Origin of the sequence: Sphaerisporangium siamense (assembly GCF_014205275.1) — a bacterium.
GTDB classification, from domain to species: Bacteria; Actinomycetota; Actinomycetes; order Streptosporangiales; family Streptosporangiaceae; genus Sphaerisporangium; species Sphaerisporangium siamense.
In genome coordinates, this window is the sequence record NZ_JACHND010000001.1 from 799,774 (window position 1) to 857,182 (window position 57,409).

Sequence of the window (57,409 nt, forward strand, 5' to 3'; positions counted from 1 at the left end):
TCTACGCGCGGGTCGGGACGGCGCTGCTCGCCGAGTCGTCCCCGGACGCGTTGTACGCCCGCTGGATCGCCACCTACGGCGACCAGGCGTTCCAGAGCGTGGTGCGCCGCGTGGTGGAGCTGGCGGACCGTACCGGGGCGGAGGCGACGCCGGCCCAGCGCGCCGCCGCGCTGAGCCACTTCGTCACCACGTCCCGCTATGAGTGGATGTTCTGGGAGGCGGCGTGGCGGCAGGAATCATGGCCCGTGTGAACCATCCCAAATCGTTTTGGGCCGTACGAAAAGCGTCTTGACCGGCCCTGACAACCTCTGGCCTGCGCGAACGCGCGGCGATGCCCGTCGTGAGAGCGGACGCCTTCACAGCCAGCTGTTGCGCCGGAAGCCCCGGTAGAGCAGCGAGCACACGACGAGCATGACGCCGATGACGACCGGATAGCCCCACATGTCGTGCAGGCCGGGCAGGCGGTCGAAGTTCATGCCGTAGATGCCGGCGATCATCGTGGGAACCGAGATGATGGCCACCCACGCGGAGATCTTGCGCATGTCCTCGTTGGCCAGGGCGTTGGACCTGGCCAACGCGGCCTGCAGGATCGAGTTGCAGAGCTCGTTGGAGGACTCGACCTGCTCGCAGACCCGGGAGAGGTGGTCGACGACGTCGCGGAAGTACTCGCGCATCTCCGAAGGGATCATGCGGCGGGTGGGAAGCGCGTTGAAGGGGGTCTGCAACGGGGTGACCGCGCGCTTCATCTCGATCATCTCGCGCTTGAGCTGGTAGATGCGGCTGATGTCGCGGGAGCTCACGTCGGCGAAAACGGTGGCCTCGACCTCTTCGAGCTCGGCCTGCATGAGGTCGGCGACGGAGAGGTACTTGTCGACGACGTGGTCGGCGATGGCGTGCAGCACGCCCGAGGGTCCGCGGGACAGCAGCTTGGGCTTGTCCTCCAGGCGCTTGCGCACGTCGGCGAGGGGAGAGTGCCCGCCGTGGCGGACGGTCACCACGAAGTCGGCGCCGACGAAGATCATGATCTCACCGCTGGCGATGATCTGACTGCCGGCCCTGGGGTCGTCGTCGAGGTAGGCGAGGGTCTTCAGCACGACGAACAGCGAGTCGCCGTAACGTTCCACCTTGGGGCGCTGGTGTGCCTTGATGGCGTCCTCGACGGCGAGGGGGTGCAGGCCGAAGACCTCGGCCAGCCAGCCGACCTCGGAGGCCTCGGGCTCGTAGAGGCCGACCCAGACGTAGGCGCCGCCGAGTTCGGAGGCGGCGTTGTGGTCACGGACCAGCCCGACGGCCTCGGGGATGCCGTCCGCCTCCACCCGCTTGCCGCCCACGTAGGCGCCGAACTCGACGACCGAGTCGCTCGGGGGTACACAGGGGCCGCTCACCTGGCGGAGCCGGGAGCCGGGACGGCGCAGCGCCACTTCAGGGGCGGGGCGCTGGTGCAGGTTGATCCGCTGGAAAAGAGTGGACGAGCGCATGGAAATCCCTTCCCGCCCGACCTGGGGAAAACCGCGCGCACGGCAAAAGGGGATGCGGAAAAACCGCGAAAAAGTAGTTTGGGCGCGAAGCTCTCAGTCGGACACCGAGTTGGAGTGGTCGGGGTTGCGCACGAAGCACGTGCGCGAGCACGTACTGCTGGGATCACCAGATGTCATCCCGATTCCACCTCCAATCGGCCGAGAGACGGTCCATAGCTGGCCCAACCTATCACAGCCGGGCCGACCCCCCTAGCTTACAACGCGCATACGGTTCTGATCATGAATAACGGTGCAAAACACCACCGCTATTCCGTGACGACCCGGGCACGGACCTCTCTCCCGCCCCGCTCCCCGTCGCGTGACGGCGGCCCCGGACGCGCCCCGTAGACTCCCCACGTGCGCGTACTTGTGATTGGTTCCGGGGGCCGCGAGCACGCGCTGTGCCGCGCCCTCGCCCTCGACCCCGCGGTGTCCGAGCTGCACTGCGCCCCGGGAAACGCCGGCATCGCCGAGGTGGCGTCCACGCATGCCGTGACACCGGCCGACCCCGGGCAGGTCACGTCGCTGGCCACGCGCCTGCGCGCGGACCTGGTCGTCGTCGGCCCCGAGGCCCCGCTCGTGGCGGGCGTCGCCGACGCCGTGCGCGCCGCGGGCATCCCCTGCTTCGGCCCCTCCAAGGAGGCGGCCCGCGTCGAGGGCTCCAAGGCGTTCGCCAAAGAGGTGATGACGGCGGCCGGAGTGCCGACCGCGGGCGCGCGCGTGTGCGTCACGCGGGAGGAGGCCGAGGCCGCGCTGGACGCCTTCGGCGCGCCGTACGTCGTGAAGGACGACGGGCTCGCGGCGGGCAAGGGCGTCGTGGTCACCTCCGACCGCGAGGAGGCGCTGGCCCACGCCGCGGCCTGCGAGCGCGTGGTCGTGGAGGAGTTCCTCGACGGGCCCGAGGTGTCGCTGTTCGCGCTGTGCGACGGCGCCACCGCCGTCCCGCTCCAGCCCGCCCAGGACTTCAAGCGCGCCTACGACGGCGACAAGGGCCCGAACACCGGCGGCATGGGCGCGTACACGCCGCTGCCGTGGGCGCCGGAATGGCTGACCGAGCGCGTCATGGACGAGGTCGTGCTGCCCACCGTCCGCGAGCTGGCCCGGCGCGGCACGCCGTACACGGGGGTGCTGTACGCGGGGCTGGCGCTGACGTCCGCGGGGCCGAAGGTCATCGAGTTCAACGCGCGCTTCGGCGACCCGGAGACGCAGGTCGTGCTCGACCGCCTGGAGACGCCGCTCGCCGGGCTGCTGCTGGCCTGCGCGACCGGCGCGCTGGCCGGCGAGCCCGCGCCGCGGTACCGCGAGGGGGCCGCGGTGACCGTCGTGGTGGCCGCGGAGAACTACCCGGCCGACCCCGTCAAGGGCGACCGCCTGGAGGGCCTGCGGACGGCGGCGAAGGACGCCTACGTCCTGCACGCGGGCACGGCCCTGGACGCCGGCGGCCACGTCGTCTCGGCGGGCGGCAGGGTGCTCAGCGTGGTCGGGACGGGCCCCGACGTCGCCGCCGCGCGCGCCGCCGCCTACGCCCTCGTGGACGGCATACGCCTGCGCGGTTCGCACCACCGCACCGACATCGCCGCCCTGGCCTAGAAACGCGCCTGGAGCAGGCTCAGAACGCTTCTACGGCGCTTCCCCGGCCCGGCGCGCCCGCGACGTCCGTGTCGCGGATGAGGCGGGTGTGGTGGCGCGCGGGCCCGGCAGCGGCGATGATCCAGGAGAGGCGAGCCTGGAGGAGCGCATGACTGCCGAGCCCGCGGTGCGGGAGAGCGAGACGCCGAAGGTTCAGGACGACCGCGAGGCCCTGCGCTGGCCGGGGGTGTGGCGGGTGACCGTCACCTCGCGCGGCGCGGACGTGCGGTCCGACGCCGACCGCGCGCTCGCGGCCCGGCGGGGCGAACCGGGCACGGCGGAGCTGCACGCCTCCATCGTGCGGCAGCTCGACGCCGCCCATGATTACGCGACGCAACGGCAGGGCTGGCGCCGGTGGCTGACCGGGCAGGCCATCGAGGCCGCCTGGGCCAACCTGTACGGCGCGACCGTGATGCTGTTCGGCCTGCTCCCGGCCGCCGAGCTGGCCTCCAGGGCGCCGGAGGCGCTCGCCGTCGGCCGCGCCTACCTGCCCGCGGACGACGCCCGCCTCGCCCAGCTCGCGGCACGCGTCGCGGCGGGCGACGTCGGCGAGGCCGATCGCGGGCTGGTGCAGTCGGTGCTGCGCGCCGCGTACGCCACCGCCGGGATCGAGAGCGGGCGGGTGCGCAGCTTCCGCAACATGCTGCTCGGCGGCGTCGCCGCGCTGACCGTCATCACGGCGGGGCTCGTCGCCGTGGGCGCGATCTGGCCGTCGGCCATCCCCATGTGCGGGAACGGCACGCTGCTCGCCAGCCTGGGTCCGCGCGAGGGCATCCGCGTGTGCCCGGCGGGGGCGGGCGCGCCCTCGCACGGCGACGTGCCGCTGGTCGCGCTCATCGGCATGCTGGGCGCGGCCCTGGCCACCGCGGCGAGCCTGTCCACACGCTCGGAGCTGACGACGCGCTACTCGCTCGCGGTGGCGCAGAACCTGCTCAAGGCGCCCGCGGGCGTGGCGACCGCCATCATCGGCCTGCTCATCCTGAACTCGGGTTTCGTGCCGGGCTTCGCGGGGCTCAGCTCGCAGACCTCGATCCTGGTGTGGGCGATGGTGTTCGGCTACGCGCAGCAGGTGGTGACCCGTATCGTCGATCAGCGCGCCAACACGTTGCTGCACGCCGCCTCTCCGGACACACCTGCGGGAACCCCCGCGAGGTGACCCGCGGGGGGCGCGCCGGGCGGCGGCGTGGGAGCCGCGCAAGTGCGCGGAAACGGCGCGGGCAGGCATCCGGAAACGGCTAATGTGGGCGGATAACTGCGCCGCCGTCCGCGCCTCAGGCGCGTCATTTCTGATATCGAGGAGCCTCATCTTATGGTTCGTTACCGCGTGCGCGGTGGCAACGCCCTGCGCGGAACCGCCTTCATCCAGGGCGCCAAGAACGCCGTGCTCCCGATGATCGGCGCGGCGCTGCTCGCCTCGGAAGGCCGCACGGTCCTGCGCAACGTGCCCATCATCGAGGACGTCCGCCGCGCGGTGGAGCTGGCCGAGGCCGTGGGTGCGAAGGTGGAGCTCCACGAGGCCGAGCGCACGCTCGTCATCGACGCGTCCCGGCTCACGAGCGCCGTCCTGCCCGCCGAGATCGCCCGGCGGTTCCGCGGGTCGGTCCTGTTCGTCCCCGCCCTGCTGCACCGCCTCGGCGAGGCCATCATCGAGGGCATCGGCGGCTGCAATCTCGGCAGCCGCAACCTGGACTTCCACTACCTCGGCTACAAGCGGCTCGGCGCGGTCGTGGACGAGGGCGAGAGCGTCATCCACGTCAAGGCGTCCGGGCTGGCGGGCGCGCCGCTGTACCTCGACACGCCCTCCCACACCGGCACCGAGAACCTCATCATGGCCGCGGCCCTCGCCAAGGGCACCACGATCATCGAGAACGCCGCCCTCGAACCCGAGGTGCTGGACGTCATCGACATGCTCACCAAGATGGGCGCGCGCATCGGCGGCGGCGGCACCGGCTTCATCACGGTCGAGGGCGTCGACGAGCTCACCGCCGTGGAGCACCAGGTCATGCCGGACCGTCTGGACGCGGGCGTGTTCGCGATGGCCGCCGCCATCACCGGCGGCGAGGTGAACCTGGTCGGCGCGTCGCTGGAGCACCTCGGCGTCGTCCGCTGGAAGCTGGAGCAGATGGGCGTCGAGTTCGCCACCGACGGCGCGGTGCTGCACGTCCGGCGCGACCGCCCGCTGCGGCCGATCAACGTGATCACCGACACCTATCCCGGCTTCGCCACCGACCTGCAGTCGCCCATCATGACGGTGGCGTGCCTCGCCGACGGCAACAGCTACATCCACGAGCGCATCTTCGACGGCCGGTTCGCGCTCGCCGGCGAGCTCAACAAAATGGGCGCGCGCATCGCGGTCGAGGACAGCCGGGCGGTGGTCCACGGCAGCACTCCGCTGACCGGAACGGACGTCACGGCGCACGATCTGCGGTCCGGAATCGCGCTCGTCCTGGCCGGCCTGGCCGCGTCCGGCGAGACGGTCGTGTCGCCCGGATATCTCATCGATCGCGGTCACCACGACCTCGCGGCTCGTATGAAGGCGCTGGGAGGAGATGTGGTAAGAGAAATTTCCTCTAGCTCGTGACACCGCCCGTAAACCGCCTCTGACCTGTTCTTATGACCATCTCATCCATACCTTGTCGGCATGGCTGGGGCGCATTCCGGCAAATCCGGGCGTGACATTAGTGCCGCGGCGAGCGATCGTTCCAAAGAGGACTAGACCGGATGGGAGAAGAACCCGTGCCGGGAACGCCGGGAACGCCTACAGGCGGACCGCCCGGCGACCCCGCGCACGGCGGACTCGACCAGTGGATTGGGAGGTCGCGATGCCGGGCGCTCATGGGGCCGGTACACCGGTTCATGGCACCGCGCGGCGGAGCGGCCTCAAACAGAGGTATGGCGGGATGGGACGAACATTGGTCGAGAGGACCGAAGAAACTCCTCGCGGGTCGCGCGTGGGCGCGTCGGCCCCGGACCTGACGATTGGGGTGGTGGGACCCCATGACCTGGTCGAGCGAGTGATGTTAATGGGTCATGCGGCGGCGCCGGTGCCCAGCCGGCTCGTCGCCGCGGCATACCGAGACGAACAGGAGGCCGCTGACAAGGTGGTCCGGCTCGGACCGGGGGTGGACGCGTGTCTGTTCGCCAGCCCCGTCCCCTACGAGCTGGCCAGACGTTCGGGGGTGCTGACGATCCCCGCGACGTACGTGCAGCTCGGAGGTCCGGCGCTCACCGCGGCGCTGGCGCGGGCCGCACTGGACGAGCGCATCGACCCGCGCAGGGTCAGCGTCGACCTGCTCACCCGCTCGGACGTCGAGGAGGCCTACGCCGACCTCGGCCTGCCGACGGCGGGAGTGCAGACACGTGAGGAGCCGGGTGCGACGGGAACCGTCGCGGCCTACCACGAGCGCCTGATCAGGCAGGGCAGCACGACCGGTGCGCTCACCTGCCTGCCCGCGGTGGCCGACCGGCTGACCGCGGCGGGCGTCCCGACCGTAAGGGTGCGACCCACCTCCGCGGCGATCCGCTCGGCGCTGCACACCGCGGCGCTGCTCGGCGCGCACCACCGGCTGGAGGAGTCGCAGCTCACGGTCGTGCTCATCGAGGTGCCGACGTTACGCGAGCCCGTACGGCGGGCCGCACCCAGGTACTGGCGTGACGAGCTGAGGCTTTCTCTGCACCGTCTGCTGGTGCAGGAGGCCAATCGCATGAACGCCGCCGTATGGGCGATCGACGATCACAGCTATCTGGTCACGGCGACGCGCGGCTCGATGGCCGCCGCCACCGACGGCTTCCGTGTCCTTCCCTTCGCCGCGCGCATCCGCGACGAGCTCGGCCTCGCGGTCGAGGTGGGCGTGGGCATGGGCCGGACGACCCACGACGCGGAGACCCACGCGAGGGCCGCCCTGGCCCGCACACAGGCGGGCAAGCAGCCTCAGGGCTTCGCGGTGGACAGAGAGGGCCGCACGCTCGTGCCGGCGCCCCGGATGCCTCCTCAGGCGCCGGGACAGGGCAGGCCGAAGGGCGTGGAGGTCCTCGCACGGCTGGCCGCCAAGCTGGAGGGCGGCGACACGATCGTGGACGCGGAGAGCGCCGGGCGCATGCTCGGAGTGACTCCCCGCACGGCCCGGCGGCTGCTGCGCACGTTGGTCGACGAGGGACTCGCGTGGCCGCTACCGCCGAATCGCACACCGCAGCCGGGGCGCCCGCGCCAGCTCTACCGGCTGATCGTGGAGAAGCTCGGCCCGCGCTAGCCTCCGGCGGGTCATCCGTGTGGGGCGGATGACCCGTGAGGGGCCCTTCGCCAGGGGGACGGCGGGCCGCTCGGCACGAAGGCGAGTGTGACCCGTCCCTGTGGGGGCGGGTGACGAGCTGGTCCAAGGCCGCCCGGGCACGGGCCGCGCCGGCGCGGGCGCGGTCCGTGCCCAGGGTTCCCGCGCGCCCGTGTCAGGGGCCGGGTACGGCCGCGCGCCCGTGTCATGTCCGGCGTTCGCGCGCCCTCGTCGCGGTACGTGTCCGGCGTTCGCGCGTCCGCGGCATGGCCGTTTCGGTCGCGATTTCGAAAGTATTGACGGTATCCCGGCCCGACCTGCCCGGGAGCCGGCGAGGACGGCCGGCCCACAGGCTGTGGATAACTTGGCGCGAGGCCGCACACGCCGCATTCCTCTACCTAGATGCGAAAATGTAATGTTCAGGTGTCGTGACGAAGCCGGTTATCCACATCCATGTGGACAAACCTGTGGTACTACGACGCGCCTCCTACACCTGGTCCGAAACCCGCATGAATCCAAGCAGGGTGGGCCGATATCGTCATGAGTCATGGGGCAGAACACTCGTGACGTCAGAGTCTGGGCCGCGCTGGGGATCGTCTACGTCGTGTGGGGCTCGACCTACCTCGGCATCCGGATCACGATCGAGACCATTCCCCCGATGCTGAGCGGCGGCGTCCGCTTCGTGCTGTCCGGCGTCATCCTCGGCCTCCTGCTGGCGCTCCGCCGGGGCCGCGGCGTCTTCCGCATGACGCGCGCGGAGTTCCTCGGCACGTCCGTGGTCGGCGTCCTCCTGCTGACGGCCGGCAACGGCATGGTGTCGGTGGCCGAGCAGTACATCTCCTCGGGCCTGGCGGCCCTCCTGGTGGCCTCCGTGCCGCTGTGGCTGGTCATCTTCCGCGTGGTGGCCCGCGACCGCCCACACGCGCTCACGGTGACCGGGGTGCTCATCGGGTTCTGCGGCGTCGCCGGCCTCTCGCTGACCGGCGGCGGCTCCGGCAGCGCCGCCGGCGTCGTGATCATCCTCTGCGGCGCGCTGGCCTGGGCGGTCGGCTCGTTCCTGTCCGGCCGCCTCCCCATGCCCAAGGACCCCTTCGCCGCGAGCACGGTCGAGATGCTCGTGGGCGGCGTGGTGATGCTCGCCGTCAGCCCCGTGCTCGGCGAGCACGTCGACGTCGGCGCCGTCGGCACCGGCTCGTGGGTGGCGCTCGCCTACCTGGTGCTCGTCGGCTCGCTGGCCGGCTTCACCTCGTACGTGTGGCTGCTCGGCAACGCGCCCATCTCGCTGGTCGCGACCTACGCGTACGTCAACCCGGTCGTGGCGGTGGTCCTGGGCGTGGTGGTGCTCGACGAGAGCGTGACGGCGCAGATGTTCGCCGCGGGCGCCGTGATCGTTCTCGGCGTGGCCCTGGTGGTGTCGACGGAGCGGCGCGGCCGGCGCGCGGGGAACGCGGCGCCGGCCGGGGAGGCCGAGCTCAGCCGGCCCTGAACCGCGCGGCGGCGTCGAGGAAGGCGTCGTTGGCCTCGGGAGAGCCGACGGAGACGCGCGCCCCCTCGCCCAGCGGGCGCACGGCGACGCCGTCCACCGCGCAGTGCTCGGCGAACTCCGCGGTGCGCTCGCCGAGGCGCAGCCACACGAAGTTGGCCTCGGTGGGCGGCACCGCCCAGCCCTGGCCGAGCAGGGCCTCGCGCACGCGGGTGCGCTCCTTCACCACGGTCTCGACGCGTTCGAGCAGTTCGTCCTCGGCGGCCAGCGAGGCGATCGCCGCCGCCTGCGCGATGCTGTTGACCGCGAACGGCACCGTCGTCTTGCGCACGGCCGAGGCGACCGGCTCCTGCGCGACCAGGTAGCCCACGCGCAGGCCCGCGAGCCCGTACGCCTTGGAGAACGTGCGCAGCACCGCGACGTTCGGCCGGTCGCCGTACAGGCCGAGACCGTCGGGCACGTCGGCGTCGCGCACGTACTCGCGGTAGGCCTCGTCCAGGACGACGAGGACGTCCTCGGGCACCCGGTCGAGGAACGCCGTCAGCTCGGCGGTCCGGTTGACCGTACCGGTGGGGTTGTTGGGGTTGCACACGAAGATCATGCGGGTGGCCGGGGTGACGGCGGCGGCCATCGCCTCCAGGTCGTGGGTCTCCTCGACCAGGGGGACCCGGACCGACGTGACGCCCGCCAGGTCGGCGAGCAGCGGATACGCCTCGAAGGAGCGCCAGGCGTAGATCACCTCGGCGCCCGGCTCCCCCACCGTCTCGAAGAGCTGCTGGGCGACCGTGACCGATCCCGCGCCGAGCGCGATGTGCTCCTGCGGCACGCCGAGACGCGCCGACAGCGCCTCGGTCAGGCCCACGCAGGCCGGGTCGGGATAGCGGTGGATCTCGCGCGCCGCGGCGGCGACGGCCTCGACCACCGAGGGCAACGGGTCGTAGGGCGACTCGTTGGACGACAGCTTGAAGGACCGGCCGTCGGCGGAGACCACGGCCTTCCCCGCCCGGTAGGCGGGCAACGCATCGAGAATCGGGCGGAAACGCGGCATGGCTTTACCCTACGACGAGCGGCCGGGACGGCGAACGGCCCGCCCCCGCCCGACATTTCGGCCGTCAGCCACCCAGGGTCAGCCCGCCAGCCGCAGCATCGGCGGGTGCAGCAGCTCGGCCGGGCCCCGCCGGTACAGCATCGCCGGACGGCCACCGTCTCGGGTGGTGGTGCGCCCCGTGGGCACCAGGAAGCCGTCGGCCTTGGTGACCTTGCGGTGGAAGTTGCGCGGGTCCAGGGCGCGCCCCCAGACGATCTCATAGACCCGGCGCAGGTCGGCCACCGTGAACTCCGCGGGGCAGAACGCCGCGCCGAGCGAGGTGTACTCCAGCTTGGCCCCGGCGCGCTCGATGCCGTCCAGGACGATCCTGCGGTGGTCGAAGGCCATGGTCTGCAGCGAGGACACCGGCTGCCAGCTCATGTGGGCCTCGGTCGGGGCCGGCAGGTCCGGCGCGAGGCCCAGGTAGGCGACGCTGACGACGCGCTGGCGCGGGTCGCGGTCGGGGTAGCCGTAGGTGCGGAGCTGCTCCAGGTGGACGGGCGCGCCGGGCAGCCCGGCCCGCTCGGCGAGCACGCGCGCCGCGGCGGCCGGCAGGTCCTCCTCCAGCTGGATGAACCCGCCGGACAGCGCCCAGCGGCCTTCGTAGGGAGGGCGGTCACGCCGCCAGACCAGAGCGCTCAGCTGCTGGCAGCGCACGGTGAGGACGACGAGATCCACGCTGACGGGTATGCGCGGGACCATGGCAGGCACGTTACACCGAGACCCGGGGTGCCGGAGCCGTCACGGCTCGCGGTTGAGGTACACCGGCGCGTTGCTCTGCCGTCCGTCCTCGGATGTCACGTCGACGCGGATCCACGCCCCCGAGGGCACGGACTCCCAGTCGACCGGCACCCACAGCCGCTGGACGCCGGCGGGCAGTCCGGGGATCGGGGTGCGGTCGGACCAGCCGGCCTCCGCGGAGTCCACCGTGCGCGACTCCTCGGCGCCGAACCAGCTCAACGTCACCGTCCCCTCGGCGAGGTTGTAGCCGCGTATCTCGATCCCGCCCTGGATGCCCCGCGACCCCGGCACCACCTGGATGGGGATCGGCCGGTCCCAGTCGCGCTCCACCTGCTCGGCCAGGGTGGGCGAGCCGCAGGTGAAGAAGCTGCTCCACTTGTAGGAGATGATCTTCGAGACGTACGGCCCGGCGAACGCCACGGCCGCGTCCAGGCGCTTCTTGTCGGTGACGCCCCGCTTGCCGCCCGCCTCGCAGGCGCCGTCCCCCTCGGGCTCGAACGCCTCCACGTTGGCCCAGAGCTGCACCTCGTCCCCCTCGGTGCGCAGCTCGGCCAGCGCCTCGGACATCGCGCGATAGTAGTCGCGGGTGGAGCCGTGGTAGGCGTCGCCGTAGGAGGTGTCGCCCACGACCGGCTTGAGGCGGTCGTCCACGGCCTGCCCCTTGAGGTTGGGCCAGTACAGGCCGACCTTGCCGGTGCCCCGGCTGTCCTGCGGGGCGATGATGCCGACGCCCGTGCGGGCCAGCGCCTTGAACCCCTCCTTGACCTGGGCGGGCGTGGCGGTGAACCCCTTGCCTTTGCGCGCGTCGAGGTACGGGCTGATCAGGATCGGCTTGCCGGGCAGCTCCTGCTGGACGATGTCGTGCTGCTGGGCGTACACCTGCAGCGTCGGCACCTTGGCCGGGTCCGGCCATTCCCTGAGCTGCAGCTCGAAGGGCTGGTACACCCCGCCGAGGGAGGCGCGGTCCCGGAAGCGGTCGCCGTAGTCCTGCACGATGCGCCGGGTCAGCGTGGTCAGCGTCCCGATGTGCCGGGGGTCGGCCTTGGTGCTCGCCAGGCGGTCGCGCGGGGCCACCGGCAGGGCGGGGAAGACCTTCATGGCGAAGCGGTCGGCCAGGTCGAGGATCTCGGTGAGGCTGTCCTGCGCGGCGGCCTCGATCAGCACGAGGTGGTAGCCGCGCCCCCGGGAGGTGAAATCGCAGGTCGGGTCGTCCGAGCCGTCGTCGGGGGCGATCATCCGGTAGTACACCTGGTCGCCGATCGGGATCGTGTGCTCCATCTGCGGGCAGCGGAACAGCCCGGGGCCGTACGCCTCGTCGGTGCGGTAGACGTACGTCCAGGTGATGCGGTTGCCGGGGTTGGCGGCCTTGAGCGCCGACTCGGCGGCCTGCACGCAGGTCATGCCGTTCTCCACGCAGGGGGTGTAGCGCGGGTCGGGCTCGGTGCCGTCCACGGTCATCACGCGGCCGTCCTGGTCCACCGGGCGCGGCGACAGCCCGTACCCCAGGCGCACGACGGTGTCGCCGCCGACGCGGTGGATGGCCTGGAGCTGGCTGCGCCACGTGCAGTGGTCGGAGGTCGGCACCAGCCAGTAGCCGGTGACGGCGTACGGGGTGGGGCTGGTCGTGTCGAACGTGCCGCAGGGGTCGCTGAAGACGCTGGTGGACGGCGTGGGGCTGCCCGAGGGCGAGCCCGTGGCGGCGGTGCGCACGCCGCTCGACGGCTCACGGGAGGAGTCGGGGATGACGAGGATCATTGCCGCGACGGCGGTCAGCAGAACCGCTCCCAGGAGCAGAAAGAGGCCGCGCACCTTCAGGACATTACCGTTTCTTTAATGTGGCCCGGATAAAGATCACGACCGGGTCGCGGCCCCCGCCCACGCTTCGAGCTGGGTGACGAACCGGCGGGCGGAGTTCGGCCAGTGGTGGTTGGCACGGGCGGCGGCGTACCCGCGCGCCCCCGCGGCCCGCCGGGCGGCCGGGTCGTTGCGCAGCTTCAGGATGGCCCGCACGACGGCCTCGGGATCGCGCCAGGGCACGACCAGGCCGCTCTGGTACCGCTCCACCAGCTCGACGGCCCGGGGCGACGGCGTGGTGATCACCGGGATGCCGTGCGCCATGTACTCGACGATCTTGGTCGGCATGGAGTGGCGGTAGTTGGGCTCGTCGTGCAGCAGCGACAGCCCGGCGAGCGCGCCGTCCAGCCGCTTCAGCGCCTCGTCGTTCGGCATGAAGTCGCGCCACTCCAGCACGCCCTCGGCCACGGCCTTGTTCAGGATGGGCCGGCTCTGCGGGTCGGCGTACCCGATCAGCTCGACCGCGACGCGGTGCTCCTGGAGCAGCCGCCCCACCTCGACGGCCTCCCGCACGCCCCGGGCCTCCGACAGCCAGCCCAGGTACACGACACGATCGTCGGACGGCTCGCTGACGTGGTCGGGCACCCAGGTCTCGTTCGGCACGACCAGGTGCGCCTGGTGGAACCGGCCCGCGTACGCGGTCTCGGCCAGCAGCAGGTGCAGGTGACGCTCGGCGGTGCCTTCGAGCAGCCGCGCGAGGAACCGCACCGGGGGACGCAGGAACGACGGCAGCCACGGCTTGAGCGACAGCGTGGCGGGGGTGTCCTCGTGGACGTCCCACACCACGGGCGGGCGCTTGCGCACGCCCGCCACCGCGAGCAGCAGCTCCGGGTCGTGGATCAGCGCCAGGTCGACCTTTCCGCGCAGGCTCTTGAACAGCTTGCGCGCGGCCCGCACGGCCGCCAGGCGCTTGCGCTCGGCGGCCCTCGGCAGGTCCACCCCGGTCACCCACGACCTCGGTACGACGCCGCGCGCGGAGTACGGCGCGGCGTACGTGACGTCATGTCCGGCGTCCACGAGCGCGCGGATCTGCCTGTGCAGGATCCGGGCGTCCTCAGGGTGGTGGACCACCGTCATGACAAGCACGTGCACGCGCCGACCCTCCGTCGTCAGAGCCGCTCGACGCGATCGCCCTCGGAGAGGACGCCCCGGGTGTCGAGAAGTAGAAGCGCTCGTTTCTCCACCATTTCCAGGTCGAACGCGGAGTGCTGCTGCAGCAGGACCGTGACGTCGGCGTTCTCGACGCCCTCCGCGAGGTCCTCGACGCGCGGGACCTCGACCCCGTCGACCGCCCACTGCTTGACGTAGGGGTCGGCGAAGACGAGCTCGGCGCCGAGCTCGCGGAGCACCCGGGCGACCGGCACGGCGGGCGTCTCGCGCTCGTCGGCGATGTCGGGCTTGTAGGTGACGCCCATCAGCAGCACACGCGAGCCGTTGACGGCCTTCTTGGCACGATTCAGGAGGCGCGTCACGCGGGCCGCCACGTACTGCGGCATGCGCTCGTTGATCTCCTGCGCCAGCTCGACGAACCGGAACGGGTAGCCGAGCTTGCGCACCGCGTGGGACAGGTAGGACGGGTCCACCGGGATGCAGTGGCCGCCGACCCCCGGGCCCGGCAGGAACTTCTGGAAGCCGAACGGCTTGGTCGCCGCCGCCTCGATGGACTCCCAGAGGTTGACGCCCAGCTCGTCGCAGAAGATCGCCATCTCGTTGACGAGGGCGATGTTGACGTGCCGGTAGGTGTTCTCCAGCAGCTTGGCCATCTCGGCCTCGCGGGTGCCGCTGACGGTCACGACCTGCTCGATGAACCGGGCGTAGAACCCGGCCGCGCGGTCGCGGCACTCCGGCGTGTAGCCGCCCACGACCTTCGGCGTGTTGCGCAGGCCGTACTTGGCGTTGCCCGGGTCGATGCGCTCCGGCGAGAAGGCCAGGTGGAAGTCCGCGCCGGCGCTCAGGCCGGAGGCGTCCTCCAGGATCGGCCGGACCACCTCGTCGGTGGTGCCGGGGTAGGTGGTGGACTCCAGCACGACCAGGGTGCCCCGCTGGAGGTACCGGCCGACGGATCCGACGGCGCCGCGCACGGCCGACAGGTCCGGCCGGTGGTCCTCGTCGAGGGGCGTCGGGACGCAGATGACGACGGTGTGGCTGGCTGCCAGCACCGCCTGGTCCAGCGTGGCGGTGAAACCGGCCGCCAGCATGGAGTCCAGGTCGTGGTCGCTCAGGTCATCGATGTAGGAGTGGCCGGAGTTGAGCGCGTCGACCTTGCGCTGGTCGACGTCCAGGCCGACCACGCGCAGACCGGCCGCCGTGGCCTCCTTGGCCAAGGGCATGCCGACGTATCCCAGGCCGATGACCGCGAGATCGTATGCGCTCACGACACGCCCTGAGGAAGTCCGAAACAACGCTGCATGGTGGCAAAGGCTATCTCAAGTCCACGCAGATCACGTCTAATGCGCTTGAACGCATGGCGAAGTGCCACTTTCCGATCGTTCATGACAAGGAGTTCACCGCGCAAGCGTTCGATAGAGGTCCCGGTAGGTCTCCGCCACCCGGCCCCACGTACGCTTCGCGGCCACCTCGGCCCGGCCCGCCTCGCCCATCTCGGCCCGCCGCGCGGGGTCCTCCCGCAGCCCGGCCAGAGCCTTGGCGAGCTGCGCCGGATCACCCGGCGGCACGAGCAGTCCCGCGCCGTCCGAGCCGACCAGTTCGGCCAGCGCGGGCAGGTCGCTGAGCACGACCGGCTTGCCGAGCGCCATGGCCTCCACCGGCTTCAGCGGGGTGACCAGCCGGGTCACGCGCAGGTCGTCGCGCGGGCAGACGAAGATGTCGATGGCCGCCTGCGCCTGGAGCGCCTCCTCGGGGCCGACCCTGCCGGGCAGCACGGCCAGGTCGCCGAGACGCAGCTTCTCCGCCTGCGCCAGCAGCGCGGGCCGCTCGGCGCCGTCGCCCACGATCAGGACCCGCAGGGGCGTGCCCCCGTCGCGCAGCAGCGCGGCGGCCGAGAGCAGCGTCGCGAACCCCTCGTAGCCGACGATGCTGGACACCGACCCGACGACGATCTCACCCGGCGCGATGCCGTACGCGGCGCGGAAGGCGGCGCCGTCGTAGTCGGCGGTCAGCAGCGTGTCGTCCACGGCGTTCGGGGCGAGGAAGATGCGCTCCCTCGGCACGCCGCGCTCGACGATCTCGGCGGCCATGGTCTCGGCCAGCGTCACCACCGCGTCCGCCGAGCGCATGATGTGCGCCTCGCGCTCGCGCTGCAGCAGGTGCCGCTCGCTGCCGACCCTGGCGGCGTCGCGCGAGGCCCAGGTCTCCTCCAGGAACCCGCGCACCTCGTAGACCACCGGCGTGCCCGTGCGCTCGCGCGCGGCCAGCGCCACCGAGCCGTTGCGGTGGTCGGTCGCGGCGTGCAGCACCTGGGGCCGCAGCGTCCTGACCAGCTCGGTCACCTCGCCGGCGCCGCGGATCATGCGGCCGCGGCTCTCGAAGGGGACCTCGCCACTCGGCAGCAGGCGGTGGTAGGGGACGCCGTCGATCTCCTCGTACGACTCGGCGTCGGCGTGCCCCTGCAGCATGGGCCAGCCCCAGCTCGTCACCACGTGCGGGTCGAGGCCCGCGGCGCGCTGGGCGGTGACGATGCGGTGGGTGCGGACGGTGTACCCGGCCTGGGTGTAGGGCAGCGCGTTGGTGACGCAGTGCAGCACGCGGCCCTCGACGCGCTCGCCCACGATCGCCTTGGACTTGGGCGGGATCGGGTTCGGGCCGATCGCGGCCTTCTCACCCTCGTAGTAGGCGATGCGGCGGCGGATGAACGGCCAGCGGGCGTGCGGGCGCAGGACCTCGACGGCCTTGGTCATGCGGCCCTTCTCGAACTCCTCCTTGGCCGCCTCCAGCGGGCCGTCCGCCATGCGGCGCGCGATCTTGCGGGCCGTGACCTTGACGACGCGGGCCACCGGCCAGGCGACCCGGCCGACGGCGGGGCGCAGACGCGGCGGCATGGCGTCGGCCGCGGCCTGGGCCACGCGCATGGGGTCGGACTTGACCCTGGTGACCAGGACGCGGGAGACGATGACCGGATTGCGGACGAAGCCCTTGAGGAAGCCGCGCAGGCCGGCGCGAGCCGACTTGGGGGATACCTTCTCGGGCCGGCTGGCCTCGGAAACCACGCGGCGACCGTACCATAGGCAACGCTTGGCCCACCTGGGCGTAGTTGACCTGTATCCGGCTGAAAGGCGAGGTCAATGAGGGAAAATCCCCTCGTTTTGCATGTGCTGGGCGCTCGTCCCAACTTCGTCAAAGCGGCGCCCGTCGTGCGCGGCCTCACCGACCTCGGGATCCGGCAGGGCATCGTCCACACCGGTCAGCACTACGACGCCCTGATGTCGGACGTGTTCTTCGCCGACCTCGGCCTGCCCGAGCCGATCGCGAACCTCGGCGTCGGCTCCGGCAGCCACGCGCGCCAGACGGCCGCCCTGCTCGTCGGCCTGGAGGAGGTCGTGCTGGAGCACTCCCCCGACCTGGTCGTGGTGTACGGGGACGTCAACTCCACGCTGGCGGCGATCCTGGTCTGCGCCAAGCTGCACGTGCCCACGGCGCACGTCGAGGCGGGGCTGCGGTCCTTCGACCGCGAGATGCCCGAGGAGGTCAACAGGGTCGTCACCGACGCGCTCGCCGACATCCTGCTGGTGACAAGCCCGGACGGGCTCTCCCACCTCGCCCACGAGGGCGTCGCGCCGGGCAGGGCGCACCTGGTGGGCAACCCCATGATCGACAGCCTCTTCTCGGCGCTGCCGCTGCTGGACCCGGCGCCGGTGAAGGCGCGCCTCGGCCTGCCCGAGCGGTACGCCGTCGCCACCCTGCACCGCCCGGCCAACGTGGACGACCCGGAGGCGGCCCGCGAGCTGGTCGAGGCCGTCCTCGCGGTGGGCGAGCAGGTGCCGATCGTGGTGCCCCTGCACCCGCGCGGGCGCACCCGCCTGGCCCAGGCGGGCCTGGTGACCGGCGACAACCTCACGATCATCGACCCGCTCGGGTACGTCGAGTTCCTCTCGCTGGTGCGCGGCGCGGCGCTGGTCGTCACCGACTCCGGCGGCGTGCAGGAGGAGACGACCATGCTGGGCGTCCCCTGCCTGACCGTCCGCGCGAACACCGAGCGGCCCATCACGATCACGCACGGCACCAACCGCCTGGTCACCCCGGCCACGCTGCCCGCGGCGGCGTCCAAGGCCCTCGCCGACGGCGCGGCGACCCCGAGCGGCGACCTGCCGCCGCTGTGGGACGGCAAGGCGGGGCCGCGCATCGCCCGCGTGATCGAGGCGTGGCTGCGCGGCGACAACCTCTCGCCCGCCTCCCAGGGCGTCCCTCCCACCGCGTCCTGATCGGGGCATTCGACCGGAGACAACCATTTCCCCGCGGCGAACGTCGTACGATCGGACATTCCCGGGCACTTGCCAACGGACCGCGAGGCCCGGGAATGACGCGGAGTTCGGACCGAGGGGGCAAGTCAGGCCATGGCCGAGAGTGACCAGGTGAACCCGGACGAGCCGCGTTTCCACCGCCTCGGGGCGGCCAACTGGCTGCCGGAGGAGCGCAAGGTCGTCGAACGGTACGAGGAGCGCATCCGCGACCTGGAGCGCAGGCTCGCCACGGCGGAGGCGCGGGCCGAGTACGCCCAGTGGCAGCTCTCGGCGACCAAGGCGCAGCGCCCGTACCGCGTGAGCACGGCCCTGGCCGGCGCCAAGCGCCCCGCCAAGCTCGTCAAGCTCCCCCGCGACCTCTCCAAAGCGCTGAAGCCCAAGAAGGCGCCCAAGCCCCCGGCGACCGTCACCGCGAGCGCCGCGGCCATCGACGCCGCGCTCGCGCACGCCCCCGAGGTCAAGATCCCGAACCTGGCCTGGCCGGACGGCCCGGTGACCCGGCCGGACCTGAAGGTGGCCGTCATCCTGGACGACTTCTCCCGGATGGCGTTCAAGTACGAGTGGGACCAGATCGAGTTCGGTCTCAAGGACTGGCCGGAAATCTTCGCGGCCAAGCGCCCGGACATCCTGTTCTGCGAGTCGGCCTGGCACGGCAACCAGGGCCGCTGGCGCTACCAGATGACCGGGACCAACGCCCCCAAGCAGGAGCTTCGCGACCTCGTCGCCTGGTGCAAGGAGCAGGGCATCCCCACGGTCTTCTGGAACAAGGAGGACCCGCCCAACTTCGACTTCTTCATCGACACGGCCAAGCTGTTCGACCTCGTCTACACGTGCGACGGCGACATGCTGGCGAAGTATCGCGAAATATTGGGACACGACCGGGTGGACGTGCTGCAGTTCGCGGCGCAGCCGCGCGTGCACAACCCCGTCCAGACCAAGCAGGGCCGTCCCTACGACGTGGTGTTCGCCGGCATGTACTTCCGCGACAAGCACCCCGAGCGGCGCGAGCAGATGGAGACCGTGATCGCCCCGACGCGGGAGCTCGGCCTGCACATCTTCGCCCGCAACGAGAAGGCCGGCGACAAGTACGCCTGGCCCGACGAGTACCGCCCGCACATCGTCGGCGAGCTGCCGTACGAGCAGATGCTGGCCGCGTACAAGATGTACAAGGTCTTCCTGAACGTCAACTCCGTCATCGACTCGCCCACCATGTGCGCCCGGCGGGTGTTCGAGCTGTCCGCCTGCTCCACCACCGTGCTGTCGGGCTGGTCGCGCGCCATCGAGGAGACCTTCGGGCCGCTGATCCCCATCGCGCACACCCAGGAAGAGGCCTACAACCAGGCCCTCTACCTCATCAACAGCCCCGAGCTGCGGGCGCGGCAGAGCCACCTCGCCATGCGCGAGGTCTTCGACAAGCACCTCTTCTCCCACCGCGTCGACCAGATCCTCGGCGCGCTCGGCCGTCCGGTGCCGGCCCGGTCCCGGAGCGTCTCGGTCGTGCTGCCCACCAACCGCGCGGGCCAGCTCGAACACGCCATCGCGCAGGTCGCCCGCCAGCGGCACCGCGACCTGGAGCTGATCCTCGTCCTGCACGGCCTGGACATCGACCCCGCCGTGGTCCGCGACAAGGCGCTGGCCGCCGGGGTGCCCGCCGTCAAGGTGCTCACCGCCGCGTCCTCGCTCACGCTCGGCGAGGTGCTGAACGTCGGCATCGCCCAGGCCGAGGGCGACTACATCGCCAAGATGGACGACGACAACCTCTACGGCGCCCACTACCTGTCGGACCTGCTGCGCGCGTTCGACTACGCCGACGCCGAAATGGTGGGCAAGGGCGCCCACTACACCTATTTCCCCGCGACCAACACGACAGTGATGCGCCTGCCCGGCCTGGAGCACCGCTACGCCCACCTCGTGCAGGGCGCGACGATCCTCGCCACGGCGGCCCTGCTGCGGACCTACGCCTTCGAAGCGGTCAACGCGGGCGAGGACACGCGGCTGGTGCGGCGCCTGAAGGAGGACGGCGTCCGCATCTACTCGGCGGACCGCTTCAACTTCGTCTACATGCGCGGCGCCGACGCCTCGGCCCACACCTGGAAGGCGCAGGACTACAAGCTCACCAGAAACGCCCAGTTCTCCTTCGTCGGCCACCCCGATGCGCACGTGATGATCTAGGGCGGTCCCGCACCGGCCACGTCGACCATTGATGTCTCTTTGCCGGAACTTGACGTTCGTCAGATGATCCGGTTGATTTGCCTCAGTCCTGCGATCGATACCTCGGCAAAGGAGGTATGGGGGGTCTGACGCGGGATCAGTCCTGTTCTCATCTGCGCGGCCCATCGCCGCGCATGAAGGAGTGATCAAGTGTCGAGACTGCGCATCGTGGCGACTGTCGTCGCCCTGGCGGTGGCGGGGGTGCTGGCAGTGATCCTGCCGACGTCCCCGGCGTCCGCGGCGGCGTGTGCCACACCCTGGTCGTCCTCGCAGGTGTACACCGGCGGGATGATCGCGTCCTACAACAGCCACAACTGGCAGGCCAAGTGGTGGACGCAGAACGAGACGCCCGGCAACGCGGCCGTATGGGCCGACCAGGGCACCTGCACGGGCGGTGGCAACCCCACCCCGACGCCTTCGCCGACCGGTCCTACCGATTCGTGCCTGTTCCCGAACTGGGTCGCGGGCCGCAGCTACGTCACCGGCGACATCGTCAGGTACACCAACGGCCGGAACTACCGGGCCACGCACGACAACCCGGGCTACGACCCGACGATCAGCACCTGGTACTGGGCGCCCTACACCTGCACGGGTCCCACCCCGACGGCTACGCCGACGCCGACCCCGACCGGGCCCGCCGGAGCGTTCGTGGTCACCGAGGCCCAGTTCAACCAGATGTTCCCGAGCCGGAACTCGTTCTACACCTACAACGGGCTCGTGGCGGCGCTGCGCGCCTACCCCGCCTTCGCCAACACGGGAAGTGACACGGTCAAGAAGCAGGAGGCGGCCGCCTTCCTGGCCAACGTCAACCACGAGACCGGCGGGCTGGTCTACATCGTCGAGCAGAACACGGCGAACTACCCGCACTACTGCGACGCCACCCAGCCGTACGGGTGCCCGGCCGGTCAGGCCGCGTACTACGGCCGCGGCCCGATCCAGCTGAGCTGGAACTTCAACTACAAGGCCGCGGGCGACGCGCTCGGCATCGACCTGCTCCGCAACCCCAACCTGGTGCAGACCGACGCCTCCATCGCCTGGCAGACCGGCATCTGGTACTGGATGACGCAGAACGGCCCCGGCACCATGACCGCGCACAACGCGATGGTCAACGGCGCGGGCTTCGGCGAGACGATCCGCAGCATCAACGGCGCCCTGGAGTGCAACGGCGGGAACCCCGCCCAGGTCCAGAGCCGGATCAACGCCTACACCCGCTTCGCGGGCATCCTCGGCGTCACCCCCGGCAACAACCTGAGCTGCTGAACCGTCCGGCACGACGGCCCCTGACGGACGCCGGCGCGCCATGACGTGAAGGGCACGGCCCCCGGCCGTGCCCTTCGTCGTTTCCCGGCCCCGTGCCGGTTATCGCATCATGCGATAGTCGGACAGATGGGAATGTAAGTGGCGGAACGGCGGTTCGCTGTAACCGGTGGGGTCTGCGCAGCGCCGGGACGTGCCCGCCCTGATGACGACGCCGAGCGGGTTGGGGGATTCAGACCGTGACGACCACCACGACATCCCGGAGCGTCGGCCTCAGATCCGAGCGCGGGCCCGTGCTCGCCGCGATCATGCTGTGCACCGGGCTCGTCGCGATCGACAGCACGATCATCGCCACGGCGGTGCCGTCCGTGGTCAGCGACCTCGGCGGGTTCTCCCAGTTCCCGTGGCTGTTCTCGATCTACCTGCTCACCCAGGCCGTCACCGTGCCGCTGTACGGCAAGCTCGCCGACACCTTCGGGCGCAAGCCGGTGATGTTCTTCGGCATCGCGGCCTTCCTGGTCGGGTCGGCGCTGTGCGGGTTCGCCTGGAGCATGCCCGCGCTCATCGCGTTCCGCGCCCTCCAGGGCATCGGCGCGGGCGCCATCCAGCCGATGAGCGTCACCATGGTCGGCGACCTGTACTCGCTGGAGGAGCGCGCCCGCGTGCAGGGCTACGTGGCCAGCGTCTGGGGCATCTCCGCGGTGGTCGGCCCCACGCTCGGCGGCGTGTTCTCCGAGTACGTGAACTGGCGCTGGATCTTCTTCATCAACCTGCCGCTCGGCGCCGTCGCCGTCTGGGCGCTCGCCACCCGCTTCAAGGAGCGCGTCGAGCGCAGCAGCCACCGCGTCGACTACCTCGGCGCCACGCTGCTCACCGCCGGGTCGTCCCTGCTGATCCTGGGCCTACTGGAAGGCGGCGTCGCCTGGGGCTGGGCCTCGGCCCCGAGCCTCGTCATCTTCGCGGCGGGGATCCTCTTCATCGTCGTGTTCCCGCTGGTCGAACGCCGGGCCGCGGAGCCGATCCTGCCGCTGTGGGTGTTCCGCCGGCGCACGCTGGTCGGCGGCAACCTCGTCGGCCTGTGCATCGGCGCCCTGATGATCGGCCTCAGCTCGTACGTGCCGACCTTCGCCCAGGGCGTCCTCGGCACCGGCGCGCTGGTCGCCGGGTTCGTGCTGGCCGCGCTGAGCGTCGGCTGGCCCCTGGCCGCGACGTTCTCCGGACGCCTCTACATGCGCATCGGCTTCCGCGACACCGCGTTCATCGGCGGCGGGCTCGCCCTCGCGGGCGCGGTCCTGTGCGCCCTGCTCGGCCCGCGGGCGCCGCTGTGGCAGGTCGCGGCGGCCTGCTTCATCGTCGGCGCCGGCCTCGGCCTGCTCTCCAGCCCGGCCATCGTCGCCGTCCAGTCGTCGGTCGGATGGGAGCGCCGCGGCGTCGTCACCGCGACCAACATGTTCTGCCGCTCCATCGGCAGCTCGGTCGGCGCGGCCGTCCTCGGCGCGATCTCCAACGCCACCCTGAACGACCGCTTCGCCCACCCGCCCGCCGCCCTCGCGGGCGAGATGCCGAAGAGCCTGGACGCGACGGCCCTCGTGCTCGGCAGCCAGGGCTCGGGCACGAGCCCCGGCGCCGCGGCCTACGTGCGCCAGGCCCTGTACGACGCCTCCCACCACGTCTTCCTCGCCGTGGTCGTGGTCGCCGTCCTCGCCGTCGGCGCCCTGCTCCTCCTCCCCCGCCGCCCCGACCAACTCAGCTTCGACTGAGCCTCCCCGCGACCGTCAGCCGTCCCAGCCCCCAGGCGGGCCGACCCTCGGCCAAAACCGTCCACAGACTTCCCCGGCGCCCGCACCTGCGGCCGGGAACGGGGAACGGTCATCGCATGGAGCTGTTTCCGGTGATGCCGTTGGAGGAGTGGCGGGCCACCAAGGAGACCCTGCATCGGTTCGCGCAGGTCGTGGGCAAGGTGCGGCTGGCGGCGGGGGTGCGGCGCAACCACTGGTGGAACGCGCCCTTCCATGTGACGGGGCGAGGGCTGACCACGCGGCCCATGGGACAGGTGGACGGGAACCCGATCTTCACCATCGACTTCGACTTCGTGGGCCACCAGCTGCGGGTGGCGGCCGTGGACGGCCGGGAGGTCTCGTTCCCGCTGTACGGGAAGTCGGTGGCGGCGTTCTACGCCGAGACCATGCGGACGCTTGAAGAGCTGGGCGTGCACGTCGAGATCGAGATCCCCCATCCGTTCGACCTGCCGGACGGGGAGCGGCCGTTCGCCGAGGACGTCGAGCACGCGACCTACGACCCGGTCATGGCGACCCGGTACTGGCAGGTGCTGAGCCAGGTGAACCTGGTGCTGGAGGAGTTCGCCGCGGACTTCTCCGGCAAGATCAGCCCGGTCCACCACTTCTGGCACACCTTCGACATCGCCTGCACGCGGTTCTCCGAACGGGAGATCGACCAGGGGCCCGAGACCGACCCGGTGACCCGCGAGGCGTACTCGCGGGAGGTCATCAGCACGGGATTCTGGTTCGGCGACGACTCCTTCCCCGAGCCCGCGTTCTACTCCTACACGGCCCCCGAGCCGGAGGGGCTGGCGGAGGAGCCGCTGCGCCCGGACGCGGCGCGGTGGGTGGAGCGGCGCGGCAGCCACCTCGCCGTCCTGCGCTACGCCGACGCCCGCGCCGCGCCGTACCCGCGCGTGGCCGTGCTGGAGTTCTACGAGAGCGCCTACCGGGCCGGGGCGCGGCGAGCCGGGTGGGACGCCGGCCGGCTGGCCTGCCCCGGCGGCGTCACCGACCCGGTGCTGAGCGCCTGACGCACGGCCGCGCCCTCTCCCTGGCCGGGAGAGGGCGCCGGGATTCGCGGAGGGTCAGCCCGTGCGCTCGACGCGGCCTTCGAGCTCGACCGTGCCGGTGACGTCGATGGCGATGCGGGCCGCGCCGACCTCGCCGCGGTCGCAGCGCGGCTGGTCGAGCCGGACGTGGACGCCGGACCTGTCCCCGAAGGCGATGCCGGGCGCGCCGGAGTTGAAGCGGTAGGACTGCGGGGGCGCGGTCTTCCTGTCCAGCCGCAGGATGACCTCGGGGCCCTCGAAGGTGACGACGACCTCGGCCTCGCCGCCGTCCGAGGTCGCGTTCACCTTGCCCGCGTACCGGGCGTCCCCGCGGTCGATCCACGCGCGGAGGCGCTCGCCGCAGCGGGCGGAGGCGGCCTGGCCCGGCGCGGAGCCGTCGTGGGCCTGCGAGGTCGCGGCCATCGCCGCGGGCGTCAGGAACGGCGTCAGAGACATGGCGAGGACGCCGGCCACGGCGAGGACCGCCGTTCGTACGGGCATGCGGGACATCGGGTTCCTTTCTTCACGGGGATGCTGCCCGTCCGTTCCCGGCCACGCCGCGGCCCGGCCGGGAACAGACGACGGAACCCAATCAAATCCAGTGCCCCGGAGTATTCAACGGCGACTCCGGGTTATGACTCCAGGTCTTTCCGTTCTTGGCCGGCGCGACCCGTGGAAATGGCCGTTCCATGACGCGAGGCCCGGGGACGGCACATGAATCCGTAAAAGCACCGGCGATGGAGAATATTGCGGGCTATCCCCGGACCGGAACCCGCGCGTGGGTGAGCAGCGGCAGGTTCTGGGGGCGCAGCTCGTCCGTCCGCTCCCAGAGCGCGGGGTCGATCGCGTCCCGCTGGAAGGCGTGCCCGGCCACCTCCAGGCCGTGCTCCGCCAGGAGGGCCGTGGCCTCGTCCGGGCCGAGGAAGGTCAGCCACGGCTCGCCGCCCTGCGCCGCCGCCTGCGAGACCGCCTCGGCGTACGCCCGGCCCTCCTCGTCCCGCAGCGACTCGGGGAGCATCCACTCGACCACGACCTCGGTGCCGGGGGCCAGGCCGGCGAGGACGGCCAGGGTCTGCCCGATGGCCTCGCGGGTGAGGTACATCGTGACGCCGAGCCAGCTCACCAGGGCGGGCACGGCGGGGTCGAAGCCCGCGCCGGCGAGGCGTTCCGCCAGGTCGTCGCGCTCGAAGTCGACGGGGACGAAGGCGACAGTGCCGGGGTCGGGGACGCCCGCCACGTCGAGCGCGCGGCGCTTCCACCGCTGGGTCGCCGGGTGGTCCACCTCGAACACGCGCACCGGGCCGTCCTTCCCCGCGCGGTGAGCGTAGGAGTCCAGGCCCGCGCCGAGGATGACGTACTGGCCGATCCCGCGGCCCACGGCCTCGGCCAGGCGGTCCTCGGTGTAGCGGCTCCGGGTGAGGGCGGCCGTGCGGGCGCCTCTGAGGACGAGGTGCGCGCCGTGCGCGCGGTGGTAGCCGATCAGGTCGTCGGCCTGCTCGCCGAGCAGGGCGTACGCCAGCGTGTCCTCGAAGATCGGGGGCCGGCCGTCGACGACCAGATGGGCCGCCCGGGCGGCGGCGGCCATGAGCGCGGTACGGCTGACTTCTTCATCGTTTTTCACGTTGAGAGACACTACCGGCCGTTTCTGACATCATATCACGAAATAAAATCTTTTCGCATGCCCAGGCAATCACGATCCGGCAACAATCATCGTGCCGCCGGGGGCCCAAAGGGGCTCGGCGATACCACATGAATGCCGATATCCGATCCATTCACCTTCGGCCCGCCATGTCAACGCCCCGCACCCGCGAGCCCCACCCCACGGCGCTCCCGCGGCGGACTCCGGTGCCCGGCGCGGTGACTTCTCGCGCCGGGCACCGGCCGTCCGGCGCTAGGTCTTGCTCAGCCGCCCGGCGAGCCGCTCGCGCTGGGGGACGACGGTGTAGCGGGGGTCCTGGGTGGAGGCGACGCCCGCGGAGAAGACGCCGAGGCGGATGCACGCCGACGCCGCCATGAGCGCCGCGCCGGACAGGACGGCCGCCGCCCGGCCGCCGCGCCCGGACAGCGCGGCGCCCGCGGCCCCGGCGAGCGCGAGCGCCTCGCCGGTCCGCATGAGGACGCCGGCCCGCCCGCGCTCGTACGCCTCGCCGACCATGCCCATGCGGTGGCGCATCAGGCGGCCCGCGGCGAGCTCCAGCGCGGTGCCGAGGACCGCGGCGCGGCGCGCGGGGCCGTTCTCGGCGGCGGGCGTGGCGATGAGCGCGCTGCCCGCGGCGGTCGCGGTGGCCGACCCGGCGAACAGGAACGGCATCTCGCGGTACCCCTCGTGCCACGCGGGCACGGCCGTGTCGCTGATCAGCACGGCCGTGTACGTCGTCACCGCCGGGCCGAGCACCGCGGCGCCGTAGCAGGCCGCGCGCCCGGCCAGCGGGAACCTGCCGGTGACGTCGGTGAACAGGCTGACGCCGACCAGGGGCGCGTAGGCGGCGAGCAGCCAGGAGCCGACGCTCATCGGCGAGGTGGGCTTGAAGGTCCTGAGCATGTGCAGGAAGCGGGCCGGGCGCCCGAGGTCCTCCACCAGCGCGGCCAGCGAGAGGCCGACGCCGACGAGCGCCGCCGCCTTGCCGGCGCGGGCCAGCCGCGGACGCCCGGTGAGCTGGCCGCCCGCCGCGAACACCGACGAGGCCCCCGCCAGCCCGCCGAGGTACAGGTATCCGCCGATGGTGGCGGCCTCCCAGGTCGGCGGCTTCAGGATGCGCCGCCCGTAGTAGGAGTCGAAGTGGTCCGCCTGGGCCGTCGCCCGGCCGTCGCCCCGGTCCCGCGTGGTCATTTCGCTCCGTTCCTCACTGTGCCGAGACTGCGCCGAGGGTTGCGCCGAGGGGTGTGCCGAGTGGGGGCGCCGACTGGACGCGCCGCCGCGCGCACGCCCGTCACCGTCCCGCGGCGAAGGCGGTGATGATGCCCGCCGCGACGGTCAGGGCCGCCAGGGCCATGTGGCGCCACATCGCGGGCAGGTCGCGGGTGGTGTCCATGGGAGCCGGGGGCAGGCCGTACACCTCGGGCTCGTCCAGCAGCAGGAAGAACGCGCCGTTCCCGCGCACGCCGTCGTCCGGGTCGTGGCCGTAGAGGCGGGCGTCGGTGACCCCCTCTCGCTGGAGGGTCTCTACGCGGGCGGTGGCGCGGTCGAGGAGCTCGCTCAGCTCCCCGTACTGGATGGACTCGGTCGGGCACGCCTTGGCGCACGCCGGGACCATCCCCTCGCCGATGCGGTCGTAGCAGAGCGTGCACTTCCAGGCCAGCCCGTCGCTCTCCCGCTTGTCGATCACCCCGTACGGGCAGGCGGACACGCAGTAGCCGCACCCGTTGCAGATGTCGGCCTGCACGACGACCGTGCCGAACTCGGTGCGGAACAGCGAGCCGGTGGGGCAGACGTCCAGGCAGGCGGCGTCGGTGCAGTGCTTGCACACGTCGGACGCCATGAGCCAGCGCTGGTCGCTGGTCTGCTCCCCGCCGGACGGCTCGCGCACCGGTTTGCGCTGTTCGATGAACGCGACATGCCGCCACGTGGACGCCGAGAGCTGCTCGGTGTTGTCGAAGGACAGGCCGGTGAGCTGGAAGGGCGGGTCGGGCGGGAGCCGGTTCCACTCCTTGCAGGCCACCTCGCACGCCTTGCAGCCGATGCAGACGGAGGTGTCGGTGAAGAAGCCCATCCGCGGCGGATGCTCGGAGTATCCGGTCTCCTCCTGGACCTCGGGCAGCCGCGGAGCCGCCGATCGCACGCTCACGCGGGACCTCCCTCGGGTGGTGGCGCCATGTCAGACCTCCTGATGGGTCGGCTCGGCGATGCCCGCCCGCCGGCGGAACGTGTCCACCAACCGGTTCAGGCCGGGTCCGCGCGGCCGGCGCCCCGGCTGGATGTCGGCGGTGCACGCCTTGGTCTCCTGGATGTCGGAGTTCGGGTCGAGGACGATCGCCGTCAGCTCGTTGGCCGGATCGCCGATGGCGCACCCGGCCGGGCCCCAGTGGTAGGGCAGGCCGATCTGGTGGAGGACGCGGCCGTTGAGCCGCAGCGGCGGCATCCGGTCGGTCACCAGCACCCTCGCCTCGATGGCGCCCCGCGCGGTGATGATCGTGGCCCACCCGCCGTGCTCCAGCAGGCGCTCCTCGGCCAGCTCGGGCGACACCTCGCAGAACATGTCCGGCTGCAGCTCCGAGAGGTACGGCAGCCAGCGGCTCATGCCCCCGGCGGTGAAGTGCTCGGTGAGCCGGTAGGTGGTGACCACGTACGGGTAGACCGGGCTGCCGACGGGGTGGTAGCGGTTGCCCGGGCGCTCGTAGGTCAGCCGGACCGGGTTGTGCGGCCGGTTCGGGTACAGCAGGTTGTGGACCGGCGTGTCCTGCGGCTCGTAGTGCGTCGGCAGCGGCCCGTCCATGAGCCCGGCCGGCGCGTGCAACCAGCCCTTGCCGTCCCCTTGCATGATGAACGGGTCGATGCCGGAGAGCGCGGCCACGCCGCGGGCGTCCTCGGGCGGCCGGTAGCCCGGCGGGACGTCCTCGGGGAAGTCCGGGACGTCGTGCCCGGTCCACTTGCCGAGGCTCTCGTCCCACCAGACCAGGGCCTTGCGCGGGCTCCACGGGGTGCCGTCCGGCGCCGCGGATGCGCGGTTGTAGAGCTCGCGCCGGTTCAGCGGCCACGCCCAGCCCCATTCGGGCGACACCCAGCTCTGCTCGGTGTGCGGCTTGCGGCGGGCCGCCTGGTTCACCTCGTCGGCGAACACCCCGCAGTAGATCCAGCAGCCGCACGAGGTCGAGCCGTCGTCGCGCAGCTCGGTGTAGGTCGACAGCATGCGCCCGTCGGGGCCGTGCCCGTTGACCTCCCGCAGCACGGCCTCCGCGCTCGGCTCCCGCAGGGGGCCCTCGACCGGGTAGTCCCATTTCAGGTCGAGCAGCGCGCGGTCCGCCGGGTCGGTGGAGCCGGCCAGCCGCTCCTTGATCATTCGGCCGAGGTGGTACATGAACCACAGGTCGCTGCGGCGGTCGCCGCTCGGCTCGACCGCCGCGTCGTGCCACTGCAGCAGGCGGTTGGTGTTGGTGAACGTGCCGCTCTTCTCGGTGTGGGCGGCCGCGGGGAAGAAGAACACCTCGGTGGGGATCTCGGCGGTGCGCAGCTCCCCGGTCTGGATCTCGCGCCCGTCCTTCCACCAGGTGGCCGACTCGATCAGCGAGAAGTCCCGGACCACGAGCCAGTCGAGCTTGGCCATGCCGAGCCGCTGCAGCCGGGCGTTGGCCGATCCGACCGCGGGGTTCTGCCCGAACAGGAAGTATCCGCGGCAGATGCCGTCGAGCTGGGTCATCACCGTGTCGTAGGTGCTGTGGGAGCCGGTCAGCCGGGGCAGGTGCCCGAAGCAGTAGTCGTTGTCCGCGGTGGCCGCGTCGCCGTAGTACGCCTTCAGCAGGCTGACGATGTAGCTACGGGCCTCGCTCCAGAATCCCTTCTCGGTCGACACGATCTCGATGAACGACTCCAGCGACTCGTCGGTGTGCATGTACGGCATGGGGATGTAGCCGGGCAGCAGGTTGTAGAGGGTGGGGATGTCGCTGGAGCCCTGGATGCTGGCGTGGCCGCGCATGGCCATGATCCCGCCGCCGGGCCGTCCGATGTTGCCGAGCAGGAGCTGCAGGATGCTCGCGCAGCGGATGTACTGGGTGGCCACCGTGTGCTGCGTCCAGCCGACCGCGTAGGCGAACGCGCTGGTGCGGTCGGGGCCCGAGTTGGAGGTCAGCGTGTCGCAGATCCAGGCGAAGGTGTCGCGCGGGATGCCGCACACCTCTTCCACGACCTCGGGCGTGTAGCGGGAGAAGTGCCGCTTGAGGATCTGGTAGACGCAGCGCGGATGGTTCAGTGTCTCGTCGCGCTCCGGGTGCGCCATGACGGGCGCGCCGCCGGAGCCGTGCGCCTCGCTCCTGCCCGGCACGTGGTACTCGGTGTGGTGGATCCGGCGGCCGACGGCGGCCTGCATCGGCGACCCCTTGTAGTGCCAGCTGCTGACGTCGTAGGACCGCTTCTCGGGGTCCCAGCCGGAGAAGACGCCGTCCAGATCCTCGGTGTCCTGGAACTCGTCGGACACGATCGTGGCGGCGTTGGTGTAGTTCAGGACGTACTCGCGGAAGTCCTTGCCCTCCGTGAGCACGTGGTTGATGATCGCGCCGAGGAAGGCGATGTCGCTGCCCGGCCGGATCGGGACGTGCTTGTCGGCCAGGGCGCTGGTGCGGCTGAAGTGCGGGTCCACGTGGATCACCGTGGCGCCGCGCAGCTTGGCCTCCATCACCCACTGGAAGCCCACCGGGTGCGACTCGGCGAAGTTGGAGCCCTCGATGATGATGCAGTCGGAGTGCTGCAGGTCCTGCATGTAGGTGGTCGAGCCGCCCCGGCCGAAGGAGGTGCCGAGCCCGGTGACCGTGGAGCTGTGGCAGACCCGGGCCTGGTTCTCCACCTGGACGACGCCGAGCCCGGTCAGCAGCTTCTTGATGAGGTAGTTCTCCTCGTTGTCGAGCGTCGCGCCGCCGAGGCTCGCGATGCCCATCGTCCTCGCCACGCGCCGGCCGTCGTGGTACTCCTGCCAGGTCTCGCGGCGGGTCCGCACGACCCGGTCGGCGACCATCTCCATGGCCGTGGCCAGGTCGAGCCGTTCCCACTCGGTGCCGTACGGGCGGCGGTACAGGACGGAGTGCTCGCGGGCGGGGCCGGTGGTGAGCTGGAGCGAGGCCGAGCCCTTGGGGCACAGACGGCCCCTGCTGATCGGCGAGTCGACGTCGCCCTCGATCTGGACGACCTTCTCGTCCTTGACGTACACCTTCTGGGCGCACCCGACGGCGCAGTAGGGGCAGACGGAGTTCACCACGCGGTCGGCGGTGGCGATGCGGGAGCGCAGCTCGTCGGTCTCGCGGGAGCGCACGGCCGTGCCGAGCCCGCAGCGGTCGGGGCCGGTGAGCTGCCGCAGCACCGGCCATCTGCCCACGAACTCGAAGATGCCCATGTCGCCCCCGTCGGGTACTCCGTGGGGGGCGTACTTCTTCCTGCCCGTACCTCCCCGTCCGGGAAGGACTCCAATCGCGGATCCTTCCCGGACGGCGCGGCCGGCCTATCCGCGCGGCGCCCCGTAGGGGTCGGCGCCGTCGGCGATGGCGGACACCAGCGTGGCCAGGTGCGCCTGCGCGGCCGCGTGCAGGCCGCCGCCGAAGCTCACCCGGGCCACCCCCAGCGACGCCAGCTCGGCGATCGAGGGCACGCCCGGCCGGTACAGGATGTTGACCGGGCCGCCGACGCCGGTCACCAGCGCCCGGATCGTCTCGGTGTCCGAGACCAGGATCGGGTACACGCAGTCGGCCCCGGCCTCCAGGTACGCGCGCCCGCGCGCCACCGCGTCGGCCAGCCGTTCCTCCGGCGTCCCCGTGCCGTGGACGAAGCTGTCGACCCTGGCGTTGATCACCAGGCCGGTCCCGGCGGCGCGGACGGCGGCGAGGAAGCGGATCTGCTCGGCCACCTCCACCATCGCGCCGGTACGCGGGTCGGAGTCCTCCAGGTTCACCCCGGCCACGCCCGCGGCGGCGATCCGCTCGGCGAACTCCGCCGGGGCGAACCCGTACCCGCGCTCCATGTCGGCGGTCACCGGCAGCGGCACCGCCGCGGCGACGCGGGCCACCTGGGCCAGCGCCTCGGCGGCGGGCGTCGCCTCGCCGTCCTCGTACCCGAGGACGGCGGCCACCGCCGCGCTGCTGGTGGCCACGGCGGGGAACCCCGCCGCCGCGACCGTGCGCGCGGAGGCGGCGTCCCAGATGTTCGGCAGTACCAGCGGGCGCCCGGGAACGTGCAGTTCCCTGAGCCTCGCCCTCTTGGCGGCGATCGCGCCGTCGCTCCCGTCCACGGCCCGCGCCGGGTCGCCGTCGTGCTGCTGAGCCATCACGCCCTCCCCCTCGTCCATGCGTGCCCGCCCCCGTGGCGGCCGTCAGGCGTCCGGCTTGTACTCGCCGGGGACCAGGCGCGAGGTCACGCCGATGCGGTTCCACGCGTTGATCACCGTGATCGCCCAGATCAGTTTGCCCAGTTCCTCCTCGGTGAATTGCTCGGCCGCGCGGGCGAACACCTCGTCGTCCACCCCGCCGCCGGGCAGCCGGGTCGCCGCCTCGGTCAGGTCCAGTGCGGCGCGCTCGCGCGGCGTGAAGAACGGCGTCTCACGCCACACCGCCAACGCGTGGAGGCGCTGCTCGCGCTCGCCGCCGGCGCGGGCGTCCAAAGTGTGCATGTCGACGCAGTAGGCGCAGCCGTTGATCTGGGAGGCGCGGATCCTCACCAGTTCGAGCAGCGGGCGCTCCAGGCCCGAGCGGGCGACGGCGCCGTCCAGGGCGATCATCGCCCGGTAGATGTCCGGGGTCAGGTCGCTCAGGGAGATGCGCGGGGCGGGCATAGGGGTCGCGGTCTGGCCGCTGGTCGTCGTCATGTAGCCCAATGTTAGGAACGTACTGGCCCGGCGGTAAGGTCCAGTCTCGTGTCGAGATTTCGGGCCACTTTGGGACTCGATCTTCACGTCGAGATCGACCCGGCGGCCGGCCGCCGCAGCGGGCTCGAACACGCGCTGCGCGCCGCGATCCGCGAAGGGCGGCTCGCCCCGCGCACCCGCCTGCCGTCCACCCGGGCCCTGGCCGCCGAGGCCGGGCTGTCGCGCAACACGGTCAGCGCCGCCTACGACCAGCTCATCGCCGAGGGGTACCTCACCGCGCGCCGGGGCTCCGGCACCTCGGTCGCCGACGTCGGCACGCGCGCTCCCGATGCGCCGGGCCGGGCCGGCGCGGCGGCCGTGCCCGCGCACGACCTGCGGCCGGGGCGGCCGGACGTGACGACGTTCCCCGCCGCGGCGTGGATACGGGCCACGCGCCGGGTGCTGAACCGCGTCTCCCCCTCGGCCTACGGCTACGGCGACCCGCGCGGCGCGCCCGAGCTGCGCGCCGCCCTGGCCGACTACCTCGGCCGCACCCGGGGCGTGCAGGCCACGTCCGAGCGGATCGTCGTCACCGCGGGCGCGGTCCAGGCGCTCGCGCTGCTGGCGCGGGTGCTCGGCACGGCGGTCGCGATGGAGGACCCCGGGCTGCCGTTCCACCGCGAGGTCGTGCGCAGGGCCGGGGCCCGGGTGCTGCCGCTGCCGGTGGACGCCCGCGGGGCGCGCACCGACCTGATCGGCACGGAGGCGGGCGCGGTCGTCGTCACGCCCGCCCACCAGTACCCCACGGGCGTCACGCTGCACCCGGCGCGGCGGCACGCGCTCGTGGAGTGGGCGCGCGGCGGCGGGCTGGTGATCGAGGACGACTACGACGGCGAGTTCCGCTACGACCGTCAGCCGGTCGGCGCCCTGCAGGGCATGGCGCCCGATCACGTCGCCTACCTCGGCACCGCGTCCAAGACCCTGGCCCCCGGGCTGCGCCTCGCCTGGCTGGTGCTGCCGCCGCACCTGGTCGGGCCGGTCGTGGAGGCCAAGCTCCACGCCGACCACCACACCGAGACGCTCGGCCAGCTCGTCCTCGCCGACCTGGTGACCGGGCACGTCTATGACCGGCACGTCCGCGCCTGCCGGCTGCGCTACCGCCGCCGCCGCGACCTGCTCGTGGCGCGCCTGGGGCCCTCCGCCGTCCACGGGGTGGCGGCCGGGCTGCACGCGCTGATCATCCCGGGACACGAGGACGAGGACGAGACGCTGGCCCGGTGCGCGGCGCACGGCGTGGCCGTCGAAGCGCTCGGCCCGCACTGGCATGACGCCGCTCCGCGCGAGGGCCGCCCGCACGGCGTCATCGCCGGGTACGGCACCCCGCCCGAGCACGCCTACCCGGCCGCTCTGGACGCGCTCGCCGCCGCCCTGCGCCCGTGAGACGCCCGCCGTGGACGATCTACGGCCGTGCGCCGTGCTCCCGGACGCCACGGCCGCGCGCCGTGCCGTGGACGTGGGACGCTCCGGGACCCCGCGACCTGGGCCCCGGAGCGCGTTCCCCGCGGGTCAGCCGACGTCGAGCTTCTGCGGCGCCGAGGGCTCGGCGCCGTTCACGTTGCCGTTCACGTTCGGCGGGGTGGCCCCCGACAGCAGGGAGCGGGCCAGGCCGAGGCCCGTGCCGCCGAGCGTCAGCGCCTTGGCCAGCATCTCCTCGATGCCCTGCGCGCCGTTGAGCACCACCATGTGGTCGACGTTCCCGAACGCCTTGGACCCGGCCTCGACGATCGCGGGCCAGTTCTCGGCGAGCTGCTGGGCGATGACGGCCTCCTGGTTCTCGGAGAGGGCCTGTGAGCGGGCCCGGATCGCCTCCGCCTCGGCGAGACCCTTGGCCTTCGCCGCCTCGGCCTCGGCGAGACCCCTCGCCTTGGCGGCCTCGGCCTCCGCCAGACCGCGGGCCTGGGCCGCCGCGGCCTCGCCCTCACCGGTGGCACGGGAGGCCGCGCCCGCCGCCTCTGCGCGCAGCCGGACCGACTCGGCGTCGGCGGCGGCGGCCTGCTTGACCTGGGACGCCTGCGCGGCGGCGCGCAGCTCGGTCTCCTTGGCGTCGGCCTCGGCCTGGGCGATGCGCGCGTCGCGCTCGGCCTGCGACAGCGTCACCGTCTCGTACGCCTTGGCGTCGGCGGGCTTGCGGACCTGCGACTGCAGCCGCTGCTCGGAGAGCTGGGCCTCCAGCTCGGCGGCGCGGGTCTCCTGGACGACGACCTCCTGGCGCGCGGTGGCCTCCGACAGCGGCCCTGCCTGGCGGGCCTTGGCGGCGGCCTGGTCGACCTCGGCCTGGTAGCCGGCCTGCTGGATCTGCGACTCGCGGACGGCGGCGGCCTTCTTGGCGGCGGCGACCTGCTCGGCCTCGGTGGCCTCCTGGTCGCGCTGGGCCTCGGCGATGCGGGCGGCGGCGGCGACCTTGGCGGCGTGCGGCTTGCCCAGGTTGAGGATGTAGCCGGTCTCGTCGTCGATCTCCTGGATCTGGAGGGAGTCGACGACCAGGCCGAGCTTGCTCATCTCGTCGGCGGCGCTGCTGCGGGTCTCACCGGTGAGGCGCTCGCGGTTGAGGATGAGGTCCTCGACGGTGAGGTTGCCGATGATCGAGCGCAGGTGGCCGGTGAACAGCTCGTGGATCGCGCCGTTCATGCTGTCCTGCTGGTCGAGGAAGCGGCGCGCGGCGTTGGCGATCGAGGTGAAGTCGTCGCCGACCTTGTAGATGATGACGCCGCGCACCTGCACCGGGATGCCCTGCTGGGTGACGCAGCTGACCTGCAGGTTGGTGGCGCGGCTGTCCAGCCGGAGCCGCCGCGCGGTCTGGAATCCCGGCAGGACGGCGGTGCCCTTGCCCGTGATGATCTTGAAGCCGAGGCTCTCGGCCAGCTCGTTCCTGGAACGGGCGCCGAGACCCGAGATGATCAGCGCCTCGTTGGGCTCGGCCACCCTCCAGACGGCCTTGAACAGCAGGACGACGACGAAGAACAGAACCAGGATTCCGCCGGCCCAGACGGCCAGCTCCGTGGTGGTCAATGAGACCTCCGAGATGAGGGGGGAGAGAAGTCAGACGATCGCGCGAGCCACGTAGACCGTGCGTGGCGGCGAATATTCGACGACGACGATGATCGTCCCCACCGGGATCTCCTCGCCGGGAACCGATGGGTGCGCGTAGAAAGCCTCAACGCCCCCGCGTATCGGCACGAGAACCTCGCCCACGAGCCCCGGCCCGATCTTGCCGGTCACCCTGCCTTGTTTCCCGACCACCCCTGCACCCCGTCGCCTGCTATAGGCCGCGAACGCGAACGTTACCCCGTTTGCCCCGTCACATCAGCAGCCGACGAAGACTTGTTATCGTTCGTCGTCACGTCTCTGATGTCCACACGCTTCGCCATCATCCCGGCCAACGACCGGACCGCGCACCGCGTTCCCCACATCCCGCCCGAATCCCAACGAACCATCGGCCCGGGGAACCGGGGGCCGCGCGGGGCTCCGGGCGTACGGCCCCGCCGCGCCGGGATGGCATGGGCGATCCCCCGTCGGCGCGCGAAGTCAATCGGTCGGCGCCGGATGCGAATGACTCCCCCGCGCCTCCCGTCCCAGCATTTATCTCGGGACGCCGGCCGCGAAAAGCGCGGCGAAACGGCGAAAGCCCATCAATGACGGGAGAGAGAAATGCGCGCATCAGTGAAGGCGGCGATCGCCGTCGCGGCGACGGCCCTGGGCGTGACGATGCTGACCACTTTGGCACCGGCCGCGTCCGCCGCGCCGGCCGGGAATGCCGGCCCCGTGGCGGCGCCCACGTTCACGCCGAAAGGGGACTGGGCCGGCGACCGGGTGACCGAGAACGCCGCGCCGCTCAACGAGACACCGCTTCCGGTCGCCTGCTGGAACGAGACGGCCCGCTGGTGGTGCGTCAACGCCTACGGGGCGCCGGTCTACCTTCCGGGGACCGCCTACCCGACCGCCTCCTTGACCACCACCAAGACGGCGTTCGTCTGCCGGGTGGAGGGAAGCAGGAACAACACCGGCCGCCACCCGTACCGCTGGGAATGGACCCAGGCGAGCAACGGCCTGTGGGGATGGGTGCGGGACGGCGACATCGCCAGCGAGACCGACACACTGCCCGTCTGCCGGTGAGAACGACGTCCCGGCGCGCGCCCGCCCGTCGAGGGCACGGACGGACCCGCCGGCGACGATCCGCCGGGCGGCGCCCCTGACGGGGGTGCCGCCCGGCGCGACCCGGTGAACCCCGCTTGAATAACGCGAGACGAAAGGATTCGGATTCGGCGCGCGCCGCCCGCCACGGCCGGGCGTCGGTTATCGTGAAATCACCCCCGGCCATGAAAGGGATTCTCTTTCCGGCGACCCGATAACTCGGGCGACTCGCGCCGGAACATGATGACCGAAAGGGGGGCTCACGGTGCGCACATTACTGACCACGTACGACGTTCCGGTCGCCGACCGGGTCGATTCCTTCCGCGCGGCGATCCTGAGCGAATCGGCGCCCGCGGAGTTGTACACGGAAAACGACAGCGATTTCTGGGGGCGCATCGACCGTGGTTCCCTGGGCTCGCTCCTCTTGACGCGAATCAACAGCGGGGGCGCGGAAGGCCGCCGGGGACTGCGCCGCGACGCGCGGCTGATCCGCCGCGCCGATCCTTCCCATTACCAGTTCCTGTTCCTCCAGCAGGGGGTCACATCGCTGTCGCACAACGGCCGCGACGTGCGGCTCTTCCCCGGCGACATGACGCTGATCGACACCTCTCGCCCGTACGACGGCTGGCACGAGGCGGGCGCCGGCCGATATCTGGGCGTCCAGTTCCCGCGGGACCTGCTCCCCGCGCCGAAGGCCGCCGACCGGCTCGTCGGAGGGCGGCTGCGCGGGCAGACCGGCATGGGGGCGCTCGTGTTCACCTTCGCGACCCGGGCGGCCCGGGAGGTGGACCGCTACAGCCCGGCCGACACCGCCCGCGTCACCACCACGCTGCTCGACCTGCTCGGCGGCCTCATCTCGCACGAGCTGGAGGCCGGCGACGTCCTGCCCGGCGGGCCCCACCGGCGGGTCCTCTTCCAGACGATCCAGGCGTACATCGTGCGGCACCTGGGCGACCAGAACCTGACGCCGGCCGCGATCGCGCGGGCGCACCACATCTCCACGCGGACGTTGCACCGGCTGTTCGAGGGCCACGGCCAGGGCGTCGCGGCGTGGATCCGCGCGCTGCGCCTGGAGCACTGCCGCCGCGATCTGGCGAACAGCGCCCACGACGGCCGTCCCATCCACGCCGTCGCCGCCCGCTGGGGTTTCCACGCGCCCGCCCACTTCACCCGGGCCTTCCGCGGCGCCTTCGGCGTGAGCCCCCTGGAGTTCCGCCGCGAGGTCGCCGCGTCGGCGCCGTCCCCATGAGCCCGCCGCCGCCCCGGCCAGCGGGCCGCCAATAAGGGCAAAAGATTCGGCCCGAGCTGCGCGACACGGCCCAGCCCGATTTCCCCGCGGGTGATGATCGCGGAATGATGGCTCATTTCCCGCGTGACGTGCCCGGAAGGCGGGCCCGTGACCCCGTCCCCGGGGACGACGCCGGCGAACACGGGGCCGCGCGCCCGGACGACCGCCCGCCCGAACCTGGGCGCCTCGGCATGGACCGGCGGATCAGCAGGCGTCACTTCATCGACGGCGTGGCGGTGGCCGCCGCCGGGGCGGCCCTCGGACCCCGGCACGCCGTCCCCCCGGCCACCGGCCAGGCCGCCACGCCCGACCGCGCCGCGTCATCCGGGCGCGCCGTCCCGCACGCCGTCCCCCACGCCGGACACGTCCCCTCCGCCCGGCACGCCGCGAGCCGGGCGCGGCGGCCGTCCCGCGCCAGGAACCTCCAAGGGGACACCCCTGACGCGGTGGGCGTGCCGCACGCGCTGCGCGATGGCAGGTTCTGGGAGCGGGTGGGCGCGCCGCGCACCACCGGGGAGACCTACGACCTGGTGGTCGTCGGCGCGGGGATCAGCGGCGTCACCGCCGCCTACGCCTGGGCCGAGCGCCACCCCGGGGCCCGCGTCCTGGTCCTGGACAACTACGACGACATCGGCGGCCACGCGCGCCGCAACGAGTTCCGCCCCGCCGGGCGGCCGGGTCCGCTGGTCGGGCACGGCGGCGCCCGCTCGCTGTACGCGCCGTCGGCGTGGTCGGCCGAGGGCAGGGGGCTGCTCGCCTCGCTCGGCGTCGAGGTCCGCGGGCGGCGGCCCGACCTCTACCGGTCGCTCGGCATGCGCGAGGGCGTCTTCTGCGACCGGGAGAGCTTCTCCGCCGACCGGCTCGTGGTGCCGGACGGTCCGGCGCGGCGGTGGGCGGCGGAGCTGCCCGTCGCCGCGCCGGCGCGCGAGGACCTGGTCCGGCTGTTCGAGAACCCTCCCGACTGGTTCCCCGGCCTCACCGACGCGCGCAAGAAGGAGATGCTCGCCGGGCTCACCTACGCGGGGTTCCTGCGCGAGGTGTGCCGGGCCCACCCCGACGTCATCGCCTTCTGCCGGACGATGCCCAGCGCCGCCTGGGGGTACGGCGCCGACGCGCTCGGCGCGCTGGACGCCTGGGCGGAGTCGGGGCCGTACGCCTATCCCGGATTCGCGGGCCTGCGCCTGGACCGGTCGCGGCCCTCGCCGTACAACGCGGCGCGGGTGGCCAGGCGGTGGGCGGCCGAGGACGGCGACGTGCCGTGCTTTCCCGAGGGCAACCAGGCGCTGGTGCGGATGATGGTCGCGCGGCTGGTGCCCGGGTTCGCCGGGTCCGCCGCCGCCGAGGACGTCACGACCACGTGGTTCGACTACGGCGCGCTGGACCGGCCCGCCAACCGGGTGCGGATCCGCCTGTCCAGCCCGGTGGTGCTCGTGCGCAACGACGGGCCCGCGGAGACGGCGTCGTCCGCGACCGTGGGCTACTACGACGGCGGGCGGGTGCGGACGGTGCGGGCGGGCGCGGTGGTCATGGCGTGCTGGAACATGGTCATCCCCTACCTGCTGGAGGACCTGCCCGCCGAGCAGAAGCAGGCGATGCGGCAGGCGGTGAAGATGCCCCTGGTCCACGCGACGGCGCAGCTCCGCGGCTGGCGCGCGTTCCGCGAGGCGGGCGTCCACCGGGTGCGGTTCACGGGGGCGTACTGGGTGACCGCCGAGCTGGCGCCCCCGGTCAGCGCCGGGTCGTACCGATGTCCGAGCCACCCGGACGAGCCGATCGCCGTCCACCTGCTGCACACCCCGGCGCGGCGGGGGCTCGCGCCGCGGGAGGCGGCGGTCGCGGGCCGGCGCGAGCTGCTCCGCACGCCGTACGCGCCGCTGGAGTTCGGCGTCAGGGAACAGCTCACGCGGCTTCTCGGGCCGTTCGGGTTCGACCCGGCGCGGGACATCGAGGGGCTGACGATCAACCGCTGGGGCCACGGGTACGCCCCCGAGTACGTGCGCCCGTGGGACGCCTTCCATCCGGGCGGGCCGTTCCCCGCCGAGCTCGCGCGGCGCCGGTTCGGGCGCGTCGCGATCGCCAACTCCGACTCGGTTCCCGGGGCGGACGTCGACTCGGCCGTCCGGGCGGCCTACCGCGCGGTGGGTGAGCTGGCGCCGCTCAGCGAGCCCCCCGGGGCCGCCTGATCAGCGTGAACGCCCACGAGGTGTCGGGTTCGACGGCCCAGCGGAACAGCCGCCGTACCGGCGGCGTGCAGAGCACGGTCGCGAGGACCACGCCGAGCAGCGACATCAGCGTTACGCCCAGCGGGGTGGCGAGCTCACGGCCGAAGGGTTCGAAGATCTTCACCACGAAGCCGTGCAGCAGGTAGGCGTACATGGTCGCCATGCCGAGGCCGGAGTACCAGGTGCGGCGGGAGGGCGTCACGGCGACGAAGGCGGCCACCAGCACGGCCCCGGCGGCCAGCATGCCGAGGCGGATCAGGCTGCCGGCGAGGTCGCCCACGCCGATCTTCGCGTTGCTGTGCCGCCAGCGGATCCACTCGGTCGCGATGTCGGTGTGGAAGGCGAGCGCGGCGGCCAGGCCGGCGACGAGGGCCGCCGCGCCGGCGACACGCAGCCACGGCCGCTTGAGGAGTTCGAAGTGCTCGGGGCGCAGCAGCAGGCCGAGGACGTAGAACGGCAGCAGGCCGAGCGTGCGGTTCATCGACAGCTCGTCGGGCAGGTCGCTCATGCCGGATATCAGCGACAGGCCGACCGCGACGGCGAGCGGCCACCGGAGCTGCTGCCAGACCGGGGTGGACAGCCGCCACATGAACAGCGACATGAGGAACCACGTCAGGTAGTACGGGTCCAGCAGGCTGATGTCGAGCTTGCCGTACAGCACCAGGCGCGGCAGCGAGTACGCCAGCTCGAAGATCACGTACGGCATGGCGAGCCCGCTGATCAGCTTCCTGGCCTTGCCCGGCGAGAAGGTGAAGTTCCGCGACAGATAGCCGCTCAGCGTGATGAACAGCGGCATGTGGAACGTGTAGACGTAGAAGTACGCGGCGTGCGCGAACGGGACGTCCCGCAGCCCCTCGATGAGGTGTCCAGACACCACCATGATGATCGCCAGGAACTTGGCGTTGTCCAGGTACGGATCCCGTTCCGTAGACCTCGGCTTGGCCGCCCGTGCGCCGACGGCCCCGTCCCTCGGGTGCGGAGCCGCTTGGACGGCGGCGGTCTCGTAGGAGGCGGGGGTGTCGAAACCGGGAATGAAGGACGGATCCGGGCGGGAGGCGGCGGTCACATCCCCCGGACCCTAGCCACGTCCCCTGGGAACCGGGGGAACGCCGGATGGCCTCCAGACGAACACCACCCGGCCGTGACCTGAAGCACGGCTGTCCGGAGGCGCTCCCGTCCCACCCCCAGCTCCATTCCGGAATTCACGCGGCAAATCACGGCGAAGGATGAGATGAACGACATGCAGGACGCCCTTCCGCCACGTTCCCGCGTGTTTCGGTGAATCGCCGGCCGCGCCTCGCCGCGCATATCGGCGCGGGGGAAAGACCCCCCGGCCGATCCGCCGTCCGCGCGCCGCCGATATGGAGGGCCTAGGACATCTCGTCGGCGGACAGGCCGGTCACCGCCAGGCTCACGTCCCAGAGGGCGGCGGCGAGGGAGACGTCGGTCATGCGGGGCGAGGCCGAGGCGGGCAGCCCGTTGGCGAAGTAGCGCCCGGTGTGCTTGGCGCCGTCCGGCGTGGTGGCCAGGTGGACGAGCGTGCCCGCGCCCTGCTCCGGGGAGCGCGCGACGCCGGGGATCGCCATCAGCAGCTTCATGTAGAGGCTGTCGGGCGCGAACCCCGTCCTGACGATGCCCGGGTGGAAGCACGTGGCCGCGACCCCGCGCCGCGCCAGCGCGACCGTGAACAGGGCGTTGGCCTGCTTGGTGTCGCCGTACTGCAGCCAGGCGCTCCAGCGGCGCCGCGCGCGGCTCAGATCGGCGGGGTCCAGGCGGCCGGACTTGGCCGCGCCCGAGGACGTGGTCACGACCCTGCCCCCCGAGGCGGTGACCCGGGGCAGCAGCAGGTTCGTGAGCAGGAACGGCGACAGGTGGTTGACCTGCATCATCAGCTCGTGCCCGTCACGGGTGAGCCGCCGCTCCGCGGCCATGACGCCGGCGTTGTTGGCGAGCACGTCGATGCGCTGGTAGCGGTCGAGCAGGTCGGCGGCGAGCCGGGTGACCTCCTCGAACGAGGCGAAGTCGGCGACGGCGGTGTCGGGACGGCGGCCGGCGGCCTGGGTGACCTGGGCGGCCACGGAGGTGAGGCGGGCGCGGGAGCGGCCGACGAGGACGACGTCGTGCCCGGCGCGTGCGAGGGCCTCGGCGGCGGCGGCCCCGATGCCGGCGCTGGCCCCGGTGATCACACTAATCATCTCAGCCTCCCGTACGCCGGAACTCTATCGGTGCTAGCCTTCTGACCGATCTTCCGGAGGTGCATTTCCCCATAAAACGGCAACCCTCCGAGGCAAGCAGGAGTGACCATGGGTTCTGGAAAGCGGTCCATCCGCTTCAAGATCTTTTCATTGCTGCTGCTTACCCTGCTGTCACTCAGCGCTTTATGGGGATTCGTCCTTAATCTGACGATGGGGGACGGCGTCTCGCTGGCCCGGGCCAACACCGTCTACCAGAGCATCGGCGTCACCTCCACCGACCTCGGGCTCCAGATCCAGGCCGAGCGCCACCTCTCGGTGGCCAAGCTCAGCGGCGCCTCCGGGAACGCCGACCGGCTCGCCGCCCAGCGCCACGCCACCGACCTGTCACTGGCCAAGTTCCAGGCCGAGACCGTCGCCGACTCCGGGGACGCCTCCGACGCGATGCGGTCGGCGCTGGTCAGCCTCAGGGACGAACTGCGGCAGCTCCCCTCGATCCGCGCCGGCGTCGACACCGGGCGCACCACCCGCCTGGAGATCGTCCAGTCGTACGACCGGCTCATGGACGTGCTGTTCCACCTGTACGACCGCATGGTGTCCGTGCCCGACCTCGCCATCTACGAGCAGGCCGGCGCGATGCAGGCCATGGGCAACGCGCGCGAGTACATCGCGCGCGAGAACGCGCTGATCAGCGGGGCACTGGTCACCGGACGCCTGTCCGACACCGAATACGTCGCCTTCGCCGACTGGGCCGCCAACCGCCGCGCGCAGTTCGCCAAGGGCATGGTCTCGCTGGACCCCGAGCTGCGCACGCCGTACCAGGAGGTCGCCGCCTCCCCCACCTACAAGCGCTACGTCACCATGGAGCAGGAGGTCGTCCTGCGGGCGCGCTCCGGCGCCCCCCTGCCGTCCTCGCTGAGCCAGTGGCGGGCGATCACCGACAACCTGTCGGCGATGCTCGACCAGGTCGGCGTCAAGGCGTCCCACACCCTCGCCGACCGCGCCGGCGACGTCGCGACCGGCATCCTCATCCGCATCGCGATCGCCGGCGGATTCGGCCTGATCGCCCTGATGGCGTCCGTCGCCTTCTCGGTGCGCTTCGGCCGCGGCCTCGTCCGCGAACTGGCCGTGCTGCGCAACTCCGCCCGCGAGCTCGCCGACGTGCGCCTGCCGCAGGTCGTCGACCGCCTGCGCCGCGGCGAGGAGGTCGACGTCGAGGCCGAGGCGCCCGGCATCGAGGAAGGCGACTCCGCCGAGGTCTCCGACGTCGCGCGCGCGTTCGGCTCGGTGCGGCGCACCGCCGTCGAGGCCGCGGTCGAGCAGGCCAACCTGCGCCGCGGCGTCAGCCAGGTCTTCCTCAACCTCGCCCGACGCAAGCAGGGGCTGCTGCACCGCCAGCTCACCCTGCTGGACGCCATGCAGCGCCGCGCCACCGAACCCGAGGCCCTGGCCGACCTGTTCCACCTCGACCACCTCACCACCCGCATGCGCCGCCACGCCGAGAGCCTCATCATCCTGTCCGGCGCGGCGCCCGGCCGCGCGTGGCGCAAGCCCGTCCCCGTCATGGACGTCGTACGCGCCGCCGTCTCCGAGGTCGAGGACTACACGCGGGTCACCATCATGGCCCTCCCCGGCACCCACGTCAGCGGCACCGCGGTCGCCGACCTCATCCACCTGATCGCCGAGCTCATCGAGAACGCGACGATCTTCTCGCCGCCGCAGACGCGGGTGCTGGTGCGCGGCGAGGCGGTGGCCAACGGCTTCGCCATCGAGATCGAGGACCGGGGCCTCGGGCTCAGCCTCACGGAGTACGACGCGGTCAACGAACGGCTCGCCCACCCGCCGGAGTTCGACCTGGCCGACAGCGACCGGCTCGGCCTGTTCGTGGTCGGGCAGCTCGCGGCGCGCCACGGCGTCAGCGTGACGCTGCGCGCCTCGCCGTACGGCGGCACGACGGCCATCGTGCTCCTGCCCAAGTCGCTGGTCGCCGACGAGGGCACACCGATGCCCATCCCCGGCGCCGAGATCGTCGCCGAGCCCGTCGCCCTCGACGCGCCGCCGCGCCACGCCGCCCCGGCCCTGGCCGCGGCCCCCGAGCCGCCGCCGTCCCCGTTCTTCACCGCGCCCACCTCCCGCGGCTCCGAACCTCCCCTTGCCGAGCCGACCCTCGCCGGACCGGCCGTCCCCGCGCCCTCGCCGGCCGTGCAGGACGAGAAGCCCGGCGCCCGCGCGTCCGTCGCCACGGGTACCCACCGGGGCCTGCCGCGCCGGGTGCGCCAGGCCAACATGGCGCCCCAGCTCCGCCAGGACACCGGCCCACTGTCCGCGCCCACCCCCGCCGACGTGACCCCGCCGTCCCCCGGACCGGGAGAGCGCTCACCCGAGCAGGCCCGCGCCCTGTTCTCCGCCTTCCAGCAGGGCGGCCGCCGCGGACGCCTCGAAGCCGAAGACGACGGTCCCGACGCCACGCGCACCCGCCGTCCGGGAGACGAGCCGCTGAGCAGCGACGACGCCGCCAAGCCCCTGCCCGGCAGGAGTTCCGGGCACGACGCACCCGTCAGCATCCGACCGGACGAGCGTGACCAACGGCGCGACCTGCGCGACCATAGTGATGGTTACGTACACCAGACGACTGGCGAGAAGGGCGACGAATGACCGGCAAAGTATCGTCGAATGGCGAACTCAACTGGCTCCTCGACGATCTGATCAGCAGGGTCGCGGCCGTGCGCCAGGCGGTCATCCTCTCCACCGACGGCCTCGTCGTGGGCGCCTCCTCCGGCTTCAGCCGCGAGGACGCGGAGCACCTGTCGGCGGTCGCGTCCGGCTTCCAGAGCCTCGCCCGGGGGGCGGGCCGCCATTTCGGCGGCGGCGACGTACGCCAGACCATCGTCGAGATGGAGTCGGCCTTCCTGTTCGTCACCGCCGCCGGCACCGGCACCTGCCTCGCCGTGCTGAGCAGCTCCGACGCCGACGTGGGCCACATCGCCTACGAGATGGCCATGCTCGTCAAGCGCGTCGGCCAGCACATCTCCACCAATCCCCGGCGGACGTTGTCATGACGACGCGGGGAGAGCAATGGCTCGACGAGGAGGCCGGGCCGATCGTCCGGCCCTACGCGCTCATCCGCGGGCGCACGCGGTCCTCCGCGGACAATCTCGACCTGATCGCTATGGTCACCGCGACCGGCGCTCCGTACACTGGCGAGACCGCTCTGGGCCCCGAGGAGACCCGCATCCTCGAACTGGCCGAGCGGCCGATGTCGGTGGCGGACATCGCCTCCGAGATCGACCTGCCGCTCGGTGTGGTCCGCGTCCTCCTCGGCGACCTGCACGACCAGGACCTGATCAGCGTACGGGCCCCCGCCCAAAAGGGACCGCGCCCCAACGAGCGCATTCTCAAGGAAGTGATCAATGGCCTACGAGCCCTCTGAGGAGCCGGTCGCCCTCAAGATCCTGGTGGCGGGCGGGTTCGGCGTGGGCAAGACCACGCTGGTCGGGGCGATCAGCGAGATCCGCCCGCTGCGCACCGAAGAGGTCCTGTCCGACCGCGGCATCGGCGTGGACGACCTCGACGGCGTCGAAGGCAAGACGACCACCACGGTCGCCATGGACTTCGGGCGCATCACCATCCGCGAGGGCCTGGTCGTCTACCTGTTCGGCACGCCCGGCCAGGAGCGTTTCTGGTTCATGTGGGATGAACTGTCCTACGGCGCGCTCGGCGCCGTCGTCCTGGCCGACACACGCCGCCTCACCGACTGCTTCCCCTCGATCGACTACTTCGAGCAGCGGGGCACGCCGTTCATCGTCGCGGTCAACTGCTTCGACGGCGCCGAACGCCACGAGGCCGAGGACGTCCGCATCGCCCTCGACCTCGACCCGGACATCCCCGTCATCATGTGCGACGTCCGCCGCCGCGCCTCAGCAAAGGTCGTCCTGGTCACCTTGGTCGAACACGCCCTCCGCACACTAACCCCCGCCGCCGGATAACGCCCAAACGCGACACGGCCCTCCCGAAACCACCTCCGAGAGGGCCGTACGTTATGCGCGCGGCGCCCTCCGGTGCTGTGGCTCCGTGAGGTTCCGCGTGGCTCCCGTGAGTGGTTCCGCGTGGTTCCGTGAGCTGTTCCGCGTGGTTCCGTGAGTGGTTCCGTGTGGTTCCCGATTGTTCCGTTCGAGGTCGCGTAGTTCTGGGGTGGGCTAACGGCGCGCAACCACGACGGAGCCGCACGGGTGGGCTCAACACACCTCAACCACGGCTACGAATACGGGTTTGCCGTGGCGGACCGCCCAGTGCACATCGCTGGAGTCGGCGGTTTTGGGACTGGGAGAAGTCTGAGAGCCCACCCGTGCGGGTCCGTCGTGGTCAGCCGCCGTTAGCCCACCCAGAAGTACGCACCAATAGAACGCCGACAGAACACACCGATGTTCCGTTCGATGGTCGCGCAGCTCTGGGGTGGGCTAACGGCGCGCAACCACGACGGACCCGCACGGGTGGGCTCAACACACCTCAACCACGTCAACCTTCAACACCACGGCTACGAATACGGGTTTACTGTGGCGGACCGCTGTCAGCCCACCCATTAATGCGCATCGCTGGAATGTCGGGAGACCCACCGATCGGCCGAATGCAGAGGCGGGCGGTGTCGGGTGGCCCTGGGGGTCGTCACACGACGGCGACGGCGTCGACTTCGACGAGGAAGCCCGGGCCCAGGCCGGCCACCACGTGGACCGTGATGGCCGGGGGTGGATCGGCGCGGTTCCATACCTCCTGGAAGGCTGCCACGCCCTCGTCGAACGTGTGGCCCTCCACGACGGCGATGCGCCAGTGGACGATGTTCGCCAGGGTCCCGCCCTCGCTTTCCAGGATGGTCGCGAGGTTGCGGAACACCTGCCGGGCCTGCTCCCCGACCGTGGGGCCGACGACCCTGCCGTCGGGGCCGACGCCGTTCTGCCCCCCGATGTAGATCGTCTTGGCCGGCTGTTCGACCACGACGGCCTGGCTGAAGGCCGGGCTGCGGTGCATCCCCGGAGGGTTGATGTGTCGGACGCCCATCCGTGACTCTCCTCTGACGAAGACACCGGCATAACCGGTGTCAGACCTAACACAGACACCAGTTATACAGGTGTCGCTGGAACACCAGTTATAGTGGTGTCATGCGCGCGAAGGCAACCGGACGGACGCTGCACGACCCCAAGGGAGGGTCGTTCTGGTTCGACGCCGGCGCCGCCTGCCTCGACTTCGCCCACAGCGGCGGCGAAGGCCCCTACGCGGTGTTCGAAACCCTCCACAAGCCAGCGGACCTGGCCGAATGGCTGACCAAGCCGCCGATCGCCGCCATCATGACCGTCCCCGTAACGGCCCGCGAGCTGTCCGCCGCCAAGGCCCTCCGCCAGGCGATCTGGGACACGGCGCACGCCCAGGCCGCACGCCGCCCCCTCTCCGCCGAAGCGATCGCCACCATCAACCGGGCCTCCGCCGCGGCACCGTTGGCCCCCCAGCTGGCCCCCGACGGCACCACGGCGGAATGGGCGCCACCGGTACGGGCCGCACAAGCGCTGTCGACGCTGGCGCGGGAGATGATCGAGCTGCTGTCCGGGCCGCTCTCCGGCCGTATCCGCGAATGCGCGAGCGACAACTGCCCCCTGGTCTTCGTCGACACGTCCCGCCCCGGCGCCCGCCGCTGGTGCGCGATGGAACGCTGCGGCAACCGCCACAAACTCCGAGCCCTCCGCGCCCGCCGAGCCGGCGACCCATGACGCGCCCGAGCATGGCGCACCGCATCTGTTCGGATCGACCGCGCCGGCCCCCTGACCGAAGGCCGGTGATCCGCTCGGTACCGCCCCTCGCATCGGCCACAACGCCCTCGCGACCGTACGCTACGCGATCCCGGCGGGGCCGGACTTCAGGTAGGCCTCGGAGATCGACGGCCACGGTATGCCCGGAGCGTCGCGGCTGCCGTCCACCAGTCCTTTGAAAAGGGAGATCTCTCCCTGTGCGACCGGAAGCTCGTGAATGGACCACAGCGGCTCCCGCATGTCCAGCCGCTCCAACCGTGCGATCTCATGACCGTACGCGTACCAGCCCGCCGCGAAGATCTCCGGCATGTCCACCCACAGGCCATAGTGACAGAGGCCGACGGCCAGACCACGGCGTCCGAAATGGCACTGCAAGAAGCCGAACTTGAGATAGTCGAATTCGTCCGAGCGTCCCGATCGTTCGAGGTCGCTGATGCATATGCGCGCGATGTACTCCGCCAGGTCACCGTCTGACGCCTCACGGTGCGCCGCCACGGAGTACGAGTAGAGCTTCACTCTCCACCCGAACTCGCGCACCTCGCACAGGCCCATATATCGCGCCGGCCGGGGACGGAGGGCCTCATTCATGAATGTCCCCCTCCATCGGACGCACGATGATCTCCTCCACCACCGCCTGCTCGCTGAGGTCCAGGCAGGCGGACAGGAGCGTGCCGATGTCACTGGGCCGAAGGAGGCGGTCCGGGGGAAGCTCCTCGCCCTCCCACATGTCCGTGAGCGTTCCTCCGGGCGAGATGAAGGTCACGCCGATTCTCTCGGCGGCGAGTTCCCGGCGCAGATTGACGGCCAGGCCGCGAAGCCCCACCTTCGCGACTCCGTAGCTCGGCACCATCGGGTAGGGCTCGTACGCGGCGGTCGAGCCCGTCATGAATATTCTGGGCCGCTTCCCTCGCCGAAGACACGGAATCAGCTCGCGGGCCGCCACCAGGTAAGAGTTCAGGTTGACATTGAGATCGTGAATGTAGTCGACGACCTTGATCTCCAGCAGGGATCCATCGGTGTAGGTGCCGGCGTTCAACACCAGCACATCGAGTGCGCGACCGCCGGCCGCCGAATCCCTCCATACGGAGAGCTTGTCGGCCAAGCCCTGCAGATCAGCCAGATCATGGGCGATCGCGTCGAACCTGCATTGGGGGTACCGGCCGACGACGAATCGCGACAGTTCACGAATATGTGAGCCATGCGCGGCGAGCACGGTGAGCTCATCCAAGCGGGGCAGGATCGCCTCGACGATGGCTCTTCCGATACCACGGGTCCCACCCGTGACAAATGCCCTCATCGCCACCGTTCCCGTCATCTGATAACCGCGCCGCGACATCATCGGGTGACGATGCTACGACGACCCCATTAATCCATGGATCCGCCGCCGAATGAACGGGGCCGACCATTGGACAAGATGTGGATGACGCTCGAACAGCCGCCAGTCCTGACCTGTGACACGTCGGCGGCACCGCGCGGACTCGCAGTCGCACGCGTTCTTCATCACGTACCCCGGATCGGCCTCCCAGTAGGCGTAGTCGACCGTCAGCTCCTCACCCGTGGCGATATCGCACAACGTCACCAGATTGACGGCGTCGGTCATCCCGAGATTGGGTGAACACGAGTGGTTGAGGTAGTCGGACAAGTCTTTGCCGACCATCGGGTGCCCGCCGAGCAGCACGAACTCCGCGACACCCACCGCGGAGCCCGGTTGCACGGCGTCCACGTCATAGCGGGCCGACAACGGGAAAAGGTGGCCGCCGAACCTGATGACGGCATGACCTGCCGGTATCGGCCCCACCGTGAAGACGCCGTGTCCGTGTATCGCCGACGCCGCGATCGTCAAGTCCGCGTGGATCCAGCTATTCAGATCCGGAGGGGCCGACCTCAGCATAAGATCTGACTCTCTCGTAGAGGTCTGATATGTACGAGACATAGCCACCATGTATTCCGAGATCCAAGAACGTTCTCAGATAGATGTCGTAGTATATGGACTCGACAAGCCGGAGATAGTCCTTAGTGGACATGACGGATATCACGTCGGGAGTGGAGATCACGAACAGATCCGCAGGAGTTTCCGTGGCCCTGCCCAACGATTCCATTTCCATATCCGGCTGAACGTACGATATGGGAGCCCTCCGCACGGCCAGGCCACGTACACGGGCGTACTCGACGAACAGGCGGGCCTTGGCACGCGACCTGCCCGAGCCGGAAAGGGGCGGAGCTATCTCGAATACCGTGGTGAACGGATCACGCAGCACATGCCCGAGCTGCCTGCGGGCGGCCTCTATGAGGCTGTGGCTCACGCTCCCCGGCGGGGTGTCGGCGCGGTTGGCGGCACCGAGGTAGGCGATGAACGCGTAATTCCGATGCCGGCTGACGAGCATGCTGAGAAACCCGACGACCGCACCGCCGCGTACCGCGAGATAGAGCCGATAGGCGACAGGATGCATGGTCGCCTGTGATCCGCCGTCACGGACCAGCCGGCCGGACCGCCAGGCCCCCCTCCGCGCCGCATGCCGGAGAATGATATTCGGTGCGATCTGCTGATCTTCGGGAATGAGTCCGCAATAGAGCGCACAGAACTGGTCCGCGTACTTCTGGCTCGTCCGGCCTCCGTACGTCACGACCCGCAGTCGCCCGCTCGGCGACATCCGCCTGCGGATGACATACGCGGCGACGGCCAGAGTGACACCCCCCGCCACCTCGGCATAGTAGCTCGACAGCACAGCGTCGATAATTGCAGAGTGGACAGGAAGGAGCATCGAAGACCTCCTCGAATACTCCCGAGTATGGCGCGTCCGGCGGTTATCTGGCTACCTAGCGCAAGTGGGAATGCCCGATTATGTCCTATCAATCCCGCGCGATATCGGTTCAGGCCTGCCCTTTAGCCTGGAAAGCTCCCACGGGCGCGGTCGGGATCTGTCCCGAGGGCGTCACAGGGCCTGGAGGCCCTTGAGTACCTCGTGGAGGAGGGAAGGGTCGTGGGTCAGAGGGGCGGGGGCCGGGGGGTGGACGGTGAGGAGGTCGCGGGCGTGGAGGTCGGAGAGGAGGAGGCGGACGACGCCGAGGGGGAGGGTCACCTCGGCGGCCAGTTCGACCAGGCGTCTCGGCCTTCGGGCGAGGTCAAGGATGCGGTGGTGCTCCGGGCCGAGCCCGGTCGGCAGGAAGACGTCGGCCGACGGGCGGCCCGCGGCGCGGGTCGCGGGCTCCTCGGGCCAGGCCGCGGCGGCGGTCGTGGTGACGATCGCGAGGAGGTCGAAGTCGGCGGCGGGGGGCGGTGTCCTGCCTCCGGTGAGGGCGTACGGGCGCAGGACCGGGCCGTCGTCGATCCAGTCCATCTCGTCGTCCATGACGATCCGTCCCTTGAGCGCCGGATACTGCCCGTCCATCACGTCATGCCCCTTGGGTGGGTGGTGAGGTGGCGGCCCATGCGGGCGACGAGGTGGGCCATCTCGTAGGCGATGAGGCCGGCGTCCGCCCGCATTCCGCTGAGGACGGCCAGGCAGCTCCCGTCGCCGGCCGCGGAGACGAACAGCAGCGCCGCCTCCATCTCCACGATGGTCTGGCGGACGGCGCCGCCCTCGAAGCGCATGGCGGTGCCTTTGGCGAGGCTCTGGAAGGCGGCCGCGACGGCCGAGAGATGCTCGGCGTCCTCCCGTAGCAGTCCCCCCGAGGCGGCCACGCGCAGGCCGTCGTTGGACAGGATGATCGCGTGGCGCACGTCCGTCACCCGCGCCACGAAGTCGTCCAGCAGCCAGTTGAGCTCTGTCGACATCTCACACCTCCTCGCCGTCTCGTTCGCCGTCGGCGCGTCCGCGCCGCCAGCCGGATTGCAGGGAACTCAGCAACGCCCTGGCTTCCTCGGGGGTTCGCTCCTCCGGCGCCCGGGGCCGCTCCTGCCGGGACTGAGCCGCGGGGCTCTTCTTACGGACCCGCCGGGGCAGCCCCCCGCCCGGGGAACCCGAGGAACCTGAGGAACCCGGCGCATCCGAGGAGTTCGAGGAATCCGCAGAGGAGAAGGCGGGGTCCGGGACCGCGTCGCCGGGGTCGGGCCCCGTCCCGGGAAGCCGGGTGGGGACGGGGGTGAGGGCGCGGGGGCGGGTGGGGGGGTCGGCGGCGTGGTGGACGGTGATCAAGGGATCGGGGAGGAGGACGATCGCCGTGGTGCCGCCGTACGCGGAGCCGCGCAGCTCGACACGGATGTCGTGCCGGGACGCCAGGCGGGCGACGACGTGCAGGCCGAGCCGGTCGGTCTCGGTGGGGTCGAACTCGGGCGGGCTGGAGAGCTTGGCGTTCAGCGCGCGCTGCTCCTCGTCGGTGAGGCCGAGCCCGCGGTCCTCGATCTCCACCGCCAGGCCGCGCGCGACCAGCTCGCCGCGCACGGTGACGTCGGTGGCGGCCGGGGAGAACCTGGTGGCGTTCTCGACCAGTTCGGCGCACAGGTGGATGACGTCGGCGGCGGCGGCGCGCGCGATCGTGACGTTCGGCATGGGCAGCACGCGCACCCGCGTGTAGTCCTCGACCTCGGCCACGGCGGCGCGCAGGGCGTCGATGGCGGCCACGTCCTCGCGGTAGGTGCGCCCGGGGTTGCCGCCGGCGAGGACGACGAGGCCCTCGGCGTGCCGGCGCATGCGCGTGGTGAGGTGGTCGACGCGGAACAGGTCGCGCAGGACGTCGGGGTCCTCGACCGTGCGTTGCAGGCTGTCGAGCACCTTGAGCTGGGCCTGGAGCAGCGTCTGGTTGCGCCGCGCGAGGTTGCGCAGGACCTTGCCGGAGGTGTCGCGGACGCGGGCCTGCTCGGCGGCGCTGTGGACGGCGGTGCGCTGGACGGTGCCGAACGCCGTGCCGACGTCGCGCACCTCGGTGGTGGTGGAGCGCACGGTGATCGTCGGCGCCTCGGCGTCGGCGTCGACCTGTTCGCCGCGCCGCAGGCGCGCGATGAGGCGCGGCAGCCGTACGGCGGCCAGGTCGGCGGCCGAGTTCCTCAGCTCGGTGAGCTCCCTGCTCAGGCCGCTGCCCACGCGGACGGCGACGATGAGCGAGGTGACGACGGCGAGCAGCCCGAGCACGCCGGCGATCCCGGCGCGGAGGAAGGCGCCGACGGCCATCGGCCGGGCGGCGGCGACGAGGGCCTCGCCCGCCTGGGTGAGCGTCCGCTGGTAGGAGCCGTCCACCTCGTCGGTGACCGACCGCAACAGCGCGTGGGAGTATTCGAGGCCGGCCCCGGTCACCAGCGCGTCCTCCATCGCGGCGAGCCGGTGGAAGGACGCGGAGGCCGCCAGCGCGTCGAAGGGTTCGCGGACGCCGGCCGGCAGCTCGGTGAGGGCCTGTTCGAACAGGAAGCGGCGGGTGGTGACGAGGCGGGCGAACAGCCGCTGCTCGGCGGGGAGCATCGCCCGGCCGGAGATCAGGGCCCCGGCGGCGAGCGCGCGTTCCCGGGTGAGGAACTCCTTGGAGTAGGCCATCGAGATGAGGCCGCGCGAGCGCTGGTGGATCGACACGTCGTTGACGACGCTCATGCTGGTGACGAGCCGGTGCATGGCGTCGGAGAACTTGGCGAAGTCGCGGGTGAGCGAGGGCAGGTCCACCGAGCCGACGTCGACGGCGGAGCGGGTGGCGTCGATCCGGTCCATCGCGGCCATCGCGTCGGCGAAGCCGGTCCGCATGGCGGGGGTGGAGAGGGCGTCCTGGGCGTCGGGGCCGAGGGCGAGCCGCCGCATGCGCTCGCGGTACTCGTCGGTGCGCTGCCGCTGCTCGATCAGCGCGTCACGGTTGCGCTGGGAGCGGGCGCCGAGGTACTCGGCGGAGAGCACGTGCTCGTGCTGGAGGGCGACGGTGAGGTCCTCGGCGGGCCTGCCGACGTTGTCGTAGAGGGCTGAGACCGAGAGCAGGTTGGTGGACTCCCGCGTCGTGACCGCGGCCCCGAAGATCCACAGGGCGGCGAGGGAGAGGAGCGGGATCACGAGAAGGGCGGTGATCTTGAATCGGATGGACCTGCTCGATGCCATGACACCTCATCGGTCGGCGGGGTGCCGTAACGGACCGGCAGCCGAGGGTGAAGATCGCCGATGAGACTAGCACCGTGACGGGTGCTCTTCTTGATGAATTTGTGATATTTGGTGAATTTATCCCTTCGGGGGCTAGTGTCGGCTTAGGACCGCTGTCGCACTTCCTGCGCCCCTTGCGGCATTTTCCAGACCGGCCCTGGCGCCGCTCACCGACTCCAGCCAGACCATCCGCACGAGCCACACCAGCGGGACCGCGACGACCGCGATGTCCACCGTGAACAGCGCCCACTGCACGAGCCCCACCATGCCCTGGTGGCCCGGCAGCGTCACGTAGATCAACGCCGCGAGACCGCCGCCCGCGCCGAGCGCCAGCCACTCCAGCGGCCGGGCCGCCGCCGTCCAGCGCGCGTCCTCGCCGAAGCGGCGCACCATCAGCGCCGAGGCCCCGGCCATGCACATCAGGGCCACCGCCACCAGCACGTCCGTCGCGACGGTGCCGGGCAGCACGGCGGCGCCGGTCAGCGCGCCCGCCCAGCCGAGCATCAGGCGCTCGGGCCACCCCGAGACGGGCGCCCGCACGGCCCGCAGGCCCGCCAGCAACGGCAGGACCGACAACCCGAACAGGGCCAGCGCGATCGCGGTGTACCCGTCGTGCTCCAGCGCCGCGTACCGGCCGATCGTCAGGTCGACGCGGTCGTACGGGGCGTCGAGCTGGCCGGCCGCGAGCATGGCCGCCCCGGCCAGCATGCCGGAGGCGGCGATCAAGGGGTAAAGCCTTCTGAGGGGCAGCATGTGATCCAGACTGCCCCGAAACGGCGCCGCGAACATCAGGTGCCGCCCCTGATCCGACCCCTGAGAACGCCTCAGGGTCACTCGGGGACGCACCCCCGGGCCGCCTCGGCGTACCGCGCCCTGACCTCGGGCCGGGGGTCGGCCTCGTACGTCCGGGTCGCCCCCGTCGCCCAGGCCGGCGGCTCCGCCGACCCCGCGAGCAGCCAGGCCGCCTGCCGCGCGGCCCCGTCGGCGACGTACTCCCCCGGCTCCGGCACCAGCACGGGGCGCCCGAACACCGACGGCGCGACGCGGCGCACCGCCTCGGACCTGGCGCCGCCACCGATGAGCAGCACCCGGGCCGGGTCGAGGCCGAGCGCGTCCAGCGCGTCGGCGAGCCCGCAGAGCATGCCCTCCACCGCCGCGCGGGCGAAGTGGGCGGAGGTGGAGTTGGCCATCCGCAGCCCGTGCACCGAGCCGGTGGCCCCGGGCCGGTTCGGCGTCCGTTCGCCCTCCAGGTACGGCACCAGGACCAGGCCGTCCGCACCGGGCGGCGCCTGGAGCGCCAGGTCGGACAGCCCCGCGGCGGTGACGCCGAGGACGCCGGCCGCCGCGTCCAGCACGCGGGCGGCGTTGAGGGTGGCGACCAGGGGGAGGAAGCGGCCGGTCGCGTCCGCGAAGCCGGCCACGGCGCCGGACTCGTCCGACGACGGCTCGCCGGCGACCGCGAACACCGTCCCCGAGGTGCCGATGGAGACGACCACGTCTCCGGGACGGGCGCCGACGCCGAGCGCGGCGGCCATGTTGTCCCCGGTGCCCGCCGCGAGCCGTACGCCCTCGGCGGCGCCCGCCGTGAGCGTCGCGCCCCGGCCCGCCTCGCCCGCCGGTCCCAGCACGCGGGGCACGTGCGCGCGGTGGCCGAGTGCCCGTTCCAGCAGGTCGAAGCGGTAGAAGCCGGTGGCGGGCGACCAGTAGCCCGTGCCGGAGGCGTCGCCGCGGTCGGTGGTGAGGGCCTCGACGCCGGGCGCTCCGGCGAGGCGCCAGGTCAGCCAGTCGTGGGGCAGGCACACGGCCGCCGTGCGGGCCGCGTTGCCGGGTTCGTGCTCGGCCAGCCAGCGCAGCTTGGTCACGGTGAACGACGCCAGGGGCACGCTGCCCACGGCCTCGGCCCACGCCCGGGGCCCGCCCAGTTCGGTGACCAGGTCGCGGGCGGCGCGGGCGGACCGGGTGTCGTTCCAGAGCAGCGCGTCCCTGACGACCTCGCCGCGTTCGTCCAGGCAGACCATGCCGTGCTGCTGGGCTCCCACGGCGAGCGCGGCCACGTCGCCGAGGCCGCCCGCGTCCTCGATCGCCCGGCCCAGCGCGGTCCACCAGTGGCCGGGATCGACCTCGGTGCCGGGCGGGTGCGGGGCGCGGCCCTCGCGGACCAGGGCCCCGGTCTCTGCGTCCCTGACGACGACCTTGCAGCTCTGCGTCGAGGAGTCGACTCCCGCGACGCGGGTCACCCCTGTGGCTTCCTTCTTGGGTGCGTACGCGTCCACGTCCGGCCCTCCCGAGTCAGTTCATGGTACGGACGGCCGGCGTCGGCCACCTCGCCACCGGGATAGTTGAACTCTCAAATGACTGGGGCTAGAATTAGTTGAGAGTTCAACAATGGGGGAGACCGCCATGCCCGTCCACCGCCTCAACCACGCCGTCCTGTACGTGCGCGACGTCGAGCGCAGCGTCGCCTTCTACGAGCGGGCCCTCGGCTTCCGCGTCGTCATGGGCTTCCCCGGCGCCGCCTTCCTTCAGGCCCCCGGGTCCACCAACGACCACGACCTCGGCCTCTTCCAGCTCGGCAAGGGCGCGGGCCCCTCGCAGGCGGGCAGCGCCACCGTCGGCCTCTACCACCTGGCCTGGGAGGTCGACACGCTGGAGGACCTGGAGCAGACCGCCGTACGGCTGCGCGAGATGGGCGCGCTGGTCGGCGCCTCGGACCACTCCACCACCAAGGCCCTGTACGCCAAGGACCCCGACGGGCTGGAGTTCGAGGTCTCCTGGCTGGTCCCCGCGTCCCTGATCACCGAGGAGACGATCGCCGGGCGCTCCAGCATCCAGCCGCTGGACATCGCCCGCGAGAAGCAGCGCTACGGCGCGACCACCCGGGGCGGGGTCGGCGTCTCGATCGC

At 71.7% G+C, this 57,409-nt stretch carries 49 protein-coding genes (2 of these 49 running past the window's edge); 21 read left to right on the forward strand and 28 right to left on the reverse strand.

Annotation, left to right across the window (positions count from 1 at the left end; genetic code table 11):
- Positions 1-251 carry the 3' portion of a thiaminase II gene (gene tenA, locus BJ982_RS03635; protein ID WP_184876543.1) on the forward strand. Its footprint begins 454 nt before the window's first position, so only the last 251 of its 705 coding nucleotides appear in the window; the start codon falls outside the window, past its left edge; it ends in the stop codon at positions 249-251.
- 105 nt (positions 252-356) lie between these two features.
- Here tenA and BJ982_RS03640 read toward each other — a convergent pair whose 3' ends face one another.
- Positions 357-1,478 carry a magnesium and cobalt transport protein CorA gene (locus BJ982_RS03640; RefSeq protein ID WP_184876545.1) on the reverse strand — a complete coding sequence of 374 codons (1,122 nt, stop codon included), beginning with the start codon at positions 1,476-1,478 and terminating at the stop codon, positions 357-359.
- 396 nt (positions 1,479-1,874) lie between these two features.
- Between BJ982_RS03640 and purD the strand changes: the two genes are divergently transcribed.
- The 5 genes from purD to BJ982_RS03665 all read left to right on the forward strand — a co-directional run bounded on the left by purD (position 1,875) and on the right by BJ982_RS03665 (position 8,900).
- Positions 1,875-3,107, forward strand: coding sequence for a phosphoribosylamine--glycine ligase (gene purD, locus BJ982_RS03645; RefSeq protein WP_184876547.1), 1,233 nt, complete (start codon positions 1,875-1,877; stop codon positions 3,105-3,107).
- 148 nt (positions 3,108-3,255) lie between these two features.
- The gene (locus BJ982_RS03650; RefSeq protein ID WP_184876549.1) at positions 3,256-4,302 is read left to right on the forward strand and encodes a hypothetical protein; all 1,047 of its coding nucleotides are present in this window, start codon (positions 3,256-3,258) and stop codon (positions 4,300-4,302) included.
- A 153-nt stretch (positions 4,303-4,455) separates the two neighbouring features.
- Entirely contained in the window at positions 4,456-5,727 is a 1,272-nt protein-coding gene (murA, locus tag BJ982_RS03655) for a UDP-N-acetylglucosamine 1-carboxyvinyltransferase (RefSeq protein WP_184876551.1), read from the forward strand.
- A 421-nt stretch (positions 5,728-6,148) separates the two neighbouring features.
- Entirely contained in the window at positions 6,149-7,396 is a 1,248-nt protein-coding gene (locus BJ982_RS03660; protein WP_184615749.1) for a GTP cyclohydrolase IIa, read from the forward strand.
- 565 nt (positions 7,397-7,961) lie between these two features.
- Complete coding sequence (locus tag BJ982_RS03665) at positions 7,962-8,900, forward strand: EamA family transporter (protein ID WP_184876553.1); 939 nt, start codon at positions 7,962-7,964, stop codon at positions 8,898-8,900.
- On the opposite strand, the gene hisC is transcribed toward BJ982_RS03665, so the two are convergent.
- The 6 genes from hisC to BJ982_RS03695 form a co-directional block, all read right to left on the reverse strand.
- Positions 8,887-9,945: a histidinol-phosphate transaminase gene (gene hisC / locus BJ982_RS03670; protein WP_184876555.1), complete on the reverse strand. Its 1,059-nt coding sequence runs from the start codon at positions 9,943-9,945 to the stop codon at positions 8,887-8,889. The genes BJ982_RS03665 and hisC overlap by 14 nt on opposite strands.
- Before the next feature lie 78 nt (positions 9,946-10,023).
- Positions 10,024-10,686 carry an NUDIX hydrolase gene (locus BJ982_RS03675; protein ID WP_184609117.1) on the reverse strand — a complete coding sequence of 221 codons (663 nt, stop codon included), beginning with the start codon at positions 10,684-10,686 and terminating at the stop codon, positions 10,024-10,026.
- Positions 10,687-10,725: 39 nt separating this feature from the next.
- Positions 10,726-12,534, reverse strand: a complete 1,809-nt coding sequence (locus tag BJ982_RS03680; RefSeq protein ID WP_184876556.1) for a DUF4434 domain-containing protein — start codon at positions 12,532-12,534, stop codon at positions 10,726-10,728.
- A 42-nt stretch (positions 12,535-12,576) separates the two neighbouring features.
- Positions 12,577-13,671, reverse strand: a complete 1,095-nt coding sequence (locus tag BJ982_RS03685; RefSeq protein WP_184876558.1) for a glycosyltransferase — start codon at positions 13,669-13,671, stop codon at positions 12,577-12,579.
- A 17-nt stretch (positions 13,672-13,688) separates the two neighbouring features.
- Positions 13,689-14,954 carry a nucleotide sugar dehydrogenase gene (locus BJ982_RS03690; protein WP_184876560.1) on the reverse strand — a complete coding sequence of 422 codons (1,266 nt, stop codon included), beginning with the start codon at positions 14,952-14,954 and terminating at the stop codon, positions 13,689-13,691.
- Positions 14,955-15,083: 129 nt separating this feature from the next.
- Complete coding sequence (locus BJ982_RS03695; RefSeq protein ID WP_184876562.1) at positions 15,084-16,745, reverse strand: glycosyltransferase family 4 protein; 1,662 nt, start codon at positions 16,743-16,745, stop codon at positions 15,084-15,086.
- 75 nt (positions 16,746-16,820) lie between these two features.
- On the opposite strand from BJ982_RS03695, the gene wecB reads away from it, so the two are divergent.
- The 5 genes from wecB to BJ982_RS03720 all read left to right on the forward strand — a co-directional run bounded on the left by wecB (position 16,821) and on the right by BJ982_RS03720 (position 24,276).
- Complete coding sequence (gene wecB / locus BJ982_RS03700; protein WP_184876564.1) at positions 16,821-17,957, forward strand: non-hydrolyzing UDP-N-acetylglucosamine 2-epimerase; 1,137 nt, start codon at positions 16,821-16,823, stop codon at positions 17,955-17,957.
- Between the two features lie 132 nt (positions 17,958-18,089).
- Entirely contained in the window at positions 18,090-20,168 is a 2,079-nt protein-coding gene (locus tag BJ982_RS03705) for a glycosyltransferase family protein (RefSeq protein ID WP_184876566.1), read from the forward strand.
- Between the two features lie 189 nt (positions 20,169-20,357).
- A complete protein-coding gene (locus BJ982_RS03710; protein ID WP_184876568.1) occupies positions 20,358-21,467 on the forward strand; it encodes a glycoside hydrolase family 19 protein in 1,110 nt (369 codons plus the stop codon).
- A gap of 236 nt (positions 21,468-21,703) precedes the next feature.
- Positions 21,704-23,224 carry an MDR family MFS transporter gene (locus BJ982_RS03715; RefSeq protein WP_221482269.1) on the forward strand — a complete coding sequence of 507 codons (1,521 nt, stop codon included), beginning with the start codon at positions 21,704-21,706 and terminating at the stop codon, positions 23,222-23,224.
- A gap of 116 nt (positions 23,225-23,340) precedes the next feature.
- Positions 23,341-24,276 carry a DUF5996 family protein gene (locus tag BJ982_RS03720; RefSeq protein ID WP_184876570.1) on the forward strand — a complete coding sequence of 312 codons (936 nt, stop codon included), beginning with the start codon at positions 23,341-23,343 and terminating at the stop codon, positions 24,274-24,276.
- Between the two features lie 54 nt (positions 24,277-24,330).
- On the opposite strand, the gene BJ982_RS03725 is transcribed toward BJ982_RS03720, so the two are convergent.
- From BJ982_RS03725 to BJ982_RS03755, 7 genes are all read right to left on the reverse strand, one after another.
- Positions 24,331-24,795 (reverse strand): hypothetical protein, encoded by a 465-nt coding sequence (locus BJ982_RS03725; protein WP_184876573.1) that lies wholly within the window; start codon positions 24,793-24,795, stop codon positions 24,331-24,333.
- A 253-nt stretch (positions 24,796-25,048) separates the two neighbouring features.
- Positions 25,049-25,915, reverse strand: a complete 867-nt coding sequence (locus BJ982_RS03730; protein WP_239123255.1) for a class I SAM-dependent methyltransferase — start codon at positions 25,913-25,915, stop codon at positions 25,049-25,051.
- A 270-nt stretch (positions 25,916-26,185) separates the two neighbouring features.
- Positions 26,186-27,124: an NrfD/PsrC family molybdoenzyme membrane anchor subunit gene (gene nrfD, locus BJ982_RS03735; protein ID WP_184876575.1), complete on the reverse strand. Its 939-nt coding sequence runs from the start codon at positions 27,122-27,124 to the stop codon at positions 26,186-26,188.
- Positions 27,125-27,224: 100 nt separating this feature from the next.
- On the reverse strand, positions 27,225-28,004 hold the full coding sequence (locus BJ982_RS03740; RefSeq protein WP_184888407.1) for a 4Fe-4S dicluster domain-containing protein: 780 nt from the start codon (positions 28,002-28,004) through the stop codon (positions 27,225-27,227).
- Between the two features lie 105 nt (positions 28,005-28,109).
- Complete coding sequence (gene fdh / locus BJ982_RS03745; protein ID WP_184876577.1) at positions 28,110-31,331, reverse strand: formate dehydrogenase; 3,222 nt, start codon at positions 31,329-31,331, stop codon at positions 28,110-28,112.
- Positions 31,332-31,436: 105 nt separating this feature from the next.
- Positions 31,437-32,255, reverse strand: a complete 819-nt coding sequence (locus BJ982_RS03750) for an isocitrate lyase/PEP mutase family protein (protein WP_184876578.1) — start codon at positions 32,253-32,255, stop codon at positions 31,437-31,439.
- 45 nt (positions 32,256-32,300) lie between these two features.
- A complete protein-coding gene (locus tag BJ982_RS03755) occupies positions 32,301-32,792 on the reverse strand; it encodes a carboxymuconolactone decarboxylase family protein (RefSeq protein WP_184876580.1) in 492 nt (163 codons plus the stop codon).
- 48 nt (positions 32,793-32,840) lie between these two features.
- Between BJ982_RS03755 and pdxR the strand changes: the two genes are divergently transcribed.
- On the forward strand, positions 32,841-34,211 hold the full coding sequence (pdxR, locus tag BJ982_RS03760) for a MocR-like pyridoxine biosynthesis transcription factor PdxR (RefSeq protein WP_184876582.1): 1,371 nt from the start codon (positions 32,841-32,843) through the stop codon (positions 34,209-34,211).
- A 126-nt stretch (positions 34,212-34,337) separates the two neighbouring features.
- Here the strand turns inward: pdxR and BJ982_RS03765 are convergent, their stop codons facing one another.
- Both BJ982_RS03765 and BJ982_RS03770 read right to left on the reverse strand, forming a co-directional pair.
- Entirely contained in the window at positions 34,338-35,840 is a 1,503-nt protein-coding gene (locus BJ982_RS03765; protein ID WP_184876584.1) for an SPFH domain-containing protein, read from the reverse strand.
- 30 nt (positions 35,841-35,870) lie between these two features.
- The gene (locus tag BJ982_RS03770) at positions 35,871-36,050 is read right to left on the reverse strand and encodes an NfeD C-terminal domain-containing protein (RefSeq protein WP_221482270.1); all 180 of its coding nucleotides are present in this window, start codon (positions 36,048-36,050) and stop codon (positions 35,871-35,873) included.
- A 429-nt stretch (positions 36,051-36,479) separates the two neighbouring features.
- Here BJ982_RS03770 and BJ982_RS03775 point away from each other — a divergent pair, with 429 nt between their 5' ends.
- The 3 genes from BJ982_RS03775 to BJ982_RS03785 all read left to right on the forward strand — a co-directional run bounded on the left by BJ982_RS03775 (position 36,480) and on the right by BJ982_RS03785 (position 40,433).
- Positions 36,480-36,944 carry a hypothetical protein gene (locus tag BJ982_RS03775; RefSeq protein ID WP_184876588.1) on the forward strand — a complete coding sequence of 155 codons (465 nt, stop codon included), beginning with the start codon at positions 36,480-36,482 and terminating at the stop codon, positions 36,942-36,944.
- A 283-nt stretch (positions 36,945-37,227) separates the two neighbouring features.
- A complete protein-coding gene (locus BJ982_RS03780) occupies positions 37,228-38,211 on the forward strand; it encodes a helix-turn-helix domain-containing protein (RefSeq protein ID WP_184876590.1) in 984 nt (327 codons plus the stop codon).
- A 104-nt stretch (positions 38,212-38,315) separates the two neighbouring features.
- Complete coding sequence (locus BJ982_RS03785; RefSeq protein WP_239123252.1) at positions 38,316-40,433, forward strand: FAD-dependent oxidoreductase; 2,118 nt, start codon at positions 38,316-38,318, stop codon at positions 40,431-40,433.
- Here the strand turns inward: BJ982_RS03785 and BJ982_RS03790 are convergent.
- Together BJ982_RS03790 and BJ982_RS03795 are read right to left on the reverse strand one after the other, a co-directional pair.
- Complete coding sequence (locus BJ982_RS03790) at positions 40,408-41,538, reverse strand: acyltransferase family protein (RefSeq protein WP_239123251.1); 1,131 nt, start codon at positions 41,536-41,538, stop codon at positions 40,408-40,410. The two genes, BJ982_RS03785 and BJ982_RS03790, sit on opposite strands and share 26 nt — an antisense overlap.
- A 304-nt stretch (positions 41,539-41,842) precedes the next feature.
- Positions 41,843-42,667, reverse strand: a complete 825-nt coding sequence (locus tag BJ982_RS03795; RefSeq protein WP_184876592.1) for an SDR family NAD(P)-dependent oxidoreductase — start codon at positions 42,665-42,667, stop codon at positions 41,843-41,845.
- A 108-nt stretch (positions 42,668-42,775) separates the two neighbouring features.
- On the opposite strand from BJ982_RS03795, the gene BJ982_RS03800 reads away from it, so the two are divergent.
- Genes BJ982_RS03800 through BJ982_RS03815 form a run of 4 tightly spaced genes read left to right on the forward strand, consistent with a single transcriptional unit; the run spans position 42,776 to position 46,650 of the window.
- Positions 42,776-45,319 (forward strand): nitrate- and nitrite sensing domain-containing protein, encoded by a 2,544-nt coding sequence (locus BJ982_RS03800; RefSeq protein WP_184876594.1) that lies wholly within the window; start codon positions 42,776-42,778, stop codon positions 45,317-45,319.
- Complete coding sequence (locus BJ982_RS03805; protein ID WP_184609166.1) at positions 45,316-45,723, forward strand: roadblock/LC7 domain-containing protein; 408 nt, start codon at positions 45,316-45,318, stop codon at positions 45,721-45,723. Before BJ982_RS03800 ends, BJ982_RS03805 begins: the two co-directional genes overlap by 4 nt.
- Positions 45,720-46,094 carry a DUF742 domain-containing protein gene (locus BJ982_RS03810; protein WP_184876596.1) on the forward strand — a complete coding sequence of 125 codons (375 nt, stop codon included), beginning with the start codon at positions 45,720-45,722 and terminating at the stop codon, positions 46,092-46,094. Before BJ982_RS03805 ends, BJ982_RS03810 begins: the two co-directional genes overlap by 4 nt.
- Complete coding sequence (locus BJ982_RS03815) at positions 46,075-46,650, forward strand: GTP-binding protein (protein ID WP_184876599.1); 576 nt, start codon at positions 46,075-46,077, stop codon at positions 46,648-46,650. The genes BJ982_RS03810 and BJ982_RS03815 overlap by 20 nt, the downstream gene beginning before the upstream one ends.
- Before the next feature lie 676 nt (positions 46,651-47,326).
- Here BJ982_RS03815 and BJ982_RS03820 read toward each other — a convergent pair.
- Positions 47,327-47,716 carry a RidA family protein gene (locus BJ982_RS03820; RefSeq protein ID WP_184876601.1) on the reverse strand — a complete coding sequence of 130 codons (390 nt, stop codon included), beginning with the start codon at positions 47,714-47,716 and terminating at the stop codon, positions 47,327-47,329.
- 101 nt (positions 47,717-47,817) lie between these two features.
- On the opposite strand from BJ982_RS03820, the gene BJ982_RS03825 reads away from it, so the two are divergent.
- Positions 47,818-48,420, forward strand: a complete 603-nt coding sequence (locus BJ982_RS03825; RefSeq protein WP_184876603.1) for a CGNR zinc finger domain-containing protein — start codon at positions 47,818-47,820, stop codon at positions 48,418-48,420.
- A 120-nt stretch (positions 48,421-48,540) separates the two neighbouring features.
- Here the strand turns inward: BJ982_RS03825 and BJ982_RS03830 are convergent, their stop codons facing one another.
- From BJ982_RS03830 to xylB, 9 genes are all read right to left on the reverse strand, one after another.
- Positions 48,541-49,047, reverse strand: a complete 507-nt coding sequence (locus tag BJ982_RS03830; RefSeq protein ID WP_184876605.1) for a hypothetical protein — start codon at positions 49,045-49,047, stop codon at positions 48,541-48,543.
- Entirely contained in the window at positions 49,040-49,798 is a 759-nt protein-coding gene (locus BJ982_RS03835) for an SDR family oxidoreductase (protein ID WP_184876607.1), read from the reverse strand. Before BJ982_RS03835 ends, BJ982_RS03830 begins: the two co-directional genes overlap by 8 nt.
- Positions 49,799-49,810: 12 nt before the next feature.
- Positions 49,811-50,302 carry an SET domain-containing protein gene (locus BJ982_RS03840; protein WP_184876609.1) on the reverse strand — a complete coding sequence of 164 codons (492 nt, stop codon included), beginning with the start codon at positions 50,300-50,302 and terminating at the stop codon, positions 49,811-49,813.
- Positions 50,303-50,318: 16 nt separating this feature from the next.
- On the reverse strand, positions 50,319-51,221 hold the full coding sequence (locus tag BJ982_RS03845; RefSeq protein WP_184876611.1) for a hypothetical protein: 903 nt from the start codon (positions 51,219-51,221) through the stop codon (positions 50,319-50,321).
- A gap of 171 nt (positions 51,222-51,392) precedes the next feature.
- Positions 51,393-51,848 (reverse strand): DUF742 domain-containing protein, encoded by a 456-nt coding sequence (locus BJ982_RS03850; RefSeq protein ID WP_239123250.1) that lies wholly within the window; start codon positions 51,846-51,848, stop codon positions 51,393-51,395.
- Positions 51,848-52,234, reverse strand: a complete 387-nt coding sequence (locus BJ982_RS03855) for a roadblock/LC7 domain-containing protein (RefSeq protein ID WP_184876613.1) — start codon at positions 52,232-52,234, stop codon at positions 51,848-51,850. The genes BJ982_RS03850 and BJ982_RS03855 overlap by 1 nt, the downstream gene beginning before the upstream one ends.
- Before the next feature lies 1 nt (position 52,235).
- Entirely contained in the window at positions 52,236-54,467 is a 2,232-nt protein-coding gene (locus BJ982_RS03860; protein ID WP_184876615.1) for a sensor histidine kinase, read from the reverse strand.
- 132 nt (positions 54,468-54,599) lie between these two features.
- Positions 54,600-55,259 (reverse strand): DUF998 domain-containing protein, encoded by a 660-nt coding sequence (locus BJ982_RS03865; RefSeq protein ID WP_184876617.1) that lies wholly within the window; start codon positions 55,257-55,259, stop codon positions 54,600-54,602.
- Between the two features lie 77 nt (positions 55,260-55,336).
- Positions 55,337-56,743 carry a xylulokinase gene (gene xylB, locus BJ982_RS03870; protein ID WP_184888415.1) on the reverse strand — a complete coding sequence of 469 codons (1,407 nt, stop codon included), beginning with the start codon at positions 56,741-56,743 and terminating at the stop codon, positions 55,337-55,339.
- A gap of 148 nt (positions 56,744-56,891) precedes the next feature.
- On the opposite strand from xylB, the gene BJ982_RS03875 reads away from it, so the two are divergent.
- Positions 56,892-57,409, forward strand: the 5' portion of a protein-coding gene (locus tag BJ982_RS03875) for a VOC family protein (RefSeq protein WP_239123248.1). Its footprint extends 7 nt past the window's final position; the window shows 518 of its 525 coding nt (coding positions 1-518); the start codon lies at positions 56,892-56,894; its stop codon lies beyond the right edge, outside the window.

What these genes read in the sequence shown, in the direction of transcription:
- fdh (WP_184876577.1), bottom strand. Translation starts at nt 31,331, where the DNA reads ATGGGCATCTTCGAGTTCGTGGGCAGATGGCCGGTGCTGCGGCAGCTC.
- wecB (WP_184876564.1), top strand. Translation starts at nt 16,821, where the DNA reads ATGAGGGAAAATCCCCTCGTTTTGCATGTGCTGGGCGCTCGTCCCAAC.
- BJ982_RS03750 (WP_184876578.1), bottom strand. Translation starts at nt 32,255, where the DNA reads ATGGCTCAGCAGCACGACGGCGACCCGGCGCGGGCCGTGGACGGGAGC.
- BJ982_RS03725 (WP_184876573.1), bottom strand. Translation starts at nt 24,795, where the DNA reads ATGCCCGTACGAACGGCGGTCCTCGCCGTGGCCGGCGTCCTCGCCATG.
- BJ982_RS03720 (WP_184876570.1), top strand. Translation starts at nt 23,341, where the DNA reads ATGGAGCTGTTTCCGGTGATGCCGTTGGAGGAGTGGCGGGCCACCAAG.
- nrfD (WP_184876575.1), bottom strand. Translation starts at nt 27,124, where the DNA reads ATGACCACGCGGGACCGGGGCGACGGCCGGGCGACGGCCCAGGCGGAC.
- BJ982_RS03865 (WP_184876617.1), bottom strand. Translation starts at nt 55,259, where the DNA reads ATGCTGCCCCTCAGAAGGCTTTACCCCTTGATCGCCGCCTCCGGCATG.
- BJ982_RS03845 (WP_184876611.1), bottom strand. Translation starts at nt 51,221, where the DNA reads ATGCTCCTTCCTGTCCACTCTGCAATTATCGACGCTGTGCTGTCGAGC.
- hisC (WP_184876555.1), bottom strand. Translation starts at nt 9,945, where the DNA reads ATGCCGCGTTTCCGCCCGATTCTCGATGCGTTGCCCGCCTACCGGGCG.
- BJ982_RS03665 (WP_184876553.1), top strand. Translation starts at nt 7,962, where the DNA reads ATGGGGCAGAACACTCGTGACGTCAGAGTCTGGGCCGCGCTGGGGATC.
- BJ982_RS03650 (WP_184876549.1), top strand. Translation starts at nt 3,256, where the DNA reads ATGACTGCCGAGCCCGCGGTGCGGGAGAGCGAGACGCCGAAGGTTCAG.
- BJ982_RS03785 (WP_239123252.1), top strand. Translation starts at nt 38,316, where the DNA reads ATGATGGCTCATTTCCCGCGTGACGTGCCCGGAAGGCGGGCCCGTGAC.
- BJ982_RS03810 (WP_184876596.1), top strand. Translation starts at nt 45,720, where the DNA reads ATGACGACGCGGGGAGAGCAATGGCTCGACGAGGAGGCCGGGCCGATC.
- BJ982_RS03835 (WP_184876607.1), bottom strand. Translation starts at nt 49,798, where the DNA reads ATGATGTCGCGGCGCGGTTATCAGATGACGGGAACGGTGGCGATGAGG.
- BJ982_RS03850 (WP_239123250.1), bottom strand. Translation starts at nt 51,848, where the DNA reads ATGGACGGGCAGTATCCGGCGCTCAAGGGACGGATCGTCATGGACGAC.
- BJ982_RS03855 (WP_184876613.1), bottom strand. Translation starts at nt 52,234, where the DNA reads ATGTCGACAGAGCTCAACTGGCTGCTGGACGACTTCGTGGCGCGGGTG.
- BJ982_RS03740 (WP_184888407.1), bottom strand. Translation starts at nt 28,004, where the DNA reads ATGGGCTTCTTCACCGACACCTCCGTCTGCATCGGCTGCAAGGCGTGC.
- BJ982_RS03640 (WP_184876545.1), bottom strand. Translation starts at nt 1,478, where the DNA reads ATGCGCTCGTCCACTCTTTTCCAGCGGATCAACCTGCACCAGCGCCCC.
- BJ982_RS03815 (WP_184876599.1), top strand. Translation starts at nt 46,075, where the DNA reads ATGGCCTACGAGCCCTCTGAGGAGCCGGTCGCCCTCAAGATCCTGGTG.
- BJ982_RS03675 (WP_184609117.1), bottom strand. Translation starts at nt 10,686, where the DNA reads ATGGTCCCGCGCATACCCGTCAGCGTGGATCTCGTCGTCCTCACCGTG.
- murA (WP_184876551.1), top strand. Translation starts at nt 4,456, where the DNA reads ATGGTTCGTTACCGCGTGCGCGGTGGCAACGCCCTGCGCGGAACCGCC.
- BJ982_RS03795 (WP_184876592.1), bottom strand. Translation starts at nt 42,667, where the DNA reads ATGATTAGTGTGATCACCGGGGCCAGCGCCGGCATCGGGGCCGCCGCC.
- BJ982_RS03705 (WP_184876566.1), top strand. Translation starts at nt 18,090, where the DNA reads ATGGCCGAGAGTGACCAGGTGAACCCGGACGAGCCGCGTTTCCACCGC.
- BJ982_RS03820 (WP_184876601.1), bottom strand. Translation starts at nt 47,716, where the DNA reads ATGGGCGTCCGACACATCAACCCTCCGGGGATGCACCGCAGCCCGGCC.
- BJ982_RS03775 (WP_184876588.1), top strand. Translation starts at nt 36,480, where the DNA reads ATGCGCGCATCAGTGAAGGCGGCGATCGCCGTCGCGGCGACGGCCCTG.
- BJ982_RS03860 (WP_184876615.1), bottom strand. Translation starts at nt 54,467, where the DNA reads ATGGCATCGAGCAGGTCCATCCGATTCAAGATCACCGCCCTTCTCGTG.
- BJ982_RS03805 (WP_184609166.1), top strand. Translation starts at nt 45,316, where the DNA reads ATGACCGGCAAAGTATCGTCGAATGGCGAACTCAACTGGCTCCTCGAC.
- BJ982_RS03830 (WP_184876605.1), bottom strand. Translation starts at nt 49,047, where the DNA reads ATGAATGAGGCCCTCCGTCCCCGGCCGGCGCGATATATGGGCCTGTGC.
- BJ982_RS03755 (WP_184876580.1), bottom strand. Translation starts at nt 32,792, where the DNA reads ATGACGACGACCAGCGGCCAGACCGCGACCCCTATGCCCGCCCCGCGC.
- BJ982_RS03800 (WP_184876594.1), top strand. Translation starts at nt 42,776, where the DNA reads ATGGGTTCTGGAAAGCGGTCCATCCGCTTCAAGATCTTTTCATTGCTG.
- BJ982_RS03825 (WP_184876603.1), top strand. Translation starts at nt 47,818, where the DNA reads ATGCGCGCGAAGGCAACCGGACGGACGCTGCACGACCCCAAGGGAGGG.